Annotated in this window: 55 protein-coding genes and 1 other RNA gene (1 of these 56 cut by a window edge); 37 read left to right on the forward strand and 19 right to left on the reverse strand. The window is 61.1% G+C overall.

Annotated features, from left to right (window positions below):
* Positions 1-333, reverse strand: partial view of an HlyD family secretion protein gene (locus CAF87_RS11215; RefSeq protein ID WP_085731473.1) — the 5' portion only. 633 nt of this gene lie to the left of the window's left edge; 333 of the gene's 966 nt are visible here — the first part of the coding sequence; its start codon is at positions 331-333; its stop codon lies beyond the left edge, outside the window.
* Between the two features lie 90 nt (positions 334-423).
* A complete protein-coding gene (locus CAF87_RS11220; RefSeq protein ID WP_085731474.1) occupies positions 424-873 on the reverse strand; it encodes an EVE domain-containing protein in 450 nt (149 codons plus the stop codon).
* Positions 874-1,070: 197 nt separating this feature from the next.
* On the opposite strand from CAF87_RS11220, the gene CAF87_RS29270 reads away from it, so the two are divergent.
* Positions 1,071-1,226 (forward strand): hypothetical protein, encoded by a 156-nt coding sequence (locus CAF87_RS29270; RefSeq protein ID WP_007911192.1) that lies wholly within the window; start codon positions 1,071-1,073, stop codon positions 1,224-1,226.
* 37 nt (positions 1,227-1,263) lie between these two features.
* Here CAF87_RS29270 and CAF87_RS11225 read toward each other — a convergent pair whose 3' ends face one another.
* The 4 genes from CAF87_RS11225 to CAF87_RS11240 form a co-directional block, all read right to left on the reverse strand.
* On the reverse strand, positions 1,264-1,869 hold the full coding sequence (locus CAF87_RS11225) for a 5-formyltetrahydrofolate cyclo-ligase (protein ID WP_085731475.1): 606 nt from the start codon (positions 1,867-1,869) through the stop codon (positions 1,264-1,266).
* An 80-nt stretch (positions 1,870-1,949) separates the two neighbouring features.
* Positions 1,950-2,128: non-coding RNA, 6S RNA (gene ssrS / locus CAF87_RS11230), on the reverse strand.
* 30 nt (positions 2,129-2,158) lie between these two features.
* A complete protein-coding gene (locus tag CAF87_RS11235; protein ID WP_007967943.1) occupies positions 2,159-2,476 on the reverse strand; it encodes a cell division protein ZapA in 318 nt (105 codons plus the stop codon).
* A complete protein-coding gene (locus tag CAF87_RS11240; RefSeq protein ID WP_007940359.1) occupies positions 2,473-2,682 on the reverse strand; it encodes a TIGR02449 family protein in 210 nt (69 codons plus the stop codon). Before CAF87_RS11240 ends, CAF87_RS11235 begins: the two co-directional genes overlap by 4 nt.
* A gap of 125 nt (positions 2,683-2,807) precedes the next feature.
* Between CAF87_RS11240 and CAF87_RS11245 the strand changes: the two genes are divergently transcribed.
* The 9 genes from CAF87_RS11245 (at position 2,808) to gcvH (ending at position 12,115) form a co-directional block, all read left to right on the forward strand.
* Positions 2,808-3,368, forward strand: a complete 561-nt coding sequence (locus CAF87_RS11245; RefSeq protein WP_085731476.1) for a YecA family protein — start codon at positions 2,808-2,810, stop codon at positions 3,366-3,368.
* Positions 3,369-3,395: 27 nt separating this feature from the next.
* Positions 3,396-4,730, forward strand: a complete 1,335-nt coding sequence (pepP, locus tag CAF87_RS11250; RefSeq protein ID WP_085731477.1) for a Xaa-Pro aminopeptidase — start codon at positions 3,396-3,398, stop codon at positions 4,728-4,730.
* Entirely contained in the window at positions 4,727-5,914 is a 1,188-nt protein-coding gene (gene ubiH, locus CAF87_RS11255) for a 2-octaprenyl-6-methoxyphenyl hydroxylase (protein ID WP_085731478.1), read from the forward strand. The genes pepP and ubiH overlap by 4 nt, the downstream gene beginning before the upstream one ends.
* Positions 5,907-6,392, forward strand: a complete 486-nt coding sequence (locus tag CAF87_RS11260; RefSeq protein WP_085731479.1) for a DUF4442 domain-containing protein — start codon at positions 5,907-5,909, stop codon at positions 6,390-6,392. The genes ubiH and CAF87_RS11260 overlap by 8 nt, the downstream gene beginning before the upstream one ends.
* A 9-nt stretch (positions 6,393-6,401) precedes the next feature.
* Complete coding sequence (locus CAF87_RS11265; protein WP_170929589.1) at positions 6,402-7,619, forward strand: 2-octaprenyl-3-methyl-6-methoxy-1,4-benzoquinol hydroxylase; 1,218 nt, start codon at positions 6,402-6,404, stop codon at positions 7,617-7,619.
* Positions 7,620-7,726: 107 nt separating this feature from the next.
* Positions 7,727-8,731 carry an extracellular solute-binding protein gene (locus tag CAF87_RS11270; RefSeq protein ID WP_085731481.1) on the forward strand — a complete coding sequence of 335 codons (1,005 nt, stop codon included), beginning with the start codon at positions 7,727-7,729 and terminating at the stop codon, positions 8,729-8,731.
* Between the two features lie 96 nt (positions 8,732-8,827).
* Complete coding sequence (locus tag CAF87_RS11275) at positions 8,828-10,444, forward strand: iron ABC transporter permease (RefSeq protein WP_085731482.1); 1,617 nt, start codon at positions 8,828-8,830, stop codon at positions 10,442-10,444.
* A 156-nt stretch (positions 10,445-10,600) separates the two neighbouring features.
* On the forward strand, positions 10,601-11,683 hold the full coding sequence (gene gcvT, locus CAF87_RS11280) for a glycine cleavage system aminomethyltransferase GcvT (protein WP_085731483.1): 1,083 nt from the start codon (positions 10,601-10,603) through the stop codon (positions 11,681-11,683).
* A 48-nt stretch (positions 11,684-11,731) separates the two neighbouring features.
* On the forward strand, positions 11,732-12,115 hold the full coding sequence (gene gcvH, locus CAF87_RS11285) for a glycine cleavage system protein GcvH (protein ID WP_085731484.1): 384 nt from the start codon (positions 11,732-11,734) through the stop codon (positions 12,113-12,115).
* A 70-nt stretch (positions 12,116-12,185) separates the two neighbouring features.
* Here the strand turns inward: gcvH and CAF87_RS11290 are convergent, their stop codons facing one another.
* Entirely contained in the window at positions 12,186-13,328 is a 1,143-nt protein-coding gene (locus tag CAF87_RS11290) for a DegT/DnrJ/EryC1/StrS aminotransferase family protein (protein ID WP_085731485.1), read from the reverse strand.
* A gap of 156 nt (positions 13,329-13,484) precedes the next feature.
* Here CAF87_RS11290 and gcvP point away from each other — a divergent pair, with 156 nt between their 5' ends.
* Positions 13,485-16,358 (forward strand): aminomethyl-transferring glycine dehydrogenase, encoded by a 2,874-nt coding sequence (gene gcvP / locus CAF87_RS11295; RefSeq protein WP_085731486.1) that lies wholly within the window; start codon positions 13,485-13,487, stop codon positions 16,356-16,358.
* A gap of 54 nt (positions 16,359-16,412) precedes the next feature.
* On the opposite strand, the gene CAF87_RS11300 is transcribed toward gcvP, so the two are convergent.
* The 3 genes from CAF87_RS11300 to CAF87_RS11310 all read right to left on the reverse strand — a co-directional run bounded on the left by CAF87_RS11300 (position 16,413) and on the right by CAF87_RS11310 (position 19,013).
* The gene (locus CAF87_RS11300; RefSeq protein WP_007951791.1) at positions 16,413-16,730 is read right to left on the reverse strand and encodes a DUF2388 domain-containing protein; all 318 of its coding nucleotides are present in this window, start codon (positions 16,728-16,730) and stop codon (positions 16,413-16,415) included.
* A gap of 69 nt (positions 16,731-16,799) precedes the next feature.
* Complete coding sequence (locus tag CAF87_RS11305) at positions 16,800-18,584, reverse strand: GspE/PulE family protein (protein ID WP_085731487.1); 1,785 nt, start codon at positions 18,582-18,584, stop codon at positions 16,800-16,802.
* Positions 18,585-18,674: 90 nt separating this feature from the next.
* Entirely contained in the window at positions 18,675-19,013 is a 339-nt protein-coding gene (locus CAF87_RS11310; RefSeq protein WP_085731488.1) for a hypothetical protein, read from the reverse strand.
* Positions 19,014-19,139: 126 nt separating this feature from the next.
* Between CAF87_RS11310 and CAF87_RS11315 the strand changes: the two genes are divergently transcribed.
* Positions 19,140-19,610, forward strand: coding sequence for an Lrp/AsnC family transcriptional regulator (locus CAF87_RS11315; RefSeq protein ID WP_085731489.1), 471 nt, complete (start codon positions 19,140-19,142; stop codon positions 19,608-19,610).
* Between the two features lie 39 nt (positions 19,611-19,649).
* Here the strand turns inward: CAF87_RS11315 and CAF87_RS11320 are convergent, their stop codons facing one another.
* Positions 19,650-21,020: an inorganic triphosphatase gene (locus CAF87_RS11320; RefSeq protein ID WP_085731490.1), complete on the reverse strand. Its 1,371-nt coding sequence runs from the start codon at positions 21,018-21,020 to the stop codon at positions 19,650-19,652.
* Between the two features lie 156 nt (positions 21,021-21,176).
* On the opposite strand from CAF87_RS11320, the gene argE reads away from it, so the two are divergent.
* Both argE and argA read left to right on the forward strand, forming a co-directional pair.
* The gene (gene argE / locus CAF87_RS11325) at positions 21,177-22,325 is read left to right on the forward strand and encodes an acetylornithine deacetylase (protein ID WP_085731491.1); all 1,149 of its coding nucleotides are present in this window, start codon (positions 21,177-21,179) and stop codon (positions 22,323-22,325) included.
* Positions 22,326-22,460: 135 nt separating this feature from the next.
* On the forward strand, positions 22,461-23,759 hold the full coding sequence (gene argA, locus CAF87_RS11330) for an amino-acid N-acetyltransferase (protein ID WP_007951778.1): 1,299 nt from the start codon (positions 22,461-22,463) through the stop codon (positions 23,757-23,759).
* Between the two features lie 39 nt (positions 23,760-23,798).
* Here the strand turns inward: argA and tauA are convergent, their stop codons facing one another.
* Positions 23,799-24,788 (reverse strand): taurine ABC transporter substrate-binding protein, encoded by a 990-nt coding sequence (gene tauA / locus CAF87_RS11335; RefSeq protein WP_139831722.1) that lies wholly within the window; start codon positions 24,786-24,788, stop codon positions 23,799-23,801.
* A gap of 365 nt (positions 24,789-25,153) precedes the next feature.
* Here tauA and CAF87_RS11340 point away from each other — a divergent pair, with 365 nt between their 5' ends.
* The 8 genes from CAF87_RS11340 (at position 25,154) to CAF87_RS11375 (ending at position 32,327) form a co-directional block, all read left to right on the forward strand.
* Entirely contained in the window at positions 25,154-26,479 is a 1,326-nt protein-coding gene (locus tag CAF87_RS11340) for an OprD family porin (protein ID WP_085731493.1), read from the forward strand.
* A 293-nt stretch (positions 26,480-26,772) separates the two neighbouring features.
* The gene (locus tag CAF87_RS11345; RefSeq protein ID WP_085731494.1) at positions 26,773-27,411 is read left to right on the forward strand and encodes a peroxiredoxin; all 639 of its coding nucleotides are present in this window, start codon (positions 26,773-26,775) and stop codon (positions 27,409-27,411) included.
* Positions 27,412-27,651: 240 nt separating this feature from the next.
* Positions 27,652-28,245 carry an NADPH-dependent FMN reductase gene (ssuE, locus tag CAF87_RS11350; protein WP_085731495.1) on the forward strand — a complete coding sequence of 198 codons (594 nt, stop codon included), beginning with the start codon at positions 27,652-27,654 and terminating at the stop codon, positions 28,243-28,245.
* A gap of 89 nt (positions 28,246-28,334) precedes the next feature.
* Positions 28,335-29,315, forward strand: a complete 981-nt coding sequence (locus CAF87_RS11355; RefSeq protein WP_085708989.1) for a sulfonate ABC transporter substrate-binding protein — start codon at positions 28,335-28,337, stop codon at positions 29,313-29,315.
* Positions 29,316-29,340: 25 nt separating this feature from the next.
* Positions 29,341-30,489, forward strand: coding sequence for an FMNH2-dependent alkanesulfonate monooxygenase (ssuD, locus tag CAF87_RS11360; RefSeq protein WP_085731496.1), 1,149 nt, complete (start codon positions 29,341-29,343; stop codon positions 30,487-30,489).
* A 9-nt stretch (positions 30,490-30,498) separates the two neighbouring features.
* The gene (gene ssuC, locus CAF87_RS11365) at positions 30,499-31,281 is read left to right on the forward strand and encodes an aliphatic sulfonate ABC transporter permease SsuC (protein ID WP_085731497.1); all 783 of its coding nucleotides are present in this window, start codon (positions 30,499-30,501) and stop codon (positions 31,279-31,281) included.
* Positions 31,278-32,084 carry an aliphatic sulfonates ABC transporter ATP-binding protein gene (gene ssuB / locus CAF87_RS11370; RefSeq protein WP_085731498.1) on the forward strand — a complete coding sequence of 269 codons (807 nt, stop codon included), beginning with the start codon at positions 31,278-31,280 and terminating at the stop codon, positions 32,082-32,084. Before ssuC ends, ssuB begins: the two co-directional genes overlap by 4 nt.
* 27 nt (positions 32,085-32,111) lie before the next feature.
* Positions 32,112-32,327: a molybdopterin-binding protein gene (locus CAF87_RS11375; RefSeq protein ID WP_007953520.1), complete on the forward strand. Its 216-nt coding sequence runs from the start codon at positions 32,112-32,114 to the stop codon at positions 32,325-32,327.
* Between the two features lie 69 nt (positions 32,328-32,396).
* On the opposite strand, the gene CAF87_RS11380 is transcribed toward CAF87_RS11375, so the two are convergent.
* Both CAF87_RS11380 and CAF87_RS11385 read right to left on the reverse strand, forming a co-directional pair.
* Positions 32,397-33,029: a TetR/AcrR family transcriptional regulator gene (locus CAF87_RS11380; protein ID WP_085731499.1), complete on the reverse strand. Its 633-nt coding sequence runs from the start codon at positions 33,027-33,029 to the stop codon at positions 32,397-32,399.
* A gap of 118 nt (positions 33,030-33,147) precedes the next feature.
* The gene (locus CAF87_RS11385) at positions 33,148-34,524 is read right to left on the reverse strand and encodes a glutamine synthetase family protein (RefSeq protein ID WP_085581012.1); all 1,377 of its coding nucleotides are present in this window, start codon (positions 34,522-34,524) and stop codon (positions 33,148-33,150) included.
* A 278-nt stretch (positions 34,525-34,802) separates the two neighbouring features.
* On the opposite strand from CAF87_RS11385, the gene CAF87_RS11390 reads away from it, so the two are divergent.
* From CAF87_RS11390 to CAF87_RS11425, 8 genes are all read left to right on the forward strand, one after another.
* On the forward strand, positions 34,803-35,162 hold the full coding sequence (locus tag CAF87_RS11390) for a hypothetical protein (protein ID WP_085731500.1): 360 nt from the start codon (positions 34,803-34,805) through the stop codon (positions 35,160-35,162).
* A 94-nt stretch (positions 35,163-35,256) separates the two neighbouring features.
* Positions 35,257-36,615: a glutamine synthetase family protein gene (locus CAF87_RS11395; RefSeq protein ID WP_085731501.1), complete on the forward strand. Its 1,359-nt coding sequence runs from the start codon at positions 35,257-35,259 to the stop codon at positions 36,613-36,615.
* 56 nt (positions 36,616-36,671) lie between these two features.
* The gene (locus CAF87_RS11400; RefSeq protein WP_085731502.1) at positions 36,672-38,036 is read left to right on the forward strand and encodes an aspartate aminotransferase family protein; all 1,365 of its coding nucleotides are present in this window, start codon (positions 36,672-36,674) and stop codon (positions 38,034-38,036) included.
* A 171-nt stretch (positions 38,037-38,207) separates the two neighbouring features.
* On the forward strand, positions 38,208-39,317 hold the full coding sequence (locus tag CAF87_RS11405; protein WP_085731503.1) for a polyamine ABC transporter substrate-binding protein: 1,110 nt from the start codon (positions 38,208-38,210) through the stop codon (positions 39,315-39,317).
* 187 nt (positions 39,318-39,504) lie between these two features.
* Positions 39,505-40,602, forward strand: a complete 1,098-nt coding sequence (locus CAF87_RS11410) for a polyamine ABC transporter substrate-binding protein (protein ID WP_085708997.1) — start codon at positions 39,505-39,507, stop codon at positions 40,600-40,602.
* A 67-nt stretch (positions 40,603-40,669) separates the two neighbouring features.
* Entirely contained in the window at positions 40,670-41,812 is a 1,143-nt protein-coding gene (locus CAF87_RS11415; protein WP_085731504.1) for an ABC transporter ATP-binding protein, read from the forward strand.
* 35 nt (positions 41,813-41,847) lie between these two features.
* A complete protein-coding gene (locus CAF87_RS11420; RefSeq protein ID WP_349016884.1) occupies positions 41,848-42,729 on the forward strand; it encodes an ABC transporter permease subunit in 882 nt (293 codons plus the stop codon).
* Positions 42,726-43,616 (forward strand): ABC transporter permease subunit, encoded by an 891-nt coding sequence (locus CAF87_RS11425; protein ID WP_085731506.1) that lies wholly within the window; start codon positions 42,726-42,728, stop codon positions 43,614-43,616. Before CAF87_RS11420 ends, CAF87_RS11425 begins: the two co-directional genes overlap by 4 nt.
* A gap of 58 nt (positions 43,617-43,674) precedes the next feature.
* On the opposite strand, the gene CAF87_RS11430 is transcribed toward CAF87_RS11425, so the two are convergent.
* Positions 43,675-44,316 carry an HD domain-containing protein gene (locus CAF87_RS11430; protein WP_085731507.1) on the reverse strand — a complete coding sequence of 214 codons (642 nt, stop codon included), beginning with the start codon at positions 44,314-44,316 and terminating at the stop codon, positions 43,675-43,677.
* A gap of 189 nt (positions 44,317-44,505) precedes the next feature.
* Here CAF87_RS11430 and CAF87_RS11440 point away from each other — a divergent pair, with 189 nt between their 5' ends.
* On the forward strand, positions 44,506-45,471 hold the full coding sequence (locus tag CAF87_RS11440; RefSeq protein WP_085731509.1) for a GlxA family transcriptional regulator: 966 nt from the start codon (positions 44,506-44,508) through the stop codon (positions 45,469-45,471).
* A gap of 7 nt (positions 45,472-45,478) precedes the next feature.
* Here the strand turns inward: CAF87_RS11440 and CAF87_RS11445 are convergent, their stop codons facing one another.
* A complete protein-coding gene (locus CAF87_RS11445) occupies positions 45,479-47,890 on the reverse strand; it encodes a penicillin acylase family protein (RefSeq protein WP_085731510.1) in 2,412 nt (803 codons plus the stop codon).
* A 255-nt stretch (positions 47,891-48,145) separates the two neighbouring features.
* Between CAF87_RS11445 and CAF87_RS11450 the strand changes: the two genes are divergently transcribed.
* The 3 genes from CAF87_RS11450 (at position 48,146) to CAF87_RS11460 (ending at position 51,107) form a co-directional block, all read left to right on the forward strand.
* Entirely contained in the window at positions 48,146-50,542 is a 2,397-nt protein-coding gene (locus CAF87_RS11450) for an S-type pyocin domain-containing protein (protein WP_170929586.1), read from the forward strand.
* Positions 50,535-50,789 (forward strand): bacteriocin immunity protein, encoded by a 255-nt coding sequence (locus CAF87_RS11455; protein WP_085731511.1) that lies wholly within the window; start codon positions 50,535-50,537, stop codon positions 50,787-50,789. The genes CAF87_RS11450 and CAF87_RS11455 overlap by 8 nt, the downstream gene beginning before the upstream one ends.
* A gap of 66 nt (positions 50,790-50,855) precedes the next feature.
* Complete coding sequence (locus tag CAF87_RS11460; protein ID WP_065259882.1) at positions 50,856-51,107, forward strand: bacteriocin immunity protein; 252 nt, start codon at positions 50,856-50,858, stop codon at positions 51,105-51,107.
* 70 nt (positions 51,108-51,177) lie between these two features.
* On the opposite strand, the gene CAF87_RS11465 is transcribed toward CAF87_RS11460, so the two are convergent.
* On the reverse strand, positions 51,178-51,753 hold the full coding sequence (locus tag CAF87_RS11465; protein ID WP_085731512.1) for a DUF6436 domain-containing protein: 576 nt from the start codon (positions 51,751-51,753) through the stop codon (positions 51,178-51,180).
* Positions 51,754-51,850: 97 nt separating this feature from the next.
* Here CAF87_RS11465 and CAF87_RS11470 point away from each other — a divergent pair, with 97 nt between their 5' ends.
* Entirely contained in the window at positions 51,851-52,801 is a 951-nt protein-coding gene (locus tag CAF87_RS11470; RefSeq protein WP_085731513.1) for an alpha/beta hydrolase, read from the forward strand.
* 1 nt (position 52,802) lies between these two features.
* Here CAF87_RS11470 and CAF87_RS11475 read toward each other — a convergent pair whose 3' ends face one another.
* Positions 52,803-53,555 carry a DUF2059 domain-containing protein gene (locus CAF87_RS11475; protein ID WP_085731514.1) on the reverse strand — a complete coding sequence of 251 codons (753 nt, stop codon included), beginning with the start codon at positions 53,553-53,555 and terminating at the stop codon, positions 52,803-52,805.
* A gap of 108 nt (positions 53,556-53,663) precedes the next feature.
* Here CAF87_RS11475 and CAF87_RS11480 point away from each other — a divergent pair, with 108 nt between their 5' ends.
* Together CAF87_RS11480 and CAF87_RS11485 are read left to right on the forward strand one after the other, a co-directional pair.
* The gene (locus CAF87_RS11480) at positions 53,664-54,296 is read left to right on the forward strand and encodes a 2OG-Fe(II) oxygenase (RefSeq protein ID WP_085709011.1); all 633 of its coding nucleotides are present in this window, start codon (positions 53,664-53,666) and stop codon (positions 54,294-54,296) included.
* A 1-nt stretch (position 54,297) separates the two neighbouring features.
* Positions 54,298-54,783, forward strand: a complete 486-nt coding sequence (locus CAF87_RS11485) for a DUF523 domain-containing protein (protein WP_085731515.1) — start codon at positions 54,298-54,300, stop codon at positions 54,781-54,783.
* Between the two features lie 6 nt (positions 54,784-54,789).
* Here the strand turns inward: CAF87_RS11485 and CAF87_RS11490 are convergent, their stop codons facing one another.
* Complete coding sequence (locus CAF87_RS11490) at positions 54,790-55,374, reverse strand: transporter substrate-binding domain-containing protein (RefSeq protein WP_085731516.1); 585 nt, start codon at positions 55,372-55,374, stop codon at positions 54,790-54,792.
* Positions 55,375-55,451: the final 77 nt, after the last annotated feature.

Raw genomic sequence — 55,451 nt, forward strand, 5'->3', positions numbered from 1 at the left:
CACGTTGGCCTGGGCTGCTGCCAGGTTTTCCCGGGCACGTATGACCTCGGCTTCGGCCTGATTGCGCTGGGCCTCGAGGGTTCGGGTATCCATTCGGGCAAGCAATTGCCCTTTGCCGACCTTGTCGCCTTCATCGACCAGCACCTCGGCCAGACGCCCGGGTGTCTTGCTGGCGATCTGCACTTCCGTGGCTTCCAGGCGCCCGTTGCCGGAGGACAGGCCTTCGGGCAGACGGCTGCTCATGGACGCCCAGTAACCGAAACCACCGGCGGCCACCAGCAATACGATGAGAGATCCGGCAAAAAAAAGAGAGGAGCGGCTGTGCGCTGACATGGAGGCATCCTGCGACTGTGGCGTCCAGTTTGACGGTTCAAGCGATGGTAGCGCTTGATATCAATCAAATGAGCGGCAGACGGGGCCGTTTCAACGCAAGCCGAGTACCGCCGCCCACTGTTCGGCTGTCACCGGCATCACCGACAGTCGTGAACCTTTCTGTACCAGCGGCATTTCGGCCAGTGCGCTCTGCTGCTTCAGATAGTCCAGCTTCAACACCCGGGCAAACGTTTCGACGTGGGCGACGTCGATTGCGCTCCAGGCATTCTTCTCCGGTGTGGCCTTCGGGTCGAAGTAATGACTTTCAGGCTCCAGTGCGGTGGGATCCGGGTACGCGGCTTCGATAATCTTGCCGATCCCGGCAATCCCCGGCTCCGGGCAGCTGGAATGATAGAAAAAGAACTCATCCCCCACCGCCATGGCCCGCAGGAAATTGCGCGCCTGATAGTTGCGCACCCCGTCCCAGCGCGCCTTGCCGAGTTTTTCCAGACCCTTGATCGAGAGTTCGTCGGGCTCGGATTTCATCAGCCAGTAGGCCATGGTGGTTGCTCCTGAAACGGTCATTGGGCAGGTTGTCGGGCAATTTTATGACAAACCGACAGTCGGTTGACGCCAGCATTTGCGCAGAGGTTCACGTTGTCGCAAAATGCCGGCCTTTAAAGCTTGACGCTGCTGCACGGCCTACGAATGGAAACCGCTGCTGTCATCGTGATGATGTGCCTTGAGGGGGGCAATCGATGAAACGCAAACCGGATTTGCTGTGGACTTTGGTGATTTTGTTTGGCCTTGGCGTCGTGACCACCGGTTATGCGCAAAGTCTGTGGGCCAACAAGGCCGATGCTCCGATTGAAGTGGCGCAACAAGTACAGCAGTCGACTGCGTTCAAACGCTGATCCCGTCTTCCCGACGCCGCTGACTCCCTCGCGGCGTCTACCCTGCGAAATACCACGCCTTGTCGGTCACCGTTCCCTGCAACGGTACATCCCAGCTGGCTTGCGCCAGTCGTTCCACTTTCTGACATTCATGGGCCAGCCCCAACAGCGTCGGCTTGCGCCAGTTCTGGCGTCGGGCCAGGTACGCGAGGCTGCGGTCGTAGAATCCGCCGCCCATCCCCAGTCGTCCGCCGACATCGTCAAACCCTACCAATGGCAACAACACCAGATCCAGTGCCCAGATCTTGCGCTGACGGGCCGTATTGACCCGAGGCTCGAGAATACGGAAACGGTTGGGCCGCAGCTTTTCGCCGGGGCGGATCTGCTGAAAGACCATTTTTGTCCGCGGCCAGGCGCTCAGTACCGGCAGATAGGTTTTCTTGCCGCGACGCTGGGCGGCACGCAGCAACAGGCGCGGGTCGATTTCACCGTCGGTGGGCAGGTACAGGGAAATGTGTTTCGCCCGGCGAAATTGCGGGTCCTGCGCCAGTTGTTTGTACAGACCTTCGGCGGCCGCGCGTTGCTGACTTGGCGTCAGGGAGCGGCGGGCCTTGCGCAGCAGGCGGCGCAGTTGGGGACGGGGCAGCAGCGCGGGTTCGGTCATGGTTCGGCTTCGGCAGGGTGGGACGAAAACGTACGCATAAAAAATCCGATGCCGGCATGCACCGGCATCGGATTCGAATCAGGCTCCCCGGATGAGCCGCTGTCGACTTAGCCCTTGAACCCGAGAGTTCAAGGTGGAGGATGCAGTAGGCTTTAAGGCTTTCCGTCTGGCGGACATGCACACCAGCCCAACGTGCAACCCCCAGGGTAGTGCAAATCGGCTCAGGGACATCGTCAACTGGCAAGCACCCCAGGGAGTGCGGCGAGTATACCTCAAGCGGCCTGGCGAATCAGCCCTTGCTGATGTCCGGATCGTCGGCCAGCACCAGATCGACACGATCGAGCAAGTCGCGCACCTGTTCACGGGTCGAGCCGCTGGCCTGGATGTCCGGGCGCTCTTCTTTGTGCAAGAGATCGTGGGTGATGTTCAGGGCGGCCATCACGGCGATGCGGTCAGCGCCGATGACTTTGCCGCTGCTGCGGATCTCGCGCATCTTGCCGTCCAGGTAACGCGCGGCACTGACCAGATTGCTGCGTTCTTCCTGGGGACAGATGATCGAATATTCTTTGTCGAGGATCTGCACGGTAACGCTATTGCTTGAACTCATGAGTCTTGCTCCAGGGCCTTGAGGCGCGAAATCATCGACTCGACCTTACGCCGGGCGATTTCGTTTTTTTCAATGAGGTGCGCGCGTTCCTCGCGCCAGGTCTTTTCCTGAGCTAGTAAGAGTGCGTTTTGACTCTTTAGTTGCTCGACCCGAGTAATCAGCAGTTCGAGTCTGGCCATCAGCGCTTGCAGGTCGGTGTCTTCCATTGTGTCCACTGATTCGGTCTGATGGGTTTGGCTGGGGGACAGCCTTTAATGGTCTTGGCGAGTCTGTCGATGTAGGATACAAGGCCTTCATTCTAGACATAGCGCCGTCTGGCGCCTAGCTGCCCATGCCCATTCAGAATTCCCCGTACCAAGCCTTCGCCACCCTGCTGACTGCCAGCGGTCACAACGTCTCGCCTGCCGAACTGCATGGCCTGCTGCTCGGCCGCAGCTGCGCCGGTGCCGGCTTCAATGCCGAAGAATGGCTGATCGACGCCGCCGAGCTGCTCGAAAGCGAGCCGCAGGACAACGTCCGCAACGCGCTCATCGGCCTGCAGGAAATGGTCAAGGGCGAGCTCACGGGCGACGATGTGACCGTCGTGCTGCTGTTGCCGACCGATGACGTGCCGCTGGCCGATCGCGCCGCCGCACTGGGCCAGTGGTGCCAGGGCTTCCTCACCGGTTTCGGCCTGAACTGCCGCGACAGCAGCATGCTGAGCACCGAGGCCACCGAGGTGTTGCAGGATCTGGCAGCGATCTCCCAGGTGCAAGATGCACTGGAAGAATCCGAAGATGGCGAAAGCGACTACATGGAAGTCATGGAGTACCTGCGTGTAGCGCCGCTGCTGCTGTTCTCCGAAACCAAGAAAGCCGACGGGCCGCCAGCCGCCAAACCGTCGCTGCACTGATCGCGTGCCAGGGAAAGCCATCTGCCCATGATCCATATCCAGAAAGCGGAATACGCCCGTCGCCGCAAGGCACTCATGGCGCAGATGGAACCCAACAGCATTGCCATCCTGCCCGCCGCCGCAGTTGCCATCCGCAACCGTGATGTCGAGCACGTCTACCGCCAGGACAGCGACTTCCAGTACCTCAGCGGTTTCCCCGAGCCACAGGCGGTCATCGTCCTGATGCCAGGTCGCGAACACGGTGAATACGTGCTGTTCTGCCGTGAACGCAATGCCGAGCGCGAACTCTGGGACGGCCTGCGCGCCGGCCAGGAAGGCGCGATTCGCGACTTTGGCGCCGACGATGCCTTCCCCATCACCGACATCGACGACATCCTGCCGGGCCTGATCGAGGGCCGCGACCGGGTGTATTCGGCCATGGGCAGCAACCCGGAATTCGACCGTCACCTGATGGACTGGATCAACGTGATCCGCTCCAAGGCGCATCTCGGCGCCCAGCCTCCGAACGAATTCGTTGCCCTGGATCACCTGCTGCACGACATGCGTCTGTATAAATCGGCGGCAGAAGTGAAGGTGATGCGCGAAGCGGCGCGGATTTCCGCTCAGGCCCACATCCGCGCGATGCAGGCCAGCCGCGCCGGGCTGTACGAGTACAGCCTCGAAGCCGAACTCGATTACGAGTTTCGCAAGGGCGGGGCGAAGATGCCGGCCTATGGCTCGATCGTCGCCGCCGGGCGCAACAGCTGCATCCTGCATTACCAGCAGAATGACGCGTTGCTCAAGGACGGTGACCTGGTGCTGATCGACGCCGGTTGCGAAATCGACTGCTACGCCAGCGACATCACCCGCACCTGGCCGGTCAACGGCAAATTTTCCGCCGAACAGAAAGCGATCTACGAGTTGGTGCTGGCCTCGCAGGAAGCGGCATTCGCCGAAATCGCCCCGAACAAACACTGGAACCAGGCGCACGAAGCCACGGTTCGGGTCATCACCACCGGGCTGGTGAAGCTGGGGTTGTTGCAGGGCGAAGTGGACGAGTTGATCGCCTCCGAGGCCTACAAGGCGTTTTACATGCACCGCGCCGGCCACTGGCTGGGCATGGATGTGCATGACGTCGGCGAGTACAAGGTCGGCGGCGAATGGCGGGTGCTGGAAGTCGGCATGGCGCTGACCGTGGAGCCGGGCATCTACATCGCCCCGGACAATCAGAACGTAGCGAAGAAATGGCGCGGCATTGGCGTGCGCATCGAGGACGACGTGGTAGTGACCAAAAGCGGTTGTGAAATTTTGACCCACGGCGTGCCGAAAACCGTCGCCGAGATCGAAGCCCTGATGGCGCAAGCACGGACCTGCGCAGCATGAGTCGGGTCAATCTGGCAATCATCGGTGGCGGCCTGGTCGGCGCCAGTCTGGCGTTGGCCTTGCAGGCCGGGGCCAAGGCCCGGGGCTGGAAGATCGTGCTGATCGAACCGTTCGCCCCCGGCGACAGCTGGCAGCCGAGCTACGACGCACGTTCGTCGGCGCTGTCCTTTGGCTCGCGGCAGATTTATCAGCGGCTGGGCGTATGGCAGGAAATCTCCCGCCGCGCCGAGCCGATCAAACAGATTCACGTCTCCGATCGTGGACGTTTTTCCACTGCCCGGCTGTCGGCGATGGAAGAGGGCGTACCGGCGCTCGGTTATGTAGTGGAAAACGCCTGGCTCGGTCATAGCCTGTGGCAACACCTCGACAAAGACGTGATCAGCTGGCGCTGCCCGGCGGAAGTCATCCGCATGGAGCCGCTGCCGGACGGCTATCGTCTGACCCTCAACGATGAGACCACGGTCGAATGCGATCTGGCGGTGCTCGCCGATGGCGGCCGTTCCGGTCTGCGCGAGCAACTGGGCATCAATGTGCGCAAGCGCCCGTACAACCAGAGCGCGCTGATAGCCAACATCACCCCGAGCGAAGCGCACAACGGCATGGCTTTCGAGCGCTTCACCGATGAAGGCCCGATGGCGCTGCTGCCGCTGCCGGAAAACCGCTGCGCGCTGGTCTGGACCCGTCTGGGCATGGACGCGCAACGTCTGGCGGACCTGAGTGATCGTGATTTCCTCAGCGAGCTGCAAGGCGTGTTCGGTTACCGCCTCGGCACGTTGAAGCAGGTCGGCGCGCGGCATCTGTATCCGCTGTCGCTGGTGGAGGCCGAAGAGCAGGTTCGATCGCATCTGGCCGTGCTCGGCAACGCCGCCCACAGCCTGCATCCGATTGCCGGACAGGGTTTCAACCTGTCCCTGCGTGATGCCGATGCCTTGGCCGCCGCGCTGCTGGCCAGTAACAAGCCGCTGGGGGATTTCGCCACGCTGCAGGCCTATCGCGAGCGTCAGCGCCTCGATCAGGACCTCACCGTGGGCTTCTCCGATCAGGTCACGCGCCTGTTCGGCAGCACTCAGCCGCTGGTGTCGCTGGGGCGCAATATCGGTCTGCTCGGCCTCGATCTGCTGCCGCCGGCCAAACGCTGGTTCGCCCGTCAGGCCATGGGGCTGGGGACGCGGCCGGATGCGTGAGCGGCTGATCAAACAGTTTGGCAAGGCGCGGCTGATGCGCTGGATCATGACGTTCTACCCGCCGTATTTCGGCGCCGGCGTCCGGGTGAAGCACATCAGCGATGACTTTCGTGACATTCAGGTTTCGATGGGCCTGGGCTGGTACAACCGCAATTACGTCGGCACCCAGTTCGGCGGCAGTCTGTATTCGATGGTCGATCCGTTTTTCATGTTGATGCTCATGGAGAACCTCGGCTCGCGCTACATCGTCTGGGACAAGGCTGCCGACATTGATTTCATTGCGCCGGGCAAAGGCCCGGTGTTCGCCCGGTTCAACATCGACGACACCCTGCTCGACGAGATCCGTCGGCAGACCGCCACTGGCGAGAAATACCTGCCGCAGTTGCAGGTCGACATTCATGACGGCGCCGGCAACCTGGTGGCGCGGGTCGGTAAAACCCTTTACGTGCGGCTCAAGCCGCAAGCGAGACAGGCTTAAAGCATGGAAATGCGCGCAGATGTGCTGATTGTCGGAGCCGGAATGGTCGGCAGCGCCCTGGCGCTGGCGTTGCAGGACAGCGGGCTGGAAGTCCTGCTGCTCGACGGCAGCCCGCTGAGTGTCAAACCCTTCAATGCCGACGCGCCGTTCGAACCGCGAGTCAGCGCGTTGTCGGCAGCCAGCCAGCGAATCCTTGATCGCCTCGGCGTGTGGGACGGCATCGTCAACCGACGCAGCAGCCCTTACACCGACATGCACGTCTGGGACGGCAGCGGTACCGGGCAGATTCACTTTTCGGCCAGCAGCGTGCATGCCGATGTGCTCGGCCACATTGTCGAGAACCGCGTGGTGCAGGATGCCTTGCTCGACCGTCTGCACGATTGCGATCTGGGCCTGCTGGCCAATGCGCGGCTGGAGCAGATGCGCCGCTCCGGTGACGACTGGCTGCTGACCCTGGCCGACGGCCGCACTTTGCGCGCACCGCTGGTGATTGCGGCGGACGGGGCCAATTCCGCCGTGCGTCGCCTGACCGGTGTCGCTACTCGCGAGTGGGATTATCTGCATCACGCCATCGTCACCAGCGTGCGCAGCAGCAAACCGCACCGGATGACCGCGTGGCAGCGTTTCACCGATCACGGGCCGCTGGCGTTTCTGCCGCTTGAGCGTGACGGTCAGCAGGACTGGTGCTCGATCGTCTGGTCGACCACGCCGAGCGAAGCCGAGCGGCTGATGGCGCTGGATGAAGCGGATTTCTGCCGTGAACTGGAGCGTGCCTTCGAAGGTTGCCTCGGCGATGTCATCAGCGCTGATCCGCGCCTGTGCGTGCCGCTGCGTCAGCGTCACGCCAAGCGCTATGTGGCCGAGGGCCTGGCCTTGATCGGCGATGCCGCGCATACCATTCACCCGTTGGCGGGGCAGGGTGTAAACCTCGGTTTCCTCGATGCCGCTGTACTCGCCGAAGTACTGCTGCAAGCCAATGAACGCGGCGAACGCCTGGCGGATGTGAAAGTGCTGAGCCGCTACGAACGCCGGCGCATGCCGCACAACCTGGCGCTGATGGCGGCGATGGAAGGCTTCGAACGGTTGTTCCAGGCCGATCCGCTGCCGCTGCGCTGGTTGCGCAATACCGGACTGAAAATTGTCGAGCAGATGCCTGAGGCCAAAGCGCTGTTCGTACGCGAAGCATTGGGGCTGACCGGGGACTTGCCGGCGCTTGCCAAGGTCTGACGAACGTCGTGCAACATCTGGTAACTCCTTGGGAAAGTGTTCGATTGAGCTGGTAAATGTGAGTCCTTATCATTTGGGCCACTTTTCCCGACCGAGAGATCACTCCCATGTTGGCATCCAAGCGTGTTCTGACCGCACTGGCCCTGACCCTGATCGGCAGCACCGCCGCCCAGGCCGCCGACGAGGTGGTGGTCTACTCGTCGCGCATCGATGAACTGATCAAACCGGTGTTCGATGCCTACACCGCCAAGACCGGGGTGAAGATCAAGTTCATCACCGACAAGGAAGCGCCGCTGATGCAGCGGATCAAGGCCGAAGGCGAGAACGCCACCGCCGACCTGCTGCTGACCGTCGATGCCGGCAACCTCTGGCAGGCCGAGCAGATGGGCATTCTCCAGCCGTTCAGCTCGAAAACCATCGACGCCAACATTCCCCTGCAATATCGCTCGTCCAGCCACGCCTGGACCGGTCTGAGCCTGCGCGCGCGGACCATCGCCTACTCCACCGAGCGCGTGAAACCGGGCGAACTGACCACCTACGAAGCGCTGGCCGACAAAAACTGGGAAGGTCGCCTGTGCCTGCGCACGGCGAAAAAGGTCTACAACCAGTCGCTGACCGCCACCATGATCGAAGTCCACGGCGCCGAGAAAACCGAGAAGATCCTCAAGGGATGGGTCAACAACCTGTCCACCGACGTTTTCTCCGACGACGTCGCGGTGCTGGAAGCGATCAACGCCGGTCAGTGTGACGTCGGCATCGTCAACACCTACTACTACGGGCGCCTGCACAAGCAGAAGCCGGATCTGCCGGTGAAACTGTTCTGGCCGAACCAGGCGGATCGCGGTGTGCACGTCAATCTGTCGGGCATCGGTTTGACCAGACATGCGCCGCACCCGGAAGCCGCCAAGGCACTGGTCGAGTGGATGACCACACCTGAGGCGCAGAAGATCTTCGCTGACGTGAACCAGGAATTCCCGGCGAATCCGGCGGTGAAACCTTCGGAAGAAGTGGCGGCGTGGGGGCAGTTTGTCGCTGATACGTTGCCGGTCGAAGTGGCGGGCAAGCGTCAGGCCGAGGCGATCCGGATGATGGATCGGGCGGGTTGGAACTGACGCTGCGAGTCGAATCGCCGCACGCGAAATGCGCAGCGTCACAAGAATAAGTGCCCACGCCATGCGTGGGCACATTCATTCAACGAGAGTCTTTCCTTGGCCCACCCCGCCCAACGCCGCTGGTACCCCATCGTCTTCGCCATCGCCGCGTTGGTGCTGCTGCCCCTCAGCGTTCTATTGCTGTCGTGGCAGACCATCGACCAACAAATCTGGTCGCACCTGTGGGAAACCCAGATGCCACGCCTGCTGGGCAACACCCTGACGCTGGTGCTCGGTGTCGGCATCGGCGTGACTCTGTTGGGTGTGAGCCTCGCCTGGCTCACCAGCCTCTGCGAATTCCCCGGCCGGCGCTGGCTCGACTGGGCGCTGATGCTGCCCTTCGCGATCCCGGCCTATGTGCTGGCGTTCGTGTTCGTCGGCCTGCTGGACTTCGCAGGTCCCGTGCAGACCCTGCTACGCGAATGGTTCGGAACCGGCCTGCGCCTGCCACGGGTGCGCTCCACCGGCGGGGTGATTCTGGTGTTGGTGCTGGTGTTCTACCCCTACGTTTACCTGCTGGCACGCACCGCGTTTCTCGCTCAGGGCAAAGGTCTGATGGAAGCGGCGCGGGTGCTCGGCCAGTCGCCATGGCAGGCGTTCTGGCGGGTGGCATTGCCGATGGCGCGGCCGGCCATCGGCGCCGGCGTGGCGCTGGCGCTGATGGAAACCCTTGCGGATTTCGGCGCGGTCTCGGTGTTCAACTTCGACACCTTCACCACCGCGATCTACAAGACCTGGTATGGCTTCTTCAGCCTGTCGAGCGCCGCACAACTGGCCAGCCTGTTGCTGCTGGTGGTGATGCTGGTGTTGTACGGCGAACGTCGCGCTCGCGGCGCCAATCGGGCGAGCAACGAGCGGCCGCGGGTCAAGGCGTTGTATCACCTGCGCGGGCCCAAGGCCTGGGCGGCGACCGGATGGTGCGGTCTGGTGTTTGCCTGTGCGTTTGTCATCCCGGTGCTGCAACTGTTGGTGTGGTTCTGGCAGCGCGGGCGTTTCGATCTGGATGAGCGCTACGCCGGGCTGATTCTGCACACTCTGTATCTGGGGGGCATGGCGGCGTTGATCACGGTCAGCGTGGCGATGTTGCTGGCGTTCGCCCGGCGTCTTTCTCCGACCCCGGCGATACGTTCCGGCGTCAGTCTGGCCAACCTCGGCTACGCGTTGCCGGGCTCGGTGCTGGCGGTGTCGATCATGCTGGCGTTCAGTTATCTGGATCGTGAACTGGTGATTCCGCTCTCAGGCTGGCTCGGCGGTGCGGGCAAACCGTTGCTGCTGGGCAGTCTGGCGGCGTTGCTGATGGCTTATCTGGTGCGCTTCGTGGCGGTGGCCTACGGGCCACTGGAAAGCAGTCTGGCGCGTATACGGCCTTCTTTGCCTGAAGCGGCACGTAGCCTGGGCGTCAGTGGGCCGCGACTGTTTTTCAAAGTGTATCTGCCGTTGCTGTTGCCCGGCACGCTCAGCGCCGCGTTGCTGGTGTTCGTCGATGTGCTCAAGGAAATGCCCGCCACCCTGCTGATGCGCCCGTTTGGCTGGGACACGCTGGCTGTGCGGATCTTTGAAATGACCAGCGAGGGCGAATGGGCGAGGGCGTCTTTGCCAGCGCTGACGCTGGTGCTGGTCGGGTTGTTGCCGGTGATCGGCCTGATCCGACGTTCGGCGCACAGAAACACTTAGTCGTCAGTCCTGAATCATGCGGCTACAATGCGCGGCATTCGGTGCGGTCCGTCTGACAGATCCTGTCGCTGAAATCGGCTGAAAGCCTTCTCTTTCGGGGCTTTCAAACCGTGCAGCAGCGCTCCGCACCTTCGCCACGCCCGGAAGGAGAAACCCATGGGACAGCGTACGCCTCTGTATGACCTGCATCTCGCCCTCGGCGCGAAGATGGTCGATTTTGGCGGTTGGGACATGCCACTGCATTACGGCTCGCAGGTCGAGGAGCACCACGAGGTGCGTCGCGATTGCGGGGTGTTCGATGTATCCCACATGACCGTGATCGATGTCGCCGGCCATCAGGCCAAGGCCTGGCTCCAGCATTTGCTGGCCAATGACGTCGAACGCCTGCACAGCCCCGGCCGTGCGTTGTACAGCACCATGCTCAACGAGCGCGGTGGCATCGTCGACGACATGATCGTCTATCGTCTTGAGGCCGGTTACCGACTGGTGGTCAACGCCTCGACCCGCGATCAGGATCTGGCGTGGTTGCAGGCTCATCTCACCGGCTACGACGTGCAACTGCATGAGCGTACGGATCTGGCGATGCTCGCTATTCAAGGCCCCCATGCCCGGCACAAGATTGCCGAACTGGTGACCCAATCCCGCGCCAATCTGATCCAGATGCTCAAGCCTTTCGAAGGCCAGGTTGATGGCGACTGGTTCATTGCGCGCACCGGCTACACCGGTGAAGACGGACTGGAAATCGCCCTGCCGGCCGATCAAGCCCCCGGATTTTTCAACGATCTCGTAGGCGCCGGCATTTCTCCCATTGGCCTTGGTGCCCGCGACACCTTGCGAGTGGAAGCCGGGATGAACCTGTACGGTCAGGACATCCATCAGGACGTTTCGCCACTGGCCTCGAACATGGCCTGGAGTATCGCCTGGGAGCCGGCCACGCGCCGTTTCATCGGTCGCGATGCGCTGGAAGCGGAAAAAGCCGCCGGCGTGCAGCACAAACTGGTGGGTCTGGTGCTCGAGGAACGCGGGGTTTTGCGTGCGCATCAGGTGGTTCGTATCGCTGATGTTGGCGAAGGAGAGATCACCAGTGGTAGTTTCTCTCCTACGCTTAGCAAGTCGATTGCCCTGGCGCGTGTACCGATGGCGACTGCCGACCGCGCCGAAGTGGAAATCCGTGGCAAGTGGTATCCGGTACGAGTGGTCAAACCGACCTTCGTCCGTCACGGCAAAACCTTGATCTAACCTTTTCCGGCGGGCACGACCGCTGACAATTTCTTGAGGACACCGAGCATGAGCAATATCCCCGCCGACCTGCGTTTTGCCGAAAGTCATGAATGGGCGCGCCTGGAAGCCGATGGCACTGTCACTGTGGGCATCAGCGATCACGCGCAAGAAGCGCTGGGTGATGTGGTGTTCGTTGAACTGGCCGAAGTCGGCAAGGTGTTTGCTGCCGGTGATGCGGCAGGTGTTGTCGAGTCGGTGAAGGCCGCTTCCGACATCTACGCCCCGGTCGGCGGTGAAGTGATCGCCGTCAACGAAGAACTGGCCAGCGCGCCGGAAGAACTGAACAACGATCCGTACGCCGCGTGGATCTTCAAGCTCAAGCCAAGCGACAAGGCCGAGCTGGACAAGCTGCTCGACGCTGCCGCCTACAAGGCCGCCATCGGCGAATAAGCTTCACGCAACACCGCAAAGCCCCGATCCGTCGGGGCTTTTTTGTGGCCGCAGTTTTCTATTGCGCGGCTCAGGCGTTGCCCAGCACCGCTTTGACCGCCGCCACTGAGCGCTCGACATCGGCCTTGGTCATGGTGGTGAACATCGGCAACGACACAATCAGCCGCCCGACGCGCTCGGCCACCGGCAACATCCCTTCCTTGAAACCGCGCTCGCGGTACAGGCTCAGCAAATGGATCGGCGGGTAGTGATAACCGATGCCGATGCCCAATTCCTGCATCTGCTCCATGAACGTGGACCGCGCCGGCAAGCCGTCCTTGCGCTCCGGCAATACCAGTTGGAACAGGTGCCAGTTGCTGTTGGTGAAGTCGGCTGGCGGCAGTTGCGCGCCGTACGTGGCTTCGAAGTCGTCGCCAAAGCATTCGAAGTAGTGGCGAGCCAGTTCCTGACGATGGGCGGTCAGGGTTTCGATGTGGGCGAACTGGCCGAGGCCGATGGTCGCTGCGACGTCGGTCATGTTGAATTTGCCGCCCAGTACATCGACATCCAGACCGTCGAAGCCGGTCCGGGTGACGCCTTGCAGGCGATATTTCTCCGCCAGACGTGCTTCCTCAGGCGTGTTCAGCACCAGGCAACCACCCTCGGAGCAGGTCACGTTCTTGTTGGCCTGGAAGCTGAACGATACGAAGTCGCCGGTGGCGCCGATGCGCTGGCCGTTCCAGCTCGAACCCAGGGCCTGGGCGGCGTCTTCGATGATGCGCAGGTTGTGCTTTTTGGCGATGGCGTACAGGCGCTCCATGTCCACCGGCAGCCCGGCGAGGTAGACCGGGATGACAGCTTTGGTGCGCGGTGTGATGGCCGCTTCCAGTCGATCCAGGTCGATGTTGCGGGTGACCGGGTCGATGTCGGCGAACACCGGGGTGGCGCCCACTTCAAGAATCACGTTGGCCGTGGCTACCCAGGAGATTGGCGTGGTGATCACTTCATCACCCGGTCCGATGCCGGCAATGCGCAGGGCAATCTCCATGGTGCAGGTGCCGGAGTTGAAGGTTCGTACCGGACGCCCGCCGAAATACTCCGACAGTTGCGCCTCGAAGGCCTGGACCTTCGGCCCGCTGGTGATCCAGCCGGAACGCAGGACATCGCCGACGGCGGCAATGGTGGCTTCATCGATGACAGGTTTGGAAAACGGCAGAAACGGCAGTTGGCTCATGAGGATTCGATCATCCGAGGGTTGGGCGCGTGTTACAGGTGCCACAGCATGCCGCGTTCGGCCACCCGCCGCCAAGCCGTCCGCGACGGTATCGACTGCTATGCTGGTTTGACCGTGTTGCATTGACGCCGAGCGCCAGCCAAGAGAGAGCCCGTCATGTCCCAGTTGCCGTCCCTGAGCCAGTTACGCGACCCCCATGCCTTCCTGCGCCGTCACCTCGGCCCCGACGCCGCCGAGCAGCAGGCGATGCTTGACAGCCTGGGCCTGGGCAGCCGGATCGAACTGATCGAGCAGACCGTGCCGCCCGCCATCCGCCTCAACCGTGAGCTGGACCTGCCGCCCGCGCTGGACGAGCAGGCGGCACTGGCGAAACTGCGCGGGTACGCCGAACAGAATCAGGTCTGGACCAGCCTGATCGGCATGGGTTACCACGGTACCGTCACGCCGACCGTCATTTTGCGCAACGTGCTGGAAAATCCCGGCTGGTACACCGCCTACACGCCGTATCAACCGGAAATCGCCCAGGGCCGGCTCGAAGCGTTGCTCAACTTCCAGCAACTGACCATCGACCTGACAGGCCTGGAACTGGCCAACGCTTCGCTGCTCGATGAAGCCACGGCGGCCGCCGAGGCCATGGCGCTGGCCAAGCGCGTGGCGAAGTCGAAGAGCAATCTGTTTTTCGTCGATGAAAACTGTCACCCGCAAACCATTTCCGTGGTGCAGACCCGCGCCGAAGGCTTCGGTTTCGAGCTGATCGTCGACACTGTGGATAACTTGAAGCAGCACCAGGTATTCGGTGCGCTGTTGCAATACCCCGACACCCACGGCGAGGTCCGCGATCTGCGTCCGTTGATCGATCACTTGCATGCGCAACAGGCACTGGCCTGTGTCGCGGCGGATCTGCTGAGTCTGTTGTTGCTGACCCCGCCGGGCGAACTGGGCGCCGATGTGGTGTTCGGCTCATCCCAGCGTTTCGGCGTGCCGATGGGGTACGGCGGGCCGCATGCGGCGTTTTTCGCCAGTCGCGAGGAATACAAACGGGCGATTCCCGGGCGGATCATCGGCGTGTCGAAAGACGCGCGCGGCAACGTAGCGCTGCGCATGGCCCTGCAGACCCGCGAGCAGCATATTCGCCGGGAAAAAGCCAATTCGAACATCTGTACCGCTCAAGTGCTGCTGGCCAACATCGCCAGTTGCTACGCGGTGTACCACGGGCCGGAAGGCCTCAAGCGTATTGCCCAGCGAGTCCATCGGCTGACCTGCATCCTCGCTGCTGGCCTCGAGCGACATGGCATCAAACGCATCAATAAGCAGTTTTTCGACACGCTGACTCTGGACGTCGGCGGCGCGCAGACCGCGATCATCGAAAGCGCTCAGGCAGCGCAGATCAATCTGCGGATTCTCGGTCGCGGCCACTTGGGCCTGAGTCTTGATGAAACCTGTGACGAGAGCACCGTCGGCAAACTGTTCGATGTGCTGTTGGGTGTCGATCATGGGCTCAACGTCGAGGAACTCGACGCCGAAGCGTTGGTGTCCGGGATTCCCGACAATCTGCAACGCAACTCGCCTTACCTGCGCCATCCGGTGTTCAACGCCCATCACAGCGAAACCGAGATGCTGCGCTACCTCAAGCAACTGGAGAACAAGGATCTGGCGCTCAACCAGTCGATGATCCCACTCGGCTCCTGCACCATGAAACTCAACGCCACCAGCGAGATGATCCCGATCACCTGGCCGCAGTTCGCCAACCTGCATCCGTTTGTGCCTCGGGAGCAGGCCGTCGGTTACACGCTGATGATCGAAGAGCTGGAGCGCTGGTTGTGCGCGATTACCGGTTTCGACGCGATCTGCATGCAGCCCAACTCCGGCGCTCAGGGGGAGTACGCCGGGTTGCTGGCGATCCGCAAATATCACGAAAGCCGCCAGCAGGGCGGTCGCGACATCTGCCTGATTCCGTCTTCGGCCCACGGCACCAACCCGGCCTCGGCGCAGATGGCCGGGATGCGGGTGGTGATCGTCGAGTGCGACGAGGCGGGCAACGTCGATCTGGAGGATTTGAAGACCAAGGCTGCCGAGGCCGGGGACAGGTTGTCATGCCTGATGGCGACGTATCCATCGACCCACGGCGTGTACGAGGAGGGCATCAGCGAAATCTGCGAAGTTATCCACAAGCACGGCGGCCAGGTGTACATGGACGGCGCCAACCTCAATGCCCAGGTCGGGCTGGCGCGGCCGGCGGACATTGGCGCCGATGTGTCGCACATGAACCTGCACAAGACCTTCTGCATCCCCCACGGCGGAGGCGGGCCGGGCATGGGCCCGATCGGTATTCGCGCGCATCTTGCGCCGTTCGTCGCCAATCACCCGGTGGTGCCGATCGACGGGCCGCAGCCGCAGAACGGCGCAGTGAGTGCAGCGCCCTGGGGCAGTGCGAGCATTTTGCCGATCAGCTGGATGTACATCGCCATGATGGGGCCGCAACTGGCGGACGCCAGCGAAGTGGCGATCCTGGCGGCGAATTACCTGGCGCAGCATCTGTCCGGCGCCTTTCCGGTGCTCTACACCGGGCGCAATGATAGGGTCGCCCACGAGTGCATTCTGGATCTGCGGCCGCTGAAAGCGCAGACCGGCATCAGCGAGGAAGACATCGCCAAGCGCCTGATGGATTACGGCTTCCATGCGCCGACCATGTCGTTCCCGGTGCCGGGCACCTTGATGGTCGAGCCGACCGAAAGTGAGTCCAAGGCTGAGCTGGACCGCTTTATCGGAGCGATGTTGAGTATCCGCGCGGAAATCACCGAAGTGCAAAACGGCAACTGGCCGGCCGAGGACAATCCGCTCAAGCGGGCGCCGCATACGCTGGCCGATGTCACTGGCGTCTGGGAGCGGCCCTACAGCATCGAGCAGGGCATCACGCCGGATGCGCACACCAAGGCGCACAAGTACTGGCCGGCGGTGAACCGGGTGGACAACGTCTACGGTGACCGAAATCTGTTCTGCGCGTGTGTGCCGGTGGACGATTACCGCTGATTCACGGGCAAAAAAATGCCGCTCATGTGAGCGGCATTTTTGTGGGCGACAGATTTATTCCGAGGCCACGGCGTTCTTCGCCAGGATCGCGTTCGCCAGTTCCATGTCCGTCGCCTGCAGGCCCGGGTTGTCGGCGCGGACTTTCTGCATGGCGGCTTCCAGATACGGGCCACGGATGCCGCCATCACTGGCAACGAAACTGCCGGCGTCGTCCTGTGCGGCGACGATCAGCTTGTGATCCTTGAAGGTCAGGTACGTCGAGCCAGTGGTAGCGCCGGACGAAATGACGTTACGCCAAAAGCTGTCGGCCATCGCTGAACCAACGGGAAGGGACAGCAGGGCGAGGGTGGCGACAGCAAGTTTGAGACGCATGAGGGATGACTCCACTGGTGTTGAATAACGGCTTGGATCGTCATTTCGTCGATCCGGTTCCGTGAAGGGCTATTTCTGCTCACTCTGCGGCGTCACCCGCAGCACCTCTTCGATGGTCGTCAGCCCCGCCGCGACCTTCTGCGCGCCGGACAGCCGCAGACTGCGCATGCCTTCCTTGAAGGCCTGGCGGCGGAGCGCCGTCAGATCGGTATCCGGGCTGATCAACGCCTTGAGGCTGTCGGTCAGTTGCATGATTTCGTAGACCCCGGCGCGACCGTGATAACCGGTGTCGCGGCATTCCAGGCAGCCGATGGCCCGTTGCGCGTTGCCCGGCAGCGGCGCCTGCCACGGCCGGGTCAGGGTTTGCCAGTCCTCCTCGGCGACAGGCAGCGGTGCCTTGCAGTGCGGACACAGTGTGCGCACCAGACGCTGGGCCATGACCCCGAGCACCGTGGCCTTGATCAGGTAATGCGGCACGCCGAGTTCCAGCAGACGGCTGATGGCGCTCGGCGCGTCGTTGGTGTGCAGGGTCGAGAGCATCAGGTGCCCGGTCAATGCGGCCTGGATCGCCATTTCGGCGGTTTCCAGATCGCGGATCTCGCCGATCATGATGATGTCCGGATCCTGCCGCATCAGCGCCCGCACCCCGGCGGCGAAGGTCAGGTCGATGTTGTGCTGCACCTGCATCTGGTTGAAGGCCGGCTCGACCATCTCGATCGGGTCCTCGATGGTGCAGAGGTTGATTTCCGGGGTCGCCAGTTTTTTCAGGGTGGTGTAGAGCGTGGTGGTCTTGCCGGAGCCGGTCGGGCCAGTCACCAGAATGATGCCGTTGGGCTGGCGGGTCATGTCCTGCCAGCGCCGCAGGTCATCGGCGGAAAAACCCAGCTGGTCGAAATCCTTGAGCAGCACTTCCGGGTCGAAGATCCGCATCACCATTTTTTCGCCGAACGCGGTGGGCAGGGTCGACAGGCGCAACTCGACCTCGCCGCCGTCCGGGGTCTTGGTCTTGACCCGACCGTCCTGCGGTTTGCGCTTCTCGGCGACGTTCATACGCCCAAGGCTTTTCAGGCGACTGACGATGGCCATCGTCACCTGCGGCGGGAACTGATAGACGTTGTGCAACACGCCGTCGATGCGAAAACGCACCGAGCCTTGCTCGCGCCGTGGCTCGATGTGGATATCGCTGGCCCGCTGCTGGAAGGCGTACTGGAACAGCCAGTCGACGATATTGACGATGTGTGCGTCGTTGGCGTCCGGCTCCTGATCGCTGGCGCCGAGGTTGAGCAGTTGTTCGAAGTTGCCGAGGTTGCTGCCCTGCTGGTCGGCGTTGCTGGCGCCGCTGACCGATTTGGCGAGGCGAAAGAACTCGACGCTGAAGCGCTGGATGTCCGCCGGGTTGGCCACCACCCGTTTGACCGGCAGTTTCAGCACGTGGGTCAGATCGGCTTCCCAGCCTCTGACGTAAGGCTGGGCGCTGGCCACGGTCACTGCATCGCGATCAACCGACACCGCGAGAATCTTGTGGCGCTGGGCAAAGGCATAGGACATCAGCGGCGTCACGGCGGCGACGTTGATCTTCAACGGATCGATCCGTAGGTACGGCTGGCCGGCCTGTTGCGCCAGCCACAAGGTCAGGCTTTCCAGATCCAGGTGTTTGCCCGGACGGCTGAGGTCGTCGAGTTGCTGGCCGGCGATGAATTCCAGCGGATGCGTCTGACCGTGGGTCGCCTGCCGACGGCGGGCATTCAACGCGTGTTCGGCCGAGTCCTGGCTGATGAAGCCCTGGGCGACCAGTTCACGCAATACATCATTGAGATCCAGCCAGCGGTCCTGAGTGGCGAGTTGAACGGACATGCGGGCTCCTTTTGAACGACAGTCCGCAAAGGATAGTCGTGGCCCCGCCGACCGTTGGGCCACTACCCGACAAAGGCGTTTCCGCTTTTGTCAGCCAGCCGCCTGAGCCGGCGCATCCCACGCCGCATCGGGGTTCTGCAGATTCACCGAACAGACGCTGATCAGGTTACGAAGTTTTTCCGCGATCACCCGGGCGCGGTGCCAGCTCAGGCCACCCATGACGATGTCGATCGAGAGCAGATCGTCCAGACGCTGGACATTGACCTGTTCCGGGGTGAGGAACTGCAAGGCGAACAGGTTCAGCACACGCACCAGCAAATCCGGTTCGGCCTCGGCCAGTATCTGGTACTTCGCAAGGCAATGAGCGTTGCTGACGTTCCACACATCGGCACGGGGCGCTGGAGTGTTGACGGCTTCGAGGTGTGGCATGGCAGGTCTCCGGAATCAATGGAGAAATTTTTACATTCGATGCCGGGCATTTCTTGTCTAAGATGAGCCGATTGGCCGGTTGATGGGGTTGGTCAATTCGGTATTGGCTGATTTTGAGGATTATTTATGCACAGCGAACTGGACGGCTATGACCGGCGTATCCTCGCCCTGCTTCAAGAGGACGCTTCCCTGTCCAGCGCACAGATTGCCGAACAGGTGGGCCTGTCGCAGTCGCCGTGCTGGCGGCGGATTCAGCGGATGAAGGAGGAGGGGATCATTCGCGGCCAGGTGACTTTGCTCGATCGCAAGAAAATCGGCCTGAACACGCAGATCTTCGCCGAAATCAAACTCAACGCCCACGGTCGTTCGAACTTCACCGAATTCACCGAGGCGATTCGCGGCTTTCCCGAAGTGCTGGAGTGTTATGTGCTGATGGGGGCGGTGGATTTCCTGCTGCGGATCGTCGCGGCGGATATCGAGGCGTATGAGCGATTCTTCTTCGAGAAGCTGTCGCTGGTGCCGGGGATTCAGGAAGTGAACTCGATTGTGGCGCTGTCGGAGATCAAGTCGACGACGAGCCTGCCGGTATTGCGCTGATGATCGTTCCCTCGCGCGGGAACGATCATCATCCGGGGATTACATGCGCAGCAGCATTTTCCAGGCGCGGTTCTGGTAAACCGCAATCGCCTGATGCTTGCGTGCATCGAGCAGTTCATCCGTGATGGTCGGCTCGTTGGCCAGTTGCGCCAGTTTGTTCAGCTCGCCGTACAGACGATCCATTTCCGGGATGTCCAGCACGTTGCGCGCGTGGTGCAGCCAGACCTGGATGCGCTCGATGCGTGGCAGTTGCTCGGCCAGATCTTCCGGTTGCTGCTGATAACGCTGCAATTGCAGCGAAGTGGCTTCTTCGCCCAGCAGGCGCGGCAGCCAGCTTTGCAATTGCGCGGCACCCTGGCGATTGCCACGGGTGTTGCGGTCGGCAGCCCAGGTGCGGGCCAGCAACCAGCGCGAGGTGTTCAGCGAGAACAGGCCCCAGCGCGGGTCTTCCAGTTCCTCGAGGAACTGCTCTGGCGCGGCTTTGCGCACGTCTTCGTCTTCAAGGCCGACCTGTACCAGCGGGCGCCAGTCTTCCAGCAATGCATCCAGTGCCACACGCAGATCGTGGGTCGATTGACGCGGCGCGGCCTGGCCGAGGCTGCTCAGCAGGGCGCGCATTTCCGCGAGGCTCTCGACCCAGTCCTGCAGCAGGCGCCAGTGACCGTTGAAACGATACTGTTCGGCCAGACGCTGGCTGCTGCCGAGCAAGTGCCAGCTCAGGGCGGCGAAGGCGTCGTCCAGCGGGGTTTCAGCGGTGATGGCCGGCGCCGGCAGGCTCAGCGAGTAGCTGTTGGCGTCGTACAGGCGATAGCCGCGCTCGGCCTTGCTGATGTCGCACGGCATCAGGGCCAGGGTTTCGGTCAGTTCGGCAGCCAGTTCCAGCAGCGCGGCAGGCTCGCCTTCGCGCAGTTCCAGTTCCAGCTCGCAGATTTCTTCTTTCTGTTTGCCGACCACCACATGGCCCAGGTCCAGCGCGGCTTCGATGACCACTTTGGTCTTGCCACGGCCCCAGGCGATTTCGGCGCGCTCGCGGACGAAATCGGTGGTGAAGATCGGTTTCAGGGTTTTCTTGTCCAGCTCGGCGAGGGACTCGGGCCAGCATTCGCCGTCGAGTTTCTTCACGTCGAGCTTGGCTTTTGGCAGGTGCCAGTCGTATTCGTTACGCTCGGACAGACCGGCGACGCTCTGGCCACGGGTCTTGAGGGTCTGAATCACCTCTTCGCCGTCCTTGCGCAGGCGCAGGGCAACCTTGGCCCGGGCCAAGTCACGCTCGGGCGTGTCGAAATACTGATTCATCAACTCACGGCGTTCCCAGCCACTTTTGTTGCGTTTTTTCAGGAGAGGGTGCTCGCGCAGGGCGGCGAGGGTTTCGCGGCTGACGCGGAGTTTGATTTCGGTTTCTTTCTGCATGGCCGGAAAATCCAGGATCGGGAGCGCAGCCGGGGGAATGTGTGGCTGCCAAGGTCGTGCAGTGTACAGGACTGAACCTTCCTACGCTTTGCGGCGGTTTATTCTCGGCGCCGGATGGTTCTATGATGGACTTCAATCCGGGAGTTGGAGTCAGCGATGCCTTTGCCATCCATGCAAGACCAGTTCGCTGCACTGATCGCCGTGCCGTCGGTCAGTTGCACCCAACCGAACCTGGATCAATCCAACCGGGCGGTGATCGATCTGCTCGCCGGATGGCTGGGAGATCTGGGCTTCAGTTGCGACATCCAGCAGGTCAGCCCCGGCAAGTTCAACCTGCTCGCCAGTTTCGGCAGCGGCCCCGGCGGGCTGGTGCTGGCCGGGCACAGCGACACGGTGCCTTACGATGATGCGCTGTGGAAAACCGATCCGCTGAAACTCACCGAAGTCGACGGCCGCTGGGTCGGCCTCGGCAGTTGCGACATGAAGGGCTTTTTCGCCCTGATCATCGAAGCTGTGCAACCGCTGCTCGATCAGCCATTCAAGCAGCCACTGCTGATCCTCGCCACCTGCGATGAAGAAAGCTCGATGTCCGGTGCCCGGGCGCTGGCCGAAGCGGGGCAGCCGCTGGGCCGGGCGGCGGTGATCGGCGAGCCGACCGGGCTCAAGCCGATCCGCATGCACAAGGGCATCATGATGGAGCGCATCGATATCCTCGGGCAGAGCGGCCATTCGTCGGATCCGCGTCTGGGGCACAGCGCCCTCGAGGCGATGCATGACGCCATTGGCGAGCTGCGCGGGCTGCGCCTGCTGTGGCAGCGCGAATTCAACAACCCGCAGTTCAGTGTGCCGCAGCCGACCATGAACTTCGGTTGTATCCATGGCGGCGACAATCCCAACCGCATCTGTGGCCAGTGTTCGCTGGAGTTCGATTTGCGGCCGTTGCCGGGTATGGACCCGAAGGTCCTGCGGGCCGAGATCCTGCGTAAGCTCAACCCGGTCGCCGAACGGCATCAGGTGAAGATCGATTACGCGCCGCTGTTTCCCGAAGTGCCGCCGTTCGAGCAGTCCGAAGACGCCGAGCTGGTGCGAATCGCCGAAAAACTCACCGGCCACACGGCCGAAGCAGTAGCGTTCGGCACCGAAGCGCCTTATCTTCAGCGCCTTGGCTGCGAAACCATTGTGCTCGGCCCCGGTGACATCGCCTGCGCCCACCAGCCGGACGAGTACCTTGAAATGTCACGTTTGCAGCCTACCGTGCATCTATTGCGTCAGTTGATCGAACATTACTGTCTCAAAGCTGTATAAATTGCCGTCCTGCCAACCCGTATTCATGAGGAGAGCGCGCGTGTTGCCAAGCCTGTTCCGACGATAACCATCAGCCCGCTGTGCGTTTTCCGTTTCGCCCTTTTTCCGGCTGCTATTTATTACAGGCCCAGGTTCATGCCCGAATACGTCAATTGGCTTCGTCACGCGTCTCCTTATATCAATGCCCACCGCGACTGCACCTTCGTCGTCATGCTGCCCGGCGACGGCGTGGAGCATCCGAATTTCGGCAACATCGTCCATGACATCGTGCTGCTGCACAGTCTTGGCGTGCGGCTGGTGCTGGTCCATGGCTCGCGCCCGCAGATCGAGACCCGCCTCGCCGCGCGCGGCCTGACCCCGCATTACCACCACGGCATGCGCATCACCGATGCCGCGACGCTTGAGTGCGTGATCGATGCGGTCGGTCAGCTGCGTATCGCCATCGAAGCGCGGCTGTCGATGGATATGGCTTCGTCACCGATGCAGGGCTCGCGTCTGCGGGTGGCCAGCGGCAACCTGGTGACGGCACGGCCGATCGGCGTGCTGGAAGGCGTCGACTATCACCACACCGGCGAAGTGCGCCGGGTTGACCGCAAAGGTATCAACCGTCTGCTCGACGAGCGCTCCATCGTGCTGCTGTCGCCGCTGGGTTACTCGCCGACCGGTGAAATCTTCAACCTGGCCTGTGAAGACGTCGCCACCCGCGCCGCCATCGATCTGGGTGCCGACAAACTGCTGCTGTTCGGTGCCGACCTCGGTCTGATCGACGAAAACGGCAAACTGGTGCGCGAACTGCGCCCGCAACAGGTGCCGGCGCATTTGCAACGTCTGGGCAGCAACTATCAGGCGGAATTGCTCGATGCCGCCGCCGAAGCCTGCCGTGGCGGCGTGGCGCGCAGCCATATCGTCAGTTATGCCGAGGACGGCGCGTTGCTCACCGAGCTGTTCACCCGTGACGGTGGCGGTACGCTGGTGGCCCAGGAGCAATTCGAGCTGGTGCGCGAGGCGGCGATTGAAGACGTCGGCGGCTTGCTCGACCTGATCAGCCCGCTGGAAGAGCAGGGGATTCTCGTGCGTCGTTCGCGCGAAGTGCTGGAGCGCGAGATCGAGCAGTTCAGCGTGGTCGAGCGTGAAGGGATGATCATCGCCTGTGCGGCGCTGTATCAGATTGCCGATTCGGATGCCGGTGAACTGGCGTGCCTGGCGGTGAATCCGGAGTACCGCCATGGCGGTCGCGGCGACGAGTTGCTGGAGCGCATCGAGACCCGTGCCCGGGCACAGGGCTTGAAGACTCTGTTCGTCCTCACCACCCGCACCGCCCACTGGTTCCGCGAGCGCGGGTTCGAGCCGAGCAGCGTCGAGCGCCTGCCGGCGGCCCGGGCTTCTCTCTATAACTATCAGCGCAATTCGAAGATCTTCGAAAAGTCCCTGTGATGAGCGATTGCCCCCACGCAATGAGTGGGGGCAATGCTTTTATTCAGCTACAAACTTCGCACTGACATACGGCGAGTAGTCGGGCAGTACGCTCTCAACCTTGCCCTGTTCCTTCAAAAACTTCGCCGTCTCACCAATCGCCTTCGCCGTGCCGCCGTCCAGCAGCGCCGTGGTCTGTTGCGCCTTGGCATCGGGGAACGCCGAACCTGCGAGCAATTCCGGGACGTCGGCAGCGTTGGCACCGGTCAGTTTGGCGATTTTCTGCACCGGCACCGAATCGGCGGTCCAGCTGTCCTTATGGGCGGCGTAGTCGGCGAATGAGTCCAGAGTCACCTTGGCGAATTTGGCCACGACCTCCGGATGTTTCTCGGCGAAGTCCTTGCGTGCTACCCAGACTTCGAAGGTCGGTGCGCCCCACTGAGCAACCTGTGCGGCGTCGGTCAGGGTCTTGCCGGTCTTGCGGATTTCACCCAGTGCCGGCGACCAGACAAAGGCGCCGTCAATGTCGCCGCGTTTCCAGGCTGCCGCGATTTCTGCGGGTTGCAGGTTCACCACTTTGACTTTCGAGGTATCCAGGCCCCAGTGCTTGAGTGCACCGAGCAGGCTGTAGTGGGAGGTGGATACGAACGGTGCGGCGATGGTCTTGCCCACCAGATCCTCGGGTTTGTCGATACCGCTGCCGTTGCGCACCACCAGCGCTTCGGCGGCATTGATCTGTGCCGAGACGATGAACGCGACGATCGGCAGGTTGCGCGAAGCGGCCGCCGCCAGCGGGCTGGAGCCGAGGTTGCCGATCTGTACGTCACCGGAGGCGATGGCTGTCACTACTTCCGGGCCGCTGTTGAAACGGCGCCAGTCGATTTTCTCGCCAATGGTCTTCTCGTAAACGCCATCGGCCTGAGGAACTTTGCTTGGGTCGATGCCGGTCTGGTAGCCGACGGTGAGGCTAGAAGCATGGACAGAAAAAGAAATCAGCGCTGACACACAAACTGTAACAAATTGACTAGATAGTGCGCGTTTGGCCATGATGGCGTCGCCTTTTCGATAGGGTTTGACGAATCGGGGTTTCGCCAAAGCTAAACGATCTAAAAAAAGGCTAATAAATACCATTTAGGAATGAGCTTAGGCGCCGATACGCTGTATCCCGGTACAGATGGCCACTGTTCGGCCATATTCCTGAATGGTATGAAAAAGAATGAATAAATTCTTTTTGGGTTTATCAGGAAGTCTTTACCCTGCAAGGACCAAATAACTGCGATTAGACCTTGGTCGTAGACGCACAAGGTTACGATTGACTTGTCAGTCACGGTCTGGCGCTAATCGCGCATCTTAGGATCCAGGGGCATCAGACTCCGGACCAGGAACACAAGAATTAGAAACGAGAGGAGCGATACATGAACAAGTCCACCCTGGCTCTGGCCGTGGCGGTAGGGGTTATTGCGCAGCAGGCAGGCGCAGCCGGTTTCATCGAAGACAGCAAGGCCACACTGGGGCTGCGTAACTTCTACATCAACACCGACAACCGTGATGGCACTGGCCCGAACAAGAACGAAGAGTGGGGCCAAGGCTTCGATCTGCGTTTCATCTCGGGTTACACCCAAGGTACCGTTCAGTTCGGCGTTGACGCTATCGGCCTGTACGGCGTGCGTCTGGACTCCAGCCCGGCTACCAGCGGCAACTCCGCAGGTACCGCTTCGGGTGGCACTGTTTTCCCAAGCGACGGCAACCGTGCTGTGCATGACTTCGCCAGCCTGGGCGTGACCGGCAAGGTCAAAATCTCCCAGACCGAGCTGAAGGTCGGTACCCTGATGCCGAACAACCCGGTCATCAAGTACAACGATGGTCGTCTGCTGCCACAGACCTTCCAGGGCGAAGCGATCACTTCGAACGAGATCAAGGACCTGACTCTGACTGCCGGTCAGGTTGAGGCCGTGAAGGGTCGTAACTCCAGCAACAACGAAAACATGTCGATTGCTGGTGCGAACGCCGGTTCGAACTACGACAAGGGCGTGTTCAGCAACAAGTTCTACTACGCCGGTGCTGACTACAAAATCACCAAAGACCTGACTGCCTCGTACTACTACGGCGAGCTGAAAGAGTTCTACTCGCAGAACTTCCTGGGTCTGGTACACAACTGGGCCATCGGTCCAGGCGTACTGAAAAGCGACCTGCGCTACTACCGCAGCCGTGACAACGGCAACAACGGTGACACGCCTGCGTACTTCACCAGCGGCTACTACGGCGGCAAGACCGTCAAGGGCAAGGTCGACAACGATCTGTACAGCTACCTGGCGCTGTACTCGGTTGAAGGTCACACCTTCGGCGCCGGCTACCAGTACACCAAGGGCGACAGCGACTTCCCTTGGCTGAACCAGGGTGACGGTTCGTCCAACAGCACCATCACCGACATGCAGATCCAGAAGTTTGCCCGTGCCGGCGAACGTACCTGGCAGGCTCGCTACGCCTATGACTTTGCCAAGGTCGGCGTACCTGGCCTGACCGCCGGTGTGATCTACCTGCGTGGCGATAACATCGACACTCCGCTGGGCGAAAAAACCGAGTGGGAACGTGACCTGACCGTTGGTTACGTGATTCCGGAAGGCCCGCTGAAGAACCTCGGCGTTGCCTGGAAAAACGCCATGTGGCGCACCGACCTGGCGAACACCCGTTCCCAGGACGAAAACCGCCTGATCGTCAGCTACTCGATCCCGCTGCTGTAATAGCGCTCGAGCAACCGACGTAAAAAAGCCCCGTCCGGCATCGCGCCGGTCGGGGCTTTTGCGTTTCCGGGTCAGGCCCACCCCCGTAGACCTTTCCCGACATTTCCCTCTTTACAGCAACTCAAGGCCTTCTCGAACCTTGGGGCCGATGTTCGGCGCGTTGCCGGCGAGCGTCCAGTGAACAGAAGTTTAATATTCGTAAATGATCTAGATATCTAGTTATTTATTCTTTTTATGAATGGCAAATGCCGAGCTACAGTTGAGGTCTCCAACAACTCATCAGGAGCCGCACCATGAGCCTCAGACTTGGCGATATCGCCCCCGATTTCGAACAGGATTCCAGCGCCGGCAAGATTCGTTTCCACGAATGGCTGGGCGATAGCTGGGGCGTGCTGTTCTCTCATCCGGCGGACTTCACCCCGGTATGCACCACCGAGCTGGGCTTCACCGCCAAGCTCAAGGATGAGTTCACTCAACGCGACGTGAAAGCCATCGCGCTGTCGGTCGACCCGGTGGACTCGCACCACAAGTGGATCGAAGACATCAACGAAACCCAGAACACCATCGTCAATTTCCCGATCCTGGCCGATGCCGATCGCAAGGTGTCCGATCTCTACGACCTGATCCACCCGAACGCCAGCGACACGCTGACCGTGCGCTCGCTGTTCGTGATCGATCCGAACAAGAAGATCCGCCTGACCATCACCTACCCGGCAAGCACCGGGCGCAACTTCCACGAAATCCTGCGGGTGATCGACTCGTTGCAGCTCACCGACAACTACAAGGTGGCCACGCCGGCCAACTGGCAGGACGGGGAAGAAGTGGTGATCGTGCCGTCGCTCAAGGACGAAGACGAAATCAAGCAACGCTTTCCGAAAGGCTATCGCGCGGTGAAGCCGTACCTGCGCCTGACGCCGCAGCCGAACAAATAACCTTCCTCGGATCGTTCCCAAGTTCTGCGTGGGGGCGATCAGCAAAAACCACGATGCAGGGTTTCAGGCCGTTTTGACGGCCTGTTTTTTTGCCCGGAAGAAAGTGAAATGTATATCTCTACAAGGAATAACCAAATGAATAAATATGATTTATAGATATATAAATGAGCTGGTAAGGTCTTTCCATTGAAGCGAGATCGCAACCCGCGAATCGCCTGTAACGCGTAAGGAATCGTCTGAATGCTGGTCGTCTCACTCGGTGGCAGTCCCAGTCAACGCTCCCGCTCCGGGGTGTTGCTGGAGCGCTCGCAACGCTGGTTGCAGCAGCAAGGGGTGGAAGTGGTGAGTTATCAGGTGCGGGACTTCCCGGCCGAAGACCTGCTCCACGCCCGCTTCGACAGCCCGAAGGTGCTCGACCTGCTGCAACAGATTGAAAACGCCGATGGCCTGCTGATCGCCACCCCGGTCTACAAGGCGTCGTTCTCCGGCGCACTGAAGACCGTGCTGGATCTGCTGCCCGAACGCGCCCTGAATCACAAGATTGTCTTGCCGATGGCCACGGGCGGCAGCATCGCCCACATGCTGGTGGTCGATTACGCCCTCAAACCGGTGCTGTCGGCGTTGAAAGCCCAGGAAATGCTGCAAGGGATTTTTGCCGAGGACAGCCAGATCGCTTACGGCGAAGGCAGTGCTGCGGCGCAGCTGGCACCAGCCCTGGAACAGCGGCTGCACGAAGCGCTGGATCAGTTTGTCAGTGCTATGGCCCGTCGGCCGAAGCCGCTGGAACCGGGCTTATTGAACGAACGTTTGTTGAGTGCTCGCTGGAGCATTTGAGCCACATCGAAATTTGAAGTACTGGCCTTACTCGCCCGCCATCGGGCAAGCAGGTGCAGCCAAAACCCAACAGCAAAAAGGAGAGCGCTATGCGCACTGTATTTTTGCGTCGTGGTCTGGTCGCTCTGTTTGCTGCGGCTGTCACCTTCGGCGCCATCACTCAAGCCCAGGCCGAGACCCTACGAATCGGTTATCAGAAGTACGGCACGCTGGTGCTGCTCAAGGCCAAGGGCACCCTGGAAAAACGCCTCGCCGCCCAAGGCGTCGACGTGCAATGGACTGAATTCCCCGGCGGCCCGCAACTGCTGGAAGGCCTGAACGTCGGCTCGATCGACTTCGGCGTCACCGGCGAAACCCCGCCGGTCTTCGCCCAGGCGGCCGGTGCCGATCTGCTCTACGTGGCCTACGAGCCGCCCGCGCCGAACAGCGAAGCGATCCTTGTACCGAAAGACTCGCCGATCAAATCGGTGGCGGATCTCAAGGGCAAGAAAGTCGCCCTGAACAAAGGCTCCAACGTCCACTACCTGCTGGTGCGTGCGCTGGAAGACGCCGGCCTCAAGTACACCGACATTCAAACCGTATTCCTGCCGCCGGCCGATGCCCGCGCCGCGTTCGAGCGTGGCAGCGTCGACGCCTGGGTCATCTGGGACCCGTACCAGGCCGCCGCCGAGCAACAGCTGCAAGCGCACACCCTGCGTGACGGCAAAGGCATCGTCGACAACCACCAGTTCTACCTGGCGACCAAACCCTACGCACAGAAAAATCCCGAGGTGATCAAGACCCTCGTGGAAGAAGTGCGCGCCGTCGGTGAGTGGTCGAAAGCCAACCCGCAAGACGTCACCCAACAGGTCGCGCCGCTACTAGGCCTGCCGGCAGACATCACCCTGACCTCGGTGAAACGCCAAGGCTATGGCGCGCTGTTCCTGACCCCGGAAGTGGTCGCCGCGCAGCAGAAAATCGCCGACACCTTCTACCAGCTCAAGCTGATTCCCAAGCCGTTGAGCATCAAGGACGTGATCTGGACCCCACCGGCCGCTGTGGCCCAAAGCTCGGTTACCCAAGCCCAGTAAATCGAATACCCAAGGAGACCACTCCATGAGCCTCAACATCTTCTGGTTCCTGCCTACCCACGGCGACGGCCATTACCTTGGCACCGCCGAAGGCGCCCGCGCCGTCGACCACGGCTATCTGCAACAGGTCGCGCAAGCGGCGGATCGACTGGGCTTCGGCGGCGTGCTGATTCCCACCGGCCGCTCCTGCGAGGATTCGTGGCTGGTGGCGGCATCGCTGATTCCGGTGACCCAGCGCCTGAAATTTCTGGTCGCCCTGCGCCCCGGGATCATTTCCCCGACGGTGGCGGCGCGTCAGGCGGCGACTCTGGATCGTCTGTCCGGCGGTCGTGCGCTGTTCAACCTGGTGACCGGCGGCGATCCGGAAGAGCTGGCCGGCGATGGTCTGTTCCTCGATCACGAAGCGCGCTATCAGGCCTCGGTGGAGTTCACCCGGATCTGGCGTCGGGTGCTGGAAGGCGAAACCGTGGATTACGACGGCGAGCACATCAGCGTGAAGGGCGCAAAATTGCTCTATCCGCCGATCCAGCAACCACGTCCGCCGCTGTACTTCGGTGGCTCTTCGGAAGCGGCGCAGGATCTGGCCGCCGAACAAGTGGAAATGGTCTTGACCTGGGGCGAGCCGCCAGCGTCAGTCGCCGAGAAGATCGAACAGGTTCGCGCCAAAGCCGCGAAGCTCGGACGCACTGTACGCTTCGGCATTCGTCTGCACGTGATCGTGCGGGAAACCAACGCCGAAGCCTGGCAAGCAGCGGATCGCCTGATCTCGCATCTGGACGACGACACTATCAAACGTGCCCAGGCTTCGCTGGCGCGGTTCGATTCGGTCGGCCAGCAACGGATGGCCGCGCTGCACGGTGGCAGCCGTGACAACCTCGAAGTCAGCCCGAACCTGTGGGCCGGCGTTGGTCTGGTGCGCGGCGGTGCCGGCACGGCACTGGTGGGCGACGGCCCGACCGTGGCTGCACGGGTGAAGGAATACGCGGATCTGGGCATTGATACCTTCATCTTCTCCGGTTATCCACACCTCGAAGAATCGTATCGCGTGGCCGAGCTGCTGTTTCCGCACCTCGACGTCGAGCGCCCGGAATTACCGAAGAGCGCCGGTTATGTCAGCCCGTTCGGCGAGATGGTGGCCAACGACATTCTTCCCAAAGCCGCGTCCCAGAGCTGAGGCGCCGCCATGAAGAAACTCATCCACAGCCTTGCGCCCTGGGCGTTGCCGGTGTTGTTGCTGGCGGTGTGGCAGTTGTCGGTGTCGGCCGGTTGGTTGTCGACACGGATTCTGCCGGCACCGGTAGCGGTGATCGAAGCAGGCGTGAGCCTGGTGCGTAGCGGCGAAATCTGGACGCACCTGGCGATCAGCGGTTGGCGCGCCGCGCTGGGTTTCACCATCGGTGGCAGCATCGGGCTGGTGTTGGGCTTCATCACCGGCCTGTCGAAGTGGGGCGAGCGCCTGCTCGACAGCTCGGTGCAGATGATCCGCAACGTGCCGCATCTGGCGCTGATTCCGCTGGTGATCCTGTGGTTCGGCATCGATGAGTCGGCGAAGATTTTCCTGGTGGCATTGGGCACGCTGTTCCCGATTTACCTCAACACCTATCACGGCATCCGTAACGTCGACCCGGCGCTGGTGGAAATGGCGCGCAGTTATGGCCTGTCCGGTTTCAGTCTGTTCTGGCAGGTGATTCTGCCGGGTGCGCTGCCTTCGATTCTGGTCGGTGTGCGCTTTGCCCTGGGCTTCATGTGGCTGACGCTGATCGTGGCGGAAACCATCTCCGCCAGTTCCGGCATCGGTTACCTGGCGATGAATGCCCGGGAGTTTTTGCAGACCGACGTGGTGGTGCTGGCGATCCTGCTGTACGCGGTGCTCGGCAAGCTGGCCGACCTCGCGGCCCGTGGACTTGAACGTGTGTGGTTGCGCTGGCATCCGGCGTATCAAGTGGCGAAAGGAGGTGCGGCATGACGGCTCAACAACCTCCACGCCTGCTACGCGGGATTCCGCTGGTAGTGCGCAACCTGCAGAAGACCTTCGGCGCGCGACAGGTGTTGCGTGACATCGACCTGCACATTCCGGCGGGACAGTTCGTCGCCGTGGTCGGGCGCAGCGGATGCGGCAAGAGCACCTTGCTGCGCTTGCTCGCCGGCCTTGATCAGCCCACCGGCGGCGATCTGCTCGCGGGTGCCGCGCCGCTCAGCGATGCGCGGGAGGACACCCGGCTGATGTTCCAGGAAGCACGGCTGCTGCCCTGGAAAAAGATCATCGACAACGTCGGTCTCGGCCTCAAGGGCGACTGGCGTCCGCAGGCGCTGGAAGCGCTGGATGCGGTCGGTCTTGCGGATCGCGCCAATGAATGGCCGGCAGCCCTGTCCGGCGGGCAGAAGCAGCGTGTGGCGTTGGCGCGCGCCTTGATTCATCAACCGCGTCTGCTGTTGCTCGACGAGCCACTGGGCGCACTGGATGCCCTGACCCGGATCGAGATGCAGCAACTGATCGAACGTCTCTGGCAGCAGCATGGATTCACCGTGTTACTGGTGACCCACGACGTCAGTGAAGCGGTGGCGATTGCCGACCGGGTGATTCTGATCGAGGACGGCGAAGTCGGTCTCGACCTGCAAGTGGAGCTGCCGCGCCCTCGGGTGCGTGGCTCCCATCGCCTGGCCGCACTGGAAACCGAAGTGCTCAACCGTGTGTTGTCCCTGCCCGGCGAGCCGCCGGCGCCGGACCCTGTTTCACCCTTGCCTACGCAATTGCGTTGGGCTCAATAACTCAAGCAAACGACAGGAATCAATGCCATGACTATCAAAGCCATCAACGTACGCAACCAGTTCAAAGGCGCGATCAAGGAGATCGTTCTCGGCGACGTGCTGTCGGAAATCGACGTGCAGACCGCTTCCGGCATCGTCACTTCGGTGATCACCACCCGTTCGGTCAAGGAGCTGGAACTGGAGGTAGGCAGCGAAGTGATCGCCTTCGTGAAATCCACCGAGGTGTCCATCGCCAAGTTGTAAGCCTGTGAGTAAAAAAACGACCCCGAAGGGTGTGAGCCCTTCGGGGTTTTTTGAGTCTGTCGTGCGGCGCTAGAGAGTCCGCTTGGGCAGATACGGCGGCAGATACAAGCTGATGTAGGCATCGAACACCCGCATCCCTTCCTCGGCCATGCGCGGGGTGATCTGCCCGTGCTGCTGCACCGAGCGGGCGTAAACGCGGTCGCCCAGTTCCATGGCCAGCGCGAACACGTCCACGTCATCCGGCAGTTTGGGCAGTTCGAAGTGGTGATCGAACAGCTTGTGCATCAGGTCGCCGAGTTCGAGGTCATGCTGGCGGTCGGCCTGGGTGACTTCGGTAAGGCCGTGTTGCGCGAGGATCAGCTGGCGGGCGGCCGCGTCTTCGTCGTAGATCTCCAGCATCCGTTGTTCGACCAGACGGGACAGGTCGCGCCAGTCGCGCAGGGCGTCGTGATCGATCGGCGCCTGCAGGCAGGCGCGGAAAGCCGCGTGGACATCCGCCGTCAGCGCTTCGAGCAGCGCGGGGACGCTGGCGAAGAAGTGGTAGACCGAGGAGGGCGGAATCTGCGCGCGCTCGGCCACGCTGTAGATCGACAGGCTCGCCACGCCCTCGGCGGCCAGCAGCGTGCGCGCGGCGTCGAGTATCGAATCGATCCGCGCCTGGCTGCGGGCACGGGGTTTGCGGACGGGGGCGGGACGCGTCATGAAAGTCTCCTGCGGGGCAGCGGGCATTGTACGCAGAGCTTGAATGTCTGCCACAGAGGCCAATAAAAAAACGCCGCTGGCTGAGAAGCCAACGGCGTTTTCCTTTGCTGCAATCCGCTTAAACGGTATGCAGATACCAGTTGTACTCGAGGTCGGAGATGGAGTGTTCGAACTCCTCCAGCTCGCTTTCCTTACAGGCGACGAAGATATCGATGTATTTCGGATCGATGTACTTGGCCATCACCTCGCTGTCGTCCAGCTCGCGCAGGGCATCGCGCAGGTTGTTCGGCAGGCTCTGCTCGTTCTGCTCGTAGCTGTTGCCTTCGGTCGGAGCCGGAGGCTCGATCTTGTTGGTCAGACCGTGATGCACGCCTGCCAGCACAGAAGCCATCAGCAAGTACGGGTTGGCGTCGGCGCCGGCCACGCGGTGTTCCAGGCGGACCGCGTCGGCAGAGCCGGTTGGTACGCGCAGGGCGACGGTGCGGTTGTCCAGGCCCCAGCTCGGCGAGTTCGGCACATAGAACTGCGCACCGAAACGACGGTAGGAGTTGACGTTCGGGCAGAGGAAAGCCATTTGCGCGGGCAGGGTCTCGAGCACACCGCCGATCGCGTGACGCAGCGCGGCGTTCTGCTCGGGATCCTCGCTGGCAAAAATGTTTTTGCCATCTTTGTCGAGAACCGAAATGTGGACGTGCAGGCCATTGCCCGCCTGGCCGGGATACGGCTTGGCCATGAAGGTGGTGTCCATTTCATGGTCATAGGCGATGTTCTTGATCAGACGCTTGAGCAGTACCGCGTAGTCGCATGCCTTGATCGGGTCGGCGACGTGGTGCAGGTTCACTTCGAACTGCGCCGGGGCACTTTCCTTGACGATGGCGTCGGCCGGGATGCCTTGCTCTTTCGCACCTTCCAGAATGTCCTGGAGGCAGTCGACGTATTCGTCGAGGTCGTCGATCAGGTAGACCTGGGTCGAATGCGGGCGTTTGCCGGAGATCGGCGAGCGTGGCGGCTGAGGACGGCCGTTCACGTTTTCCTGGTCGATCAGGTAGAACTCGAGTTCGAATGCGGCGCAGATGGTCAAGCCAAGCTCGTCAAACTTTGCAACAACTTGGCGGAGCACTTCGCGCGGGTCGGCGAAGAAAGGGTCACCTTCGAGTTCGTGCATGGTCATCAGCAGTTGCGCGGTCGGGCGCTTCTGCCATGGCTCGTTGCACAGGGTATCGGGGATTGGATAGCAGATACGGTCAGCGTCGCCGATGTCCAGGCCCAGGCCGGTGCTTTCCACCGTCGAACCATTGATATCCAGAGCAAATAGAGAGGCCGGCAAGTTGATGCCTTTCTCGTAAACCTTGTGGAGGCTGGTGCGTTCGATGCGCTTGCCGCGCACCACACCATTCATATCCGCAATCAGAAGGTCAACGTACAGAACCTCAGGATGTTCCTTAAGGAACGCGTTCGCTTCGTTAAGCTGAACGGCACGCGGGGGTACCGACATGATGCAACACCTTTGTTGTTAAAAATATCAATCATTGATCTTTTCTGGTTTCAGTCAACCCGAACGGCATGCCGAAGTCAAGCGAGGCCTTTTTTGCCCCGAAAAAGCGCCGCGAGGGCATTTATGGGGCACTTTGGGGCATTTTTTTATCCGTGAACGAGGCGCCACCCGCAGGCTTGAGCAGGCCGTGTTGTATTTTTTACGGGGGTGTTGTGTAAAAAAATGAACAAGGCTAAGCTCGGGTCAAACCCATAACAGCAATAATACCGGGGTGCTTCATGTCTCGCCTGCCGTTAATCGGCGTCACCGACTGCTCTTCGCAGTACGGTCTGTATGCTTATCACATCAGTGGCGACACGTCCGTCCGCAGCGCAGCCGACAACCAGGCTCGCATTCTGCCAGCGATCTCATTGTCCATGGCGGATCAGGCGCCGGCGTCCGATATTCTGGACGCGGGGAAGGGCATCCTCTTCAGCGGTTCTCCTTTCAATATAGATCTCTTTCCTGCTCCCGACCTGCACCGCGCCCGTCGCCGTGCCCGAGATTCTGCACACCGGGAATGTGCACAGGAAATGCAACGCCAGCGTAAAGGGCAGGTAAGCTCCTCCTTCATTGTCGATGCGCGGTGCCAGGCGTAAGCCGGTACTGCGCGCAAACAAGCCCCCTTTAACGCGACGCCCTGTGCGTCAAACCCGCCTGACACGCGTCAGGAGACTCAGCCCAGAGGCATTTATGAGTAACAACCTCGACCAGCTCACCGATTGGTTGAAAGACCACAAGATCACAGAAGTCGAATGCATGATCGGCGACTTGACCGGTATCACCCGGGGCAAGATCTCGCCGACCAACAAGTTCATCGCCGAAAAAGGCATGCGCCTGCCGGAAAGTGTTCTGTTGCAGACCGTGACGGGCGACTACGTCGAAGACGACATCTATTACGAACTGCTCGACCCGGCCGACATCGACATGATCTGCCGTCCCGACCAGAACGCGGTGTACCTGGTGCCGTGGGCCATCGAACCGACCGCCCAGGTGATCCACGACACCTACGACAAGCAAGGCAACCCGATCGAGCTGTCGCCGCGCAACGTCCTCAAGAAAGTCCTGAAACTCTATGCCGACAAGGGCTGGCAGCCGATCGTGGCGCCGGAAATGGAGTTTTACCTGACCAAGCGCAGCGACGACCCTGACTATCCATTGCAGCCGCCAGTCGGCCGTTCCGGACGTCCGGAAATCGGTCGCCAGTCGTTCTCCATTGAAGCGGCGAACGAATTCGACCCGCTGTTCGAAGACGTCTACGACTGGTGCGAACTGCAGGAACTGGACCTCGATACGCTGATCCACGAGGACGGCACGGCGCAGATGGAAATCAACTTCCGTCACGGCGATGCCCTGTCCCTGGCAGACCAGATTCTGGTGTTCAAGCGCACCATGCGTGAGGCCGCCCTCAAGCACAATGTCGCGGCGACCTTCATGGCCAAGCCGATGACCGGCGAGCCGGGCAGTGCCATGCACCTGCACCAGAGCATCATCGACATCGAGACCGGCAAGAACGTGTTCTCCAATGACGACGGCACCATGAGCCAGCTGTTCCTGCACCACATCGGTGGCCTGCAGAAACTGATCCCGGAACTGCTGCCGCTGTTCGCACCGAACGTCAACTCGTTCCGCCGCTTCCTGCCGGACACCTCAGCGCCGGTGAACGTGGAGTGGGGCGAAGAAAACCGCACCGTGGGCCTGCGCGTTCCGGATGCCGGCCCGCAGAACCGCCGGGTGGAAAACCGCCTGCCGGGCGCCGACGCCAACCCGTACCTGGCGATTGCCGCGAGCCTGCTCTGCGGCTACATCGGCATGGTCGAGGGCATCAACCCGAGCGCGCCGGTCGTGGGCCGTGGTTACGAGCGCCGCAACCTGCGCCTGCCGTTGACCATCGAAGATGCGCTGGAGCGTATGGAAAACAGCTCAACCATCGAGAAATACCTGGGCAAGACCTTCATCACCGGCTACGTCGCGGTCAAGCGGGCCGAGCATGAAAACTTCAAGCGCGTGATCAGTTCCTGGGAGCGTGAGTACCTGCTCTTCGCCGTCTGATACGCCGGGCGCGGTGGCCAGCCGCCGCGCCTTCACCGATAACAAGGAGAATTGGCATGACCAGCAACAACCCGCAAACCCGTGAGTGGCAAGCCCTCAGCAGCGAGCACCACCTGGCCCCGTTCAGCGACTTCAAGCAGCTGAAAGAAAAGGGTCCACGGATCATCACCAACGCCAAGGGCGTGTACCTGTGGGACAGCGAGGGCAACAAGATCCTCGATGGCATGGCGGGTCTGTGGTGCGTGGCAATCGGTTATGGCCGCGATGAACTGGCGGATGCTGCCGCCAAACAGATGCGCGAACTGCCTTACTACAACCTGTTCTTCCAGACCGCTCACCCGCCGGCACTGGAACTGGCCAAGGCCATTGCCGACGTGGCGCCGGAAGGCATGAACCACGTGTTCTTCACCGGTTCCGGCTCCGAAGGCAACGACACCATGCTGCGCATGGTTCGCCACTACTGGGCGATCAAGGGCCAGCCGAACAAGAAAGTCATCATCAGCCGCAAGAACGGTTACCACGGCTCCACCGTGGCCGGCGCGAGCCTGGGCGGCATGACTTATATGCACGAACAGGGCGACTTGCCGATCCCGGGCATCGTCCACATCGCCCAGCCGTACTGGTTCGCCGAAGGCGGCGACATGACCCCGGAAGAATTCGGGATCTGGGCGGCCAATCAGCTGGAAGAGAAGATTCTCGAAGTCGGCGTCGACAACGTCGGTGCCTTCATTGCCGAGCCGATCCAGGGCGCTGGCGGCGTGATCATTCCGCCAGACACCTACTGGCCGCGCATCAAGGAAATCCTCGCCAAGTACGACATCCTGTTCGTGGCGGACGAAGTGATCTGCGGTTTCGGCCGTACCGGCCAATGGTTCGGCAGCGATTTCTACGACCTCAAGCCGCACATGATGACCATCGCCAAAGGCCTGACGTCCGGCTACATCCCGATGGGTGGCCTGATCGTGCGCGACGAAGTGGTGGCGGTGCTCAACGAGGGCGGCGATTTCAACCACGGCTTCACCTACTCCGGTCACCCGGTGGCTGCAGCGGTGGGTCTGGAAAACATCCGGATCCTGCGCGAAGAGAAAATCATCGAGCATGTCCACGAAGAAACGGCACCGTATTTGCAGAAGCGTCTGCGCGAACTGAACGATCATCCGTTGGTGGGTGAAGTGCGCGGGGTCGGTCTGCTGGGGGCCATCGAACTGGTCCAGGACAAGGCCACGCGCAAGCGTTACGAAGGCAAGGGCGTCGGCATGATCTGCCGCCAGTTCTGCTTCGACAACGGGCTGATCATGCGCGCCGTGGGCGACACCATGATCATTGCGCCGCCGCTGGTGATCAGCAAGGCGGAGATCGATGAGCTGGTGACCAAGGCACGCAAGTGCCTGGACCTCACCCTCAGTGCATTGCAGGGCTAAGTGCTAGGCTCTGAGCGATGGAGCTGTTGCGCTGTCGCTCGGAGCAGTTGGAAAGGCTGGTCTTTTCTTGAAAGACCGCCTCGTATCTTGCCAGACTAGCCGCGGTTCCAGTTGTCCGGGTTCGGCCGCTGAACAAAGTGGTTCAAAAAAGAAAAATTTGGAGCATGACGCATGAAGGCATTAGGTAAAAAGCTTGCTGGCAAGACTCTTCTGGCCCTGTCTGTCGCGGGCATGATGGCGGGCGCGGTTCACGCGGACGACAAAGTTCTGCACGTCTACAACTGGTCCGACTACATCGCTCCTGACACCATCGCGAACTTCGAGAAAGAGTCGGGGATCAAGGTGGTCTACGACGTATTCGATTCCAACGAAACCCTGGAAGCCAAGCTGCTGGCGGGCAAGTCCGGCTACGACGTGGTCGTGCCGTCCAACAACTTCCTGGCCAAGCAGATCAAGGCCGGTGTTTACCAGGAACTGGATCGCTCCAAGCTGCCTAACTGGAAGAACCTGAACCAGGACCTGCTCAAGGCCGTGTCGGTCAGCGACCCGGACAACAAGCACGCCTTCCCGTACATGTGGGGTTCGATCGGCATCGGCTACAACCCGGAGAAGGTCAAGGCTGCTCTGGGCGTCGACAAGATCGACTCCTGGGACACTCTGCTGAAGCCGGAAAACATCGCCAAGCTCAAGGGCTGCGGCGTGAGCTTCCTCGATTCGCCGACCGAAATGCTGCCGGTCGCGCTGCACTACCTGGGCCTGCCAACCGACTCCCAGAAGAAAGAAGACATCAAGAAAGCCGAGGACCTGTTCCTCAAGATTCGTCCATCGATCACCTACTTCCACTCGTCCAAGTACATCTCGGACCTGGCCAACGGCAATATCTGCGTAGCGGTCGGTTACTCGGGTGACGTGCAGCAGGCCAAGTCCCGTGCCGCCGAGGCGGGTGACAAGGTGAAAGTCAGCTACGCGATTCCGAAGGAAGGCGCTGGCAGCTTCTTCGACATGGTTGCCATTCCGAAGGATGCCGAAAACGTTGAAGGCGCCTACAAGTTCATGACCTTCCTGCAGAAGCCTGAAGTCATGGCCGGCATCACCAACGCCGTACGTTTCCCGAACGGTAACGCTGCTGCAACACCACTGGTAGAGAAAGACATCACCAGCGATCCAGGCATCTACCCGCCAGCCGACGTGCAGGCCAAGCTGTATGCCATCGCCGATCTGCCAGCGGCGACCCAGCGTGAAATGACTCGCAGCTGGACCAAGATCAAATCCGGTAAATAAGCCGGTTTGAAGCCGCAACCGCTGGCCGTCGCCTTCATCCGGGCGGCCAGCGGTGCAATTAAATGACAGAAAGTTTTGCTGGAACGGTTTTTCGAAGGTAAGTTGCGCGCCGGTTTTGTTGCCGGGCAACCGTGACTGTCATGCAGCGCGGGGCAACTTGGGCCCAACTAAATTAGAGGACCTCCACTTGCCTATTTTTTCTTCTTTGCGCAATGCCCTGCTGGCCGCTGCCGGCCTGACGTTCGCTGTCGGTGCCCAAGCCGCCGGTACTGTGCATATTTATAACTGGTCGGATTACATCGGCGAGACCACCCTGGCCGATTTCCAGAAAGAAACCGGGATCAAACCGGTCTACGACGTGTTCGATTCCAACGAAACCCTGGAAGGCAAACTGCTCGCCGGGCGTACCGGCTACGACGTGGTCGTGCCGTCGAACCACTTCCTTGGCAAGCAGATCAAGGCCGGCGCGTTCCAGAAGCTCGACAAGGCGCAACTGACGAACTACGCCAATCTCGACCCGGTGCTGCTCAAGCGCCTGGAACAGAATGACCCGGGCAACCAGTACGCCGTGCCGTACCTGTGGGGCACCAACGGTATCGGCTACAACGTTGACAAAGTGAAGGCCGTGCTCGGCGTCGACAAGATCGACTCCTGGAGCGTGCTGTTCGAACCCGAGAACATCAAGAAACTGCACAGCTGCGGCGTGGCGTTCCTCGATTCGGCCGATGAAATGATGCCGACCGTGCTCAACTACATGGGCCTGAATGCCAACAGCACCGATCCCAAGGATTACGAGAAAGCCACGGCCAAGTTGCTGGCGGTGCGTCCTTACGTGACCTACTTCCACTCCTCGAAATACATCGGCGATCTGGCCAACGGCGACATCTGCGTGGCCATCGGTTTCTCCGGCGACATCTTCCAGGCCAAGCACCGTGCCGAAGAAGCCAAGAAGGGCGTCAACATCGCCTACGCCATCCCGAAAGAGGGCGGCGCGCTCTGGTTCGACATGTTGGCGATTCCAAAGGATTCGGCCAACGTCAAAGAGGCTCACGCCTTCATCAACTATTTGCTGAAACCTGAGGTGATCGCCCAGGTCAGTGATTACGTCGGTTACGCCAACCCCAACCCGGGTTCGGACAAGCTGATGGAGCAGTCCATCCGCACCGACGAAGCGGTTTATCCACCGCAGGCCGTCCTCGACAAGACCTATGTGTCGATCGAGTTGCCACCCAATATTCAGCGTTTAATGACCCGCAGCTGGACCAAGGTCAAGTCGGGTAAATAACGCGCAAACCATCCTGGGTTCGTCTTGCGTGGGCGAACTGCACTCTTTTTTTCTGGGAGTTTCGTAAATGGCAGTTGCCTCCGGCGCCTATAAGAAAGCCCTCGAGGGCGACCAGACACCGAAACAGGTGCTGGTTAAAATCGACCGGGTCACGAAGAAGTTCGACGAGACGGTTGCCGTGGACGATGTGTCCCTGGAAATCAAGAAGGGCGAAATCTTCGCCCTGCTCGGCGGTTCGGGATCGGGCAAATCCACTCTGCTGCGGATGCTGGCAGGGTTCGAACGGCCCACGGAGGGGCGCATTCTCCTCGACGGCGTCGACATCACCGACATGCCACCGTACGAGCGACCGATCAACATGATGTTTCAGTCGTACGCTCTGTTCCCGCACATGACCGTGGCGCAGAACATCGCGTTCGGCCTCAAGCAGGACAAGATCCCGGCGGCCGAGATCGACGCCCGCGTGGCCGAGATGCTCAAGCTGGTACAGATGAGCCAGTACGCCAAGCGCAAGCCGCACCAGTTGTCCGGCGGCCAGCGTCAACGTGTGGCGCTGGCGCGTTCGCTGGCCAAGCGGCCGAAGCTGTTGCTGCTCGACGAGCCGATGGGCGCACTGGACAAGAAACTGCGTTCGCAGATGCAACTGGAACTGGTGGAAATCATCGAGCGCGTGGGTGTGACCTGCGTGATGGTGACCCACGACCAGGAAGAGGCCATGACCATGGCCGAGCGCATCGCGATCATGCACCTGGGATGGATCGCCCAGATCGGCAGCCCGATCGACATCTACGAAACACCGACCAGCCGCCTGGTCTGTGAATTCATCGGCAACGTGAACATCTTCGAGGGCGAAGTGATCGACGACGCCGAAGGCCACGCGACCATCACCTGCAAGGACCTCGACCGGCAGATCTACGTTGGCCACGGCATCAGCACCTCGGTGCAGGACAAGTCCGTGACCTACGCGATCCGTCCGGAGAAGCTGCTGGTCACCGCCGAAATGCCGACTTGCGAGTACAACTGGTCCAGCGGCAAGGTGCACGACATCGCCTACCTCGGCGGCCACTCGGTGTTCTACGTCGAATTGCCGAGCGGCAAGCTGGTGCAGTCGTTCGTGGCCAACGCCGAACGCCGTGGCGCACGTCCGACCTGGGGCGATCAGGTGTACGTGTACTGGGAAGATGACAGCGGCGTGGTACTTCGCTCATGAACATGCGCAAATTCAAACGCCGGCTCAATCGAATAATTCCCGGTGGCCGCCAACTGGTCATCGGGGTGCCGTTCATCTGGCTGTTCCTGTTCTTCATGCTGCCGTTCTTCATCGTTCTGAAGATCAGCTTCGCCGAAGCGGATGTGGCCATTCCGCCGTACACCGAGATCTACACCTACGCCGAGCAGAAGCTGCAATTGCTGCTGAACCTGGGCAATTACGCGATGCTCGGCGATGACGAACTGTACATCTCGGCGTACCTCGGTTCGTTGAAGATGGCGTTCTTCAGCACGCTGCTGTGCCTGCTGATCGGCTACCCGATGGCCTACGCCATCGCCAGCGCCCGCAAGGAAGTGCAGACGGTGCTGGTGCTGCTGATCATGATGCCGACCTGGACCGCGATCCTGATCCGCGTCTATGCGTGGATGGGCATCCTCAGCAACAACGGCCTGCTCAACGGTTTCCTGATGAGCATGGGTTTCATCGACGAGCCGCTGCAGATCCTCAACACCAACCTCGCGGTGTACATCGGCGTCGTCTATTCGTACCTGCCGTTCATGATCCTGCCGCTGTACGCCAACCTGGTAAAGCACGACACCAGCCTGCTGGAGGCCGCGTCGGACCTGGGTTCGAGCACCTTCAACAGCTTCTGGAAAATCACCGTGCCGCTGTCCAAGAACGGGATCATCGCCGGCTGCATGCTGGTGTTCATCCCGGTGGTGGGCGAGTTCGTGATCCCGGAACTGCTCGGCGGTCCGGAAACCCTGATGATCGGTAAAGTGCTCTGGCAAGAGTTCTTCAACAACCGCGACTGGCCGGTGGCGTCCGCCCTGGCGGTGGTGATGCTGGCGATCCTGATCGTGCCGATCATCCTGTTCAACCGTAGCCAGGCCAAGGAAATGGAGGGTAAAGAATGAAGCGCTTCCGTTTCTCCAGCCTGATGCTGGTGCTCGGCCTGTTGTTCATCTACCTGCCGATGCTGATCCTGGTGATCTACTCGTTCAACGCCTCGAAACTGGTGACGGTATGGGGCGGCTGGTCGATCAAGTGGTACGTCGGCCTGCTCGACAACACCCAACTGATGGGCTCGGTGGTGCGCTCGCTGGAAATTGCCTGCTACACCGCTGTTGCGGCAGTGGCGCTGGGTACGCTGGCGGCGTTCGTCCTGACTCGCATCACCCGCTTCAAGGGCCGCACGCTGTTCGGTGGCCTGGTCACCGCGCCGCTGGTCATGCCCGAGGTGATTACCGGTCTGTCGCTGTTGCTGCTGTTCGTGGCCATGGCGCAGATGATCGGCTGGCCCCAGGAGCGTGGCATCGTCACCATCTGGATCGCCCACACGACGTTCTGTGCGGCGTATGTGGCGGTAGTGGTGTCGGCGCGTCTGCGTGAGCTGGACCTGTCGATCGAAGAGGCGGCGATGGACCTGGGTGCGCGGCCGTGGAAGGTGTTCTTCCTGATCACCATCCCGATGATCGCGCCGTCGCTGGCGGCGGGCGGCATGATGTCGTTCGCCCTGTCGCTGGACGATCTGGTGCTGGCGAGCTTTGTGTCCGGCCCGGGTTCGACGACCCTGCCGATGGAAGTGTTCTCGGCGGTGCGTCTGGGCGTGAAGCCTGAGATCAACGCCGTGGCCAGCCTGATTCTGCTGGCGGTGTCGCTGGTGACCTTCATGGTCTGGTTCTTCAGCCGTCGTGCCGAAGAATCGCGCCGCAAGGCGATCCAGCAAGCCATCGAAGAAAGCGCTGCCGATTCGTGGAAACAACCGGACGTGCGCCGGGCGCAGACGCCGGAAGCGGCTTAAGTCTGCAGACACAAAAAACCTCGCGACCGGTAACGGCCGCGAGGTTTTTTTATGCTCGTCAGGAGACCCAGAGTGATTGGCGGATGACCTCGACAAAGTTCATCGGCTTGAACCCCGGCATCTGATCTTTCAGCACATCGGTCTTCACATTGCCGAACGTCGTCTGTGGGCGATGACGCAAGCCATCGGCAAACGCGCAGATGATGCATTCCTTGAAACCCTCACCCCGTGGATGCGCATGCACCACCGCCTCGCGCTGCACCGTGGTGAACGCCGCGTAGTCCATGCCCAGCACATCCATCTCGACACCTGCGGTCACCAGCGCCACGGTCGGCCGCAGATGCTTCGGCACCCCCGGCGTGGTGTGCAGGGCGATCGACAGCCAGACCTGTTCGATGTTGTCGTCGCTCAATCCGTAGGGCTTGAGGAACGCCGCCGCCGCATTGGCGCCATCGACTTCGAAACGTTCGTCATCGCTGCGGTGACCTTCGACCAGACCCAGATCGTGGAACATCGCGCCGACGTACAGCAGCTCCGGATCGTAGGCCAGTTGCCGGCGTTCGCCGCTCAAGGCACCGAACAGAAACACCCGGCGCGAGTGGTGGTAAAGCAGGTCGGATTCGATGTCGCGTATGTACTCGGTGGTGGCCCGGGCGAGGGCGCTGTCGGGGATCTTGATACCGGCGATGGTCGTGGTCATGTTGAGCTTCCTCGTCGAAAACGCCGTCGTGGCGCTGATGGGGAAAGTCTGTTCCCGGGGGCAAAACCGGACAATCGATCCATGGCTGCGATCCTTGCCATTCCACCTGCAAATCGTGCCAGCTCGCTTCTGCGGCGCGGATTGGCTAGCGTTGGCGCTGATTCGCCATTTCAGGGAGCCGACATCGCCATGAACAAAACCGTCGCCATCGTGGTGTTCCCCGGCGTGCAGGCGCTGGACGTCAGCGGGCCCATGGACGTGTTCGCCGAGGCCAATCGCTTTCTGGCGCCGGAGGATCATTACCGGCTTGAAGTGATCGGCGTCGAACACGGGCCGATGGCGTGCTCCAACGGGCTGACCCTGAGTGCGCATCGGCATTTCAGCGACGTGCGGGAAGCTTATGACTTGTTGCTGGTGGCCGGCGGGCCGCAGTTGCCGTTTCTGGATTTCGGCGAGACGTTCGATGCCTGGCTGCGTGAGGCCTGTGGGCGGGCGCGGCGGTTCGGCTCGATCTGCAACGGTGCGTTCATGCTGGTTCGTGCGGGATTGCTGGACGGGCGCACGGTCACCACCCACTGGAACGACGCCGAGGCGCTGGCGCAGTTGTGCCCGTCCAGTCGGGTCGAGGCTGACCGGCTGTACGTCGAGGATGGTCAGCTTTACACCTCGGCGGGTGTGACGGCGGGGATCGATCTGTCGCTGTACCTGCTGGCGCGAGATTACGGGGCCGAAGTGGCGCTGAGCGTGGCCAAGCGGCTGGTGGTGTTTACCCAGCGCTCGGGCGGGCAGTCGCAATTCAGCCCGTTCCTCACGCCTCACGCCGAACCGACGTCGGCAGTGGCGATGGTGCAGCTGTATGTGCTGGCCAATCTCACCGGCGATCTGACCATCGCCGACCTGGCGAATGCCGCGAACATGAGTGCGAGGAATTTCTCCCGGGTGTTTGCTCGCGAAGCGAAAGTCACCCCGGCGGAATTCGTCGAGCGGGCGCGGGTGGATGCGGCGCGGGTGATGCTTGAAAGCACCACGGCGCCGCTGAAGACGGTGGCGTATCAGTGCGGGTTTCGCGATGCGCAACACATGCGCAGCGTGTTCAACCGGAGGCTGGGGGTGACGCCGCAGCAGTTTCGGTTGAATTTTGCGGCGATGGTTTGAACGGCGCTTATTGCGCCGCCCGCGCCGGCAACAGCTTCAAGGTACTGCGCGTATTCGCCGTCACCTCTTCCTCACTGAAATGCGCCTGCACATACAGCCCGTCCACATAAGCCTCCGCCTGATCGTCATAGTGGCTGTCGAACGGCACGCCGCTCTGGCCGACCGGGTTGATGGTCAGGCTGTGGGCCGGGTCGGCGAAGTCCACCAGCCGCCGAGTCGACGGACCGTAGGTTACCGGCCACGGCGCCGGGCCGATCTTCGCCGAGAGGTTGTTCGGTACTTCATGGGAGCCGGGTGCGGCGAACGGGCCTACGTTGAAAATCCGGTCCAGCGGTTTCTGCTGCCCCAGCGGATGTCCGTGGGTCAGCGTGTGCGCCTTGCCCCATTGCCAGCCGGAGGCATCGTCGCCGAGGGTCTGCTTCAGGTGGGTCATGCTCGCCTGCCACGCGGTGCGCACGGTGTCGGCGCGGGTTTCCTTGCCCGGGGTGTTGCGATTGTCCCACCACGGTGAGTCGGCGTTCGCCGCCAGTCGCGGCAGCGCGGCGTCGAGCACTCGGGTCGACAGCAGAGTCTCGAACATGTCGTTGCCCAGCTCATCGCGCATCGCCGCGTCGGCCAGGTCGTAGAGGAACTGATTGAACACCGTGGCACTGACCGAATCCAGCGGGTAGTCGCCTTGCCACTGCGCCAGTTGCTCGACCAGTTTCAGCTGCGCCGGGTCGGTCACCACTTCACGCAATACCGGCAACAATGGCGCCAGTACGCGCGGGCCATAGCCGGTGGTGGTGCCCAGTTGCAGCTTCTGGTTGGCTTCGTTGTCCCACTTCACGTTCTTGTCGGCGAGCTGACGGTTGAGTTGCTGGCCACGGTCGGCGAGGTTGTAGTAACCGGGAATCTCCATGCCGGTCGGCGATACGGGCTGGAAGTTGGCCGAGACGATATAGCCCCGCGCCGGGTTCTCTTCCTGCGGGTTGGCGCTGAACGGGAAGTACCCGTCCTTGTCGGCCTGATTGCCGCTGCCGTCGAGAATGAAGCCAGGTTTCACGCCGGCTGGCCGCTTGGGCAGCAGCGCCGAGGCCCACCAGGCGATATCGCCCTTGGCGTTGGCATAGACGATGTTCAGCCCCGGCGCCTGCACCTTGGCCGCTGCGGCGCGGGCCTTGGCCAGGGTGTCGGCACGGTTGAGCTGGTAGAAGCCTTCGAGAATCGGGTTCGGCGTTTCGAGGAACGCCCACCACATGGCAATCGGGGTTTTTCCGGCGGCGCTGCCGAGGGCATCGTTGACGATCGGCCCGTGAGGCGACTGGCGCAGGGTGATGGTCACCGGCGCCTGGCCCTTCACCGCAATCTGCTGTTCGGTGCTGACCATGTCGGTCCACTGGCCGTGATACCAGACCTGATTCGGGTTGTCCGGATTGACCTTCTCGGCGATCAGGTCCAGGTCATCGTTCTGGAACATGGTCAGGCTCCAGCCGAAATCCACGTTGTGCCCCAGAAACGCAAACGGCACCAGCGCCTGATGATGGCCGTAAAGTTCAAAACCCGGCGCCGACAGCTGCGCTTCGTACCACACCGACGGCACCGAGAAGCGGATGTGCGGGTCGCCGGCCAACAATGCCTTGCCGCCCTTGCTGCGGCTGCCGGCAATCACCCAGGCGTTGCTGCCTTCGTACTGCGGCAGGCCGTTGTCGATCAGCGCCTGCTCACTGAGGCGGGCGAGGGCGTTCAGGTCTTTCCAGTCTTCGGCAGCGAGCGCCGGTGCTTTGCCGGCATGGCCCTTGGCGAGCACGCCCTTGGGCTGCCACTCAAGGTCGAAGACGTTGAGGTAATCGGCGCCGAGCTGATCGCGCACGTAGGTCAGCAGCGGTTCGGTGCGAAACGCAGCGGCGAAGCTGTAAGCCATGTAACCGGCGACGCTGATGGTGTCTTCGGCAGTGAACGGCCGCTTGGGGATGCCCAGCACGTCGAACTCGACCGGGGCGGCGTGCGAGTCCTGATACTGGTTGATGCCGTCCAGATAGGCTTGCAGGGCCTTCCACGCCGGTGACTGCTTATCGAGACCGGCCACGTAACTGGCGGCGCGCTCGCGGATGCGCAGGCTGCGGAACAACTTGTCGGTGTCGAGCAGCTTCGGCCCGAGCACTTCCGCCAGTTCACCCCGGGCCAGGCGGCGCATGGCTTCCATCTGGAACAGCCGGTCCTGGGCGTGCACATAACCGAGGGCACGGTAGAGGTCGGTTTCGTTTTCGGCGCGGATGTGCGGCACGCCGCGCTCGTCGTAACGCACGGTCACCGAACCTTGCAGGTTGCGCAGTTCCACTTGGCCCTGACGCGTCGGTTGCTTGCTGTAGAGGTAGCCGCCAACCCCGATGGCGGGAATGACGATCAGCAACGCAAGTACGGTCAGGCCTCGTTTCATGAAAATTCTGCTCCCTGTCGTTCTATTTATATGAAGGCATTGATGGTGCGGATCTAGTTGAAGCTCGCAACCGGGATTTCATAACACAGTATTTCTCGAATAGGAAGTTTCCTTCAGGTTTTCGGGAAGTGCACTACATGTTTGTTATTGCGGCGTTTAACGGGGCAGGCCTATAAAAGACCTCGAGAAAAAAACAGAGGACCAAAACAAAGTTTGCGAATTCGATACATGGAATAACTGACATGGAGAAGTCGTATGAGTGATGTTGGAAATTATCTTGGGCCGCACAAACAAATCGCACCGGGGAAATATGAACTGGCACCGATACCCGTTCGGACATTTGCGCCGGTTCGATTGGGGCAGGGTGGCTATTTTTCGGGAAGTTGGGGGTTGAATGAAGGGCCGCACAGAGGCACCGGGCAAGGCTCCGGCAAACTTGATCCGTTAACCCCGTTCATTTGGGATGACTTGATGCATGAGCAGCAGAATGCTCAGGCACATATTGATCTTGAGTACGCTGGAGTATTCAGCAATATCCTGATGGCCTCGAACAATGAAGTAGAACACGCCAGGCAAGTTGCCGGTGTTGGCCTGTCTCCGGTTCAGAAAGTAAAGGCCGATCAGGAAATAACCCTTCAGGTTATTCACGCAAAGCTATTGGAATATCGCGCGCATTCCGAGACTGCTTACTCGTTGTATGGCCATAATCCATTCTTTCTGATGAAGGATCTGTCCTTCAGAAAAATCCGGGAAAGTCTGGCGTCGCCCGTTCCGGATGTCTCCGTTGCGTATGCCGCCATCGACAGGGCCTACCGCGCGGCAATGGAGCTGCGGCGTCTTTCCTGGGTGATGGCGATTATTGCCAATCAACTTCCGGAGTTGGCGGCAAGAAGAGTCCAGGTCGAAACTGCGACTCAGACCACTCGGGTCGCCCAGCAAATTCTTTCTGCTGAAAGGCTCTCCGTGGTCAATCTGGAAACGAATATCCGCTTCCAGTTTCTGCCGGGTTTTCTCGTTGAAAAAATAGCCGCCATTGCGGGCACAACCGGTGGCAGTCTCTCTCAAACGCTCACGAACTATAAATTCGCAGCGGACAGCATCAGCGCCGCCGAGCAGGCCGCAGTCCGGCCCTATGCAATCGCCAACCCTGCGATCAACTTCCCGTTGAGCAAGCCTGAGCTCGAAGCACTGAAGAACCTGGTGGACCTGCAGGCTACTACGGATCTGGGCAAGCGCTGGCAGGACTATCACGCGTCACTTCTGCACTCGGAAAGTGCCCGGCACATGGCTGCGGCTGCGGACGCTTTTGCCGGTCTGATCGCCCGCGCCCAAGAGGCGGAGCGTCTGCAGGAGCAGATACGCATTGCCAAGGAACAGGAAGCTCGGCAGTTGCAGGAGCAGGCGCGTATTGCCGCGGAGGCTGAGGCCCGGCGTGTTGCCGAGGAGCAGGCGCGTATACGGGAGGAGGCGCGGGTCGCCGCAGAAGCAGAGGCCAGGCGCCTTGCCGAAGAGCAAGCGCGTATAGCGGCAGAGGCGCTGCGTTCCGCCCATACCTTCCGCGCCCCGGGTGCCACTTCTGCGGCAGGACCGCTGTTCATGACTTCGGCGGGAGTACTGGCAGTTGCCGAGGCCGCTTCGGCCAGCCTGCAAGCGGCGGTTCGCAGCGCCATCGCGGCTTTGGGCAGTCTGGCGGCCAGCGTCGGGGCGGGCGCTGTCGTCGGTGTTTCAGCGTTGGTCTACTCGTCGAAGCTGGGCAACGGGGAGTTGCCGGACCGTTACGCGTTCAGTACGCCACTGTCGGACCTCGCGCCAGAATTTGCGTCAGATCTGTACGCCATCGCGGCGGCTGGCGGGACGGTTGATCTGCCTTACCGTGTCAGTTCAAAGACCGACACGAATGGGCAGTCAGAGGTTTTTGTCGTCAAGACTGATGGGCGGAGTATTCCGTCGGCCACCAGGGTGGTGGCGGCTGCTTACGACGCCGAGCGCCACGTCTACACCGCAACCACCGCCGATGTTCCGCCACGCACCCTGACCTGGACGCCGATCGTAAACCCGGGCAACAGCTCGACAATCTCACCGGCCGAACCGACGGATTCACCTGTCTACACCGGAGCGACGGTGATACCGGTCGAGGGACGCCTCGATTCGTTCCCGGCGGTTTCCGAAGCCGGATTCGATGACTATGTCCTGGTGTTCCCGCTGGACTCCGGGCTGCCGCCGAACTACATCATGTTTCGGGACCGGCGGGAGGATCCGGGCGTCGTGACAGGGGTGGGTCAGGTGGTGTCGGGGAACTGGCTTGCCAGCGCATCGCAAGGCGAAGGCGCGCCGGTGCCAGTGCAGATTGCCGATCAGTTGCGAGGGCGGGAGTTCAGGAATTTTCGGGCGTTTCGGGAGGCGTTCTGGAAGGCGGTGGCCGGGGATCCGGAGTTGGCGGTTCAGTTTCAAAAACAGAACCGGTCTACGATGGAGAAAGGAAAATCACCCTACGTTTCAAAAGTGGAGCGAGCAGGAGAGGCAGTGAAATTTGAGTTGCATCACAAGATAAGAATCTCAAGCGGCGGTAATGTTTATGGTCTTGAAAACATTCGGATAGTTACTCCTCGTCGTCATAAGGAAATTCATAAGAAGGAGAGTCAATATGAGTGACAAGTTAATTTCCGACTATACGGAAAAAGAGTTTTTGGATTTTGTGGTTGAGATTTGTGATAGTGGGGTAAGGACGGAAGAGGAAGATGTTAAATTGATTTTTGAGTTTGAGCGATTGACTGAACATCCAGATGGTTCGGATTTGATTTACTATCCACGGAATGATAGAGAGGATAGCCCGGAAGGTATTGTGAAGGAAGTTAAAGAGTGGCGGGCTGCCAACGGAAAGCCTGGGTTTAAAAATTGATTTATTAAGTTATCACAGCGCTCCTGGCATATTTTTGTCAGGAGTGCGATTTCGTAGGATGAGGGGATGTTAAATATTTCAGACTATACGGAAGCGGAATTTTTGGATTTTGTAATTTCTATTTTTGATGCTGGTGCTCGAACAGAGGAGGAAGGTGTAAAACTGGTAATTGAGTTCAGGCGGTTAACAGAGCATCCGGACGGCTCGGATCTGATCTATTACCCAAGAGATGATAGAGATGACAGTCCTGAAGGAGTTGTAAAGGAGGTCAAAGAGTGGCGCGCTGCCAATAACAAGCCTGGATTCAAGGCGGTTTAGTTTTTGGCTGTCAGTATGTTTCTGGCGTCTTTTGGGGTTGATGTAATGTCTATCGTGGACCCGAGGCTGATCACTCCCCACTCACCCATGGACAATAACACCCCACCGCCAACGTATGAGTCGCACTCACCGGACGATCATCACTCAACGCCTGCAGGATCGGTTCGATAAAACTGTTGCTGGAATTACAGGTCAGGCCTTCGCTGTAGGGGCCAAAGTACGCCAGCTGGCCGCTGCGGTCCCAGATCGCCACGGCCGGGCTGGCGGGGATCTGTTCGGAGCCGGGCAGCACCGCGATGGTCTTGAGGTTGCTGAGGGTGGCGGGCAACTGGCCGTGGCTGCCGGCCTTCTGCACGGCGAAGAACTCCACACCCTTGGGGCCGAATTGTTCGACCATCTCGGTCAGGTGCTGTTGATTGCCGACGTTGCACGGGCAGGCCGGGTCCCAGAAGTGCACCAAGCGGATATTGCCGGGGCCGGCGAGGTCGTCGGGCAGGCGCAACGGGTCGCCGGAAAACACCGCGGTGTGTTCGCTGAACGCCCGCAGGTAGCGGCCCTGGAACCAGTCGTACGCAGCCCACAGCACGCCGGCACACACGATGGCGAGCAGGCTGGCAAACAGTGCGGTGCGGTAGGGCCGGCGCATGGATTTGGTTCCTCGAGAGCGGGCTAGCTTGCCATGCTTGCTTCTACAGATGAATATCGCTGGCCGATAAAGTCTGTTTACCGTTCTGGAATTGCCCATGTCTGTTGCTTTCGATCCCGATCATTTACGTGCGAGCCTCAAGCCGTTGGCCGAGTGGCAGCCGTTGTCCGAGGAGGCGAAGGCGTATCAGCGGTTCTACCAGACCGACTTCCCGGAGCGCGATGTCTGGCGCGGCATGGGGCGCTTCGACGTCGATGGTTATGAACTGGTCAGCCATTGCTGGTGGCCGGCGGAAACGGCCAAGGCCACGCTGTTTCTGGTGCACGGTTTTTATGATCACACCGGCCTCTACCGGCATGTGATCGAGTGGGCGCTGGATCTGGGGTTTGCGGTGATTGCCTGTGACTTGCCCGGGCATGGTCTGTCGAGCGGGCCACGGGCGAGCATCCGCGATTTCTCCGAGTATCAGGATGCGCTGCAGGGTCTGTTCGCCGAGGCGCGCTCGATTGCGTTGCCGCAGCCGTGGCACCTGTGCGGGCAAAGCACCGGCGGGGCGATCATTGTCGATCACGTGCTCAATCACGGTGAGAACAGTCCGGCCCAGGGCCAGTTGATTTTGCTGGCGCCGCTGGTGCGCCCACGGGCCTGGGGCTGGTCGCAATTCAGTTATTACCTGTTGCGGCCCTTCGTCCGGGGCATCGCCCGGCGCTTCAGCGAGAACTCCAACGATCCGGATTTCCTGCCGTTCCTGCAGGCCGATCCGTTGCAGCCCAAACGTCTGCCAACGGCGTGGGTCGGGGCTTTGTCACGCTGGATCAAGCGGGTGGAATACGCGAAGAAGAGTTCGCGCCGTCCGCTGATCGTCCAGGGACAGGCGGACATGACCGTGGACTGGCAACACAACCTGCAAGTGATGAAATGGAAATTCGACCGGCCGCAGATTCTGCTGCTGGCCGAGGCGCGGCATCACCTGGCCAATGAGACGGCACCGATGCGCGAGGAATATTTCGAGTTTCTGAGCAAGCGGATCAAGGGCCGCAATCCCTAGGTCACTGACTGAGGTTCGAGGTGCTCTGGCCGACGGCCAGCCCGGCGCGGATTGCTGCCAGCGCGGCCTGATAGTAGGCCTTGCCTTCGGTGGATTCGGCGAAGGTCGCGAACTCTTCCAGTTCTTCATCCGACAAGTCGCGATAGACGTACAGCAGCGTGTTGTTCAGGTCGGCGCCGATCTGATCCATCAGGCGCTGACGCTGACCGTTCAACATGCCCTGGGCCTGACCGCCACCGAGCAGGCCGGGGATCATCGAACTCAGGCTGTCCGCCGCCACGCCGGCAATCGCCAGGCTGACTTCGGCACCGGCTTCGCGGGCGGGCAGGGCCTGGGCGAGGTGACCGATGATCAGCAGGCGACTGTCGCTGGCCGGCATCTTCGGCAGGCCCTTGGCATTTTTCGCCAATTGGTCGCGACGGGTCGCCAGCAGTTCGGCGGCTACGATCTTCTTGCCCAGTGGTGACTGAAAGAACGAAAGGGCCGGTTTCGGATCGGCGAGGTTCTTGCGCAGTTGCGCTTCGGCCCGTTGATCCACGGCCTGGGGGGCAAAGCGCTGGTTGCTGTTGTTTACCAGCGCCTGAAACACCGCCGGCGGCAGGCTGCTCTGGTAACGCTGTTGCGCGGCGCTCAGGGCGTCATTGAAATGCGCACGTTGGTCCGGCCAGCCGGCGACCTTGTACAACTGGTCGTGGCCGTCTGCCCAGGCGGGCAAAACGCAGAACATCAACAGTGAAAAAAGCAAACGGCGCATAGGGACTCCTGTCGGCAGCGGACTATTCTCCGTGCGGTGCCAGTACTTGTCGAGAATTCGTATCAAGCCGCCGCGTGGCTCTGTCGGAATTCTTGCCGCAGGCATACTATGCGCGCCATGCAAATATCCTCTGAACACCCGCTGCTGTTACGTATCGTCGACGACCTGGCCGAGCGTGGCTGGTCGCAGCAGAACATATTCCTGCCTGCGGATCTGACCCGCGCGCTGGCCGCCGAGTGCCGTAAACGTGAGGCCGAAGGTGAACTGGCGCCGGCGGGCGTCGGACGCGGGCCGTTTTCGGAGGTCCGCGAGGGCATTCGCGGCGACCATATCCAATGGATCGATCCCGGTCAGGCTGAGGCCAGCGACCGTTATCTGAACCTGATGGACAGCCTGCGCGAGGCGCTCAATCGCGGACTGTTCCTCGGTCTGGAGGACTTCGAATGCCATTTCGCCCTGTACCCGCCGGGTGCGTTCTACCGCAAGCATGTCGACCGTTTTCGCGACGATGACCGGCGCATGGTTTCGGCAGTGATCTACCTCAACGACGGCTGGCTGCCGGAGGATGGCGGACAACTGCGCATGTATCTGGAAGGTGATCGGGTCCATGACGTGCAACCCACCGGTGGTTGTCTGGTGGTGTTTCTGTCCGGTGAAGTGCCCCACGAAGTGTTGCCGGCGCAGCGCGAGCGCTTGTCGCTGACCGGCTGGTTTCGCCGCCGTGGCAACGAGCCGTTCTGAGATGCAGAAGATCCTCGTCAGTCGCTGCCTGCTGGGCCATCGCGTGCGTTACGACGGTGGGGCCAGCGGGCCGTTCGATCTGCTGGAACAGTGGATTGCCGAGGGGCGCGTCGTGCCATTGTGCCCGGAAGTGGCCGGTGGTCTGCCGACGCCTCGGGCGGCGGCGGAGATTCCCGGCGGGCAGGGCGGTGAAGTGCTCGATGGCCTTGCGGCGGTGATCACCACTGAAGGCGAGGACGTCAGTGCGCAGTTTCTCGACGGTGCGCGGCAGGCGCTGGCTCTGGTGCAAAAGCACGGGATTCGGGTGGCGGTGCTCAAGGCCAACAGTCCTTCCTGCGGGAATCTGCTGACCTATGACGGGACGTTCAGTGGCGTGAAGGTGAGTGGCGAGGGTGTCACGGCAGCCTTGCTCAAGCGCCATGGCGTGCAAGTCTTCAGCGAACTTGAACTGCCGCAGGCTGCACAAGCGCTCAAGGCGCTCGACTAGACACCGTCACTTCAGGTCTTCAGAGGCCTGCACGCTCAACCACTTCTTCGACAGCGCTTCCAGCCGCCCATCCGCCCTGATCCGCTGCAACGCATTCTCAAGACTCGCGTGAAACGCCGGGTTGCCCTTCTGAAACGGAATCGCCAGATCCACCGGTGGGCCGATCTTCGGTTTCTCTTCAGTCAGTGCCTGGACCAGCACCAACGGGCGGGGCTGTTCATCCTTTTTCGCCAGCAGCTGCGCATTGACCTGACTGTAAGGTTCGCTGAAATCGAAACGATCCTTGAGCGCCGCTGTCAGTGCTATGTGGTTGAGCGCGACGTCGTACTTGCCGCTTTCGACACCCTGGAGCAGATCGGCTTCGTCGGTGACGATGAAGTCGGCGCGCACATCCAGCTCGTTGGCCAGCAGTTGCCCAAGCTCGACCTCGAACCCCGTGAGTGTGTCGCCGTCCTTGAAATTGAAGGGCGGTGTATTAGCCTCAAGGGCTATGCGCAACTCGCCACGGTCGTTGACGTCATCAATCAGTTCGGCGTGAGCCAGCGGGCTCAGAAGGGGTAGCAGGCAGATCAGGCCAGGCAGAAAACGCATGGTCACTCCTTTGAAATCATTGTCGCGGCCTGTTGGTCAGGCTCGCTTTGCTATGGTTGTCGAGTGCCTTCGACAAC

This window comes from Pseudomonas sp. R38(2017), from assembly GCF_002112395.1.
Lineage (GTDB): Bacteria > Pseudomonadota > Gammaproteobacteria > Pseudomonadales > Pseudomonadaceae > Aquipseudomonas.

What these genes read in the sequence shown, in the direction of transcription:
- CAF87_RS11220 (WP_085731474.1), bottom strand. Translation starts at nt 873, where the DNA reads ATGGCCTACTGGCTGATGAAATCCGAGCCCGACGAACTCTCGATCAAG.
- CAF87_RS29270 (WP_007911192.1), top strand. Translation starts at nt 1,071, where the DNA reads ATGAAACGCAAACCGGATTTGCTGTGGACTTTGGTGATTTTGTTTGGC.
- CAF87_RS11225 (WP_085731475.1), bottom strand. Translation starts at nt 1,869, where the DNA reads ATGACCGAACCCGCGCTGCTGCCCCGTCCCCAACTGCGCCGCCTGCTG.
- CAF87_RS11235 (WP_007967943.1), bottom strand. Translation starts at nt 2,476, where the DNA reads ATGAGTTCAAGCAATAGCGTTACCGTGCAGATCCTCGACAAAGAATAT.
- CAF87_RS11240 (WP_007940359.1), bottom strand. Translation starts at nt 2,682, where the DNA reads ATGGAAGACACCGACCTGCAAGCGCTGATGGCCAGACTCGAACTGCTG.
- CAF87_RS11245 (WP_085731476.1), top strand. Translation starts at nt 2,808, where the DNA reads ATGCCCATTCAGAATTCCCCGTACCAAGCCTTCGCCACCCTGCTGACT.
- pepP (WP_085731477.1), top strand. Translation starts at nt 3,396, where the DNA reads ATGATCCATATCCAGAAAGCGGAATACGCCCGTCGCCGCAAGGCACTC.
- ubiH (WP_085731478.1), top strand. Translation starts at nt 4,727, where the DNA reads ATGAGTCGGGTCAATCTGGCAATCATCGGTGGCGGCCTGGTCGGCGCC.
- CAF87_RS11260 (WP_085731479.1), top strand. Translation starts at nt 5,907, where the DNA reads ATGCGTGAGCGGCTGATCAAACAGTTTGGCAAGGCGCGGCTGATGCGC.
- CAF87_RS11265 (WP_170929589.1), top strand. Translation starts at nt 6,402, where the DNA reads ATGCGCGCAGATGTGCTGATTGTCGGAGCCGGAATGGTCGGCAGCGCC.
- CAF87_RS11270 (WP_085731481.1), top strand. Translation starts at nt 7,727, where the DNA reads ATGTTGGCATCCAAGCGTGTTCTGACCGCACTGGCCCTGACCCTGATC.
- gcvT (WP_085731483.1), top strand. Translation starts at nt 10,601, where the DNA reads ATGGGACAGCGTACGCCTCTGTATGACCTGCATCTCGCCCTCGGCGCG.
- gcvH (WP_085731484.1), top strand. Translation starts at nt 11,732, where the DNA reads ATGAGCAATATCCCCGCCGACCTGCGTTTTGCCGAAAGTCATGAATGG.
- CAF87_RS11290 (WP_085731485.1), bottom strand. Translation starts at nt 13,328, where the DNA reads ATGAGCCAACTGCCGTTTCTGCCGTTTTCCAAACCTGTCATCGATGAA.
- gcvP (WP_085731486.1), top strand. Translation starts at nt 13,485, where the DNA reads ATGTCCCAGTTGCCGTCCCTGAGCCAGTTACGCGACCCCCATGCCTTC.
- CAF87_RS11300 (WP_007951791.1), bottom strand. Translation starts at nt 16,730, where the DNA reads ATGCGTCTCAAACTTGCTGTCGCCACCCTCGCCCTGCTGTCCCTTCCC.
- CAF87_RS11305 (WP_085731487.1), bottom strand. Translation starts at nt 18,584, where the DNA reads ATGTCCGTTCAACTCGCCACTCAGGACCGCTGGCTGGATCTCAATGAT.
- CAF87_RS11310 (WP_085731488.1), bottom strand. Translation starts at nt 19,013, where the DNA reads ATGCCACACCTCGAAGCCGTCAACACTCCAGCGCCCCGTGCCGATGTG.
- CAF87_RS11315 (WP_085731489.1), top strand. Translation starts at nt 19,140, where the DNA reads ATGCACAGCGAACTGGACGGCTATGACCGGCGTATCCTCGCCCTGCTT.
- CAF87_RS11320 (WP_085731490.1), bottom strand. Translation starts at nt 21,020, where the DNA reads ATGCAGAAAGAAACCGAAATCAAACTCCGCGTCAGCCGCGAAACCCTC.
- argE (WP_085731491.1), top strand. Translation starts at nt 21,177, where the DNA reads ATGCCTTTGCCATCCATGCAAGACCAGTTCGCTGCACTGATCGCCGTG.
- argA (WP_007951778.1), top strand. Translation starts at nt 22,461, where the DNA reads ATGCCCGAATACGTCAATTGGCTTCGTCACGCGTCTCCTTATATCAAT.
- CAF87_RS11340 (WP_085731493.1), top strand. Translation starts at nt 25,154, where the DNA reads ATGAACAAGTCCACCCTGGCTCTGGCCGTGGCGGTAGGGGTTATTGCG.
- CAF87_RS11345 (WP_085731494.1), top strand. Translation starts at nt 26,773, where the DNA reads ATGAGCCTCAGACTTGGCGATATCGCCCCCGATTTCGAACAGGATTCC.
- ssuE (WP_085731495.1), top strand. Translation starts at nt 27,652, where the DNA reads ATGCTGGTCGTCTCACTCGGTGGCAGTCCCAGTCAACGCTCCCGCTCC.
- CAF87_RS11355 (WP_085708989.1), top strand. Translation starts at nt 28,335, where the DNA reads ATGCGCACTGTATTTTTGCGTCGTGGTCTGGTCGCTCTGTTTGCTGCG.
- ssuD (WP_085731496.1), top strand. Translation starts at nt 29,341, where the DNA reads ATGAGCCTCAACATCTTCTGGTTCCTGCCTACCCACGGCGACGGCCAT.
- ssuC (WP_085731497.1), top strand. Translation starts at nt 30,499, where the DNA reads ATGAAGAAACTCATCCACAGCCTTGCGCCCTGGGCGTTGCCGGTGTTG.
- ssuB (WP_085731498.1), top strand. Translation starts at nt 31,278, where the DNA reads ATGACGGCTCAACAACCTCCACGCCTGCTACGCGGGATTCCGCTGGTA.
- CAF87_RS11375 (WP_007953520.1), top strand. Translation starts at nt 32,112, where the DNA reads ATGACTATCAAAGCCATCAACGTACGCAACCAGTTCAAAGGCGCGATC.
- CAF87_RS11380 (WP_085731499.1), bottom strand. Translation starts at nt 33,029, where the DNA reads ATGACGCGTCCCGCCCCCGTCCGCAAACCCCGTGCCCGCAGCCAGGCG.
- CAF87_RS11385 (WP_085581012.1), bottom strand. Translation starts at nt 34,524, where the DNA reads ATGTCGGTACCCCCGCGTGCCGTTCAGCTTAACGAAGCGAACGCGTTC.
- CAF87_RS11390 (WP_085731500.1), top strand. Translation starts at nt 34,803, where the DNA reads ATGTCTCGCCTGCCGTTAATCGGCGTCACCGACTGCTCTTCGCAGTAC.
- CAF87_RS11395 (WP_085731501.1), top strand. Translation starts at nt 35,257, where the DNA reads ATGAGTAACAACCTCGACCAGCTCACCGATTGGTTGAAAGACCACAAG.
- CAF87_RS11400 (WP_085731502.1), top strand. Translation starts at nt 36,672, where the DNA reads ATGACCAGCAACAACCCGCAAACCCGTGAGTGGCAAGCCCTCAGCAGC.
- CAF87_RS11405 (WP_085731503.1), top strand. Translation starts at nt 38,208, where the DNA reads ATGAAGGCATTAGGTAAAAAGCTTGCTGGCAAGACTCTTCTGGCCCTG.
- CAF87_RS11415 (WP_085731504.1), top strand. Translation starts at nt 40,670, where the DNA reads ATGGCAGTTGCCTCCGGCGCCTATAAGAAAGCCCTCGAGGGCGACCAG.
- CAF87_RS11425 (WP_085731506.1), top strand. Translation starts at nt 42,726, where the DNA reads ATGAAGCGCTTCCGTTTCTCCAGCCTGATGCTGGTGCTCGGCCTGTTG.
- CAF87_RS11430 (WP_085731507.1), bottom strand. Translation starts at nt 44,316, where the DNA reads ATGACCACGACCATCGCCGGTATCAAGATCCCCGACAGCGCCCTCGCC.
- CAF87_RS11440 (WP_085731509.1), top strand. Translation starts at nt 44,506, where the DNA reads ATGAACAAAACCGTCGCCATCGTGGTGTTCCCCGGCGTGCAGGCGCTG.
- CAF87_RS11445 (WP_085731510.1), bottom strand. Translation starts at nt 47,890, where the DNA reads ATGAAACGAGGCCTGACCGTACTTGCGTTGCTGATCGTCATTCCCGCC.
- CAF87_RS11450 (WP_170929586.1), top strand. Translation starts at nt 48,146, where the DNA reads ATGAGTGATGTTGGAAATTATCTTGGGCCGCACAAACAAATCGCACCG.
- CAF87_RS11455 (WP_085731511.1), top strand. Translation starts at nt 50,535, where the DNA reads ATGAGTGACAAGTTAATTTCCGACTATACGGAAAAAGAGTTTTTGGAT.
- CAF87_RS11460 (WP_065259882.1), top strand. Translation starts at nt 50,856, where the DNA reads ATGTTAAATATTTCAGACTATACGGAAGCGGAATTTTTGGATTTTGTA.
- CAF87_RS11465 (WP_085731512.1), bottom strand. Translation starts at nt 51,753, where the DNA reads ATGCGCCGGCCCTACCGCACCGCACTGTTTGCCAGCCTGCTCGCCATC.
- CAF87_RS11470 (WP_085731513.1), top strand. Translation starts at nt 51,851, where the DNA reads ATGTCTGTTGCTTTCGATCCCGATCATTTACGTGCGAGCCTCAAGCCG.
- CAF87_RS11475 (WP_085731514.1), bottom strand. Translation starts at nt 53,555, where the DNA reads ATGCGCCGTTTGCTTTTTTCACTGTTGATGTTCTGCGTTTTGCCCGCC.
- CAF87_RS11480 (WP_085709011.1), top strand. Translation starts at nt 53,664, where the DNA reads ATGCGCGCCATGCAAATATCCTCTGAACACCCGCTGCTGTTACGTATC.
- CAF87_RS11485 (WP_085731515.1), top strand. Translation starts at nt 54,298, where the DNA reads ATGCAGAAGATCCTCGTCAGTCGCTGCCTGCTGGGCCATCGCGTGCGT.
- CAF87_RS11490 (WP_085731516.1), bottom strand. Translation starts at nt 55,374, where the DNA reads ATGCGTTTTCTGCCTGGCCTGATCTGCCTGCTACCCCTTCTGAGCCCG.